Raw genomic sequence first — 57,671 nt, forward strand, 5'->3', positions numbered from 1 at the left:
TTGTTGCGGGTGCAAAAGTAGCCCCTTTATTTACATTTACAAGCTTTTTTGTTGCATAATTTCAATGTTTTTCAAAACTTTCCCTTAACATACTGATAACACCAAACTTACAACATGATCTTTTTTAGGCTTTATAAGGGCTTTCCTAACACAAAGGACATTTTCGCGATAACCTGTTTGCAAAAACTCCCTCTTTTAGAGATTTTATACCATTGAATTCGATTTATTAAGGATCATACAATAGTAACAACATAATAAATCCTTTACTGGTAATCTCTCATTGCGCAGAATTTTTGTAAAAACCGCTCCCTTAGCCCCGATAGAAGTGGAAATCCTTTTGCTTTTTCCTTTAAAAAGCAAAAGATTGAAACGGATAGCGGGAAAGAGCTTCTAAAGAAAATTCCAAATCTAAAATTCCAAAGGCTTCGACTTCGCTCAGCCGGATATAGTTGTTCTTATATAATATTAGGTATCAAAAAACAAACCCGACAGGTTTTGAAAACCTGTCGGGTTATGGGAATGAAATCTTACCTTATTATATAGGATAGAGAAATTATAAAAAAAGCGGCTATAAGTAGCCGCTTTAAATTGTAAAAACAATAAGTTTTATTTAATAATAAGTTTTTGAACTGATGTGTTACCATCTTGTTCTACCTTTATTATATAAACTCCAGTTGAAAGAGCAGAAACATTTAACTCATTCTTTTCTATTTGAACTGAAAGAAGTTTTTTTCCTGACATATCAGATACTAAAATGTTTTTAGCACTATTTGATGCTGTCTCTATATGTACTTTTCCGTCTACAACAGGATTTGGATATAAAACAAAACCTTTTATTGTATTAGTAGGCAATCCCAAGCTACAAACAGTACTTGATACATTTACGGTACGAGTAGCTGTTGATTCATTTTGCAATGCATCTTTTACCGTATAAGTCAAGATATACTGACCTGTTGTATTTACATCAACAGTACCTGAAACCACAACTGCAGAAGTTAAATCTGTATTTAAATTATCTGTCGCAGTATAACCTGCCTCTGTGTAAACACATCCTTTGTCTATAGAAACAACTGCATCTCCTAACAGCGTTAATGTAGGCTTAGCAACTTCTATTGTCACTGTCCAATATTCAATAGTTCCGTTTTGAGCCGTTACGTTATAAACAACCGGTGCAGTATAGTTTAATGTTGTTACTCCGCTATTTTGAATATAAGTACCAATACGCAACGTTGCAAAATCTGAAATTTGAACATTAGGAACCAGCGTGCTAAGATTAGCATTATTATTAACCAAAACTTTTACTGTTTTTAATGTTGGATCAATAACACTTGTTCCTACCTGATTAGCTACTGAGTAATTAATAATACTTGCCTGAACATTTTTAGCATTAATCGTAACAGTATAATTCGTTTGAGAAAGTTTATTTTCTGAAATTACTGTCACCAAAAAGCTATTAGTATAATTTGAAGCAATTGCTTTTGAATTCAATTGTTTTACTCCGTCAATATAAAGTTCAGCTCCCGGAGAAACGGCGAAATCTGCTACTAAGTTTGTTACATCATAACCAAATGGTACTGTTTTAGTAGCATTATTTCCAACAATATCAGTATTGATTTCTTGTGGTAATCCAGGGTTTGAAACTGTTTTAAAATCATAAGAAAGTAATTTGCTTTCATTGCTTAGACCTGTAATCACTTTTACTGTGTAAGTTTCAGTAATTCCGGTATTAAAACCAACACCTTCAACTGTTACAGTAACAGGATTTGTATAGTCGTTTGCAGTTACTCCGCTAATTTGAGTAGTACCGTTTATTTTTGCAATACTCTTCATTCCTAATGAATAATTAGCAATTGCTGAAGTTATATCAGCACCATCATTTAATAAAACTGAAAATGTTTTAGTTGGCACATCGTAAGAAGATGAAAGCTGGTTTACAAAATCTAATTTTTGCAACAGAACTGGTACGTTCCAGAATTTTCCTTCTCCGATTCCGTTAGTATCTGCATTTGTTACTACAGCGGTATTATCACTTATTGTACTATCAAAGACAAATTGTTTGTCTCCTTCTGTAAAAGAGTAATATGCTAATAATCCAGGTTCGTTTCCAATATATTTTGTCATTGAATTAGCGGCAATTGTTGCCTGACTACGAACTCCTGCCCAAATACGAACTTCGTCAATATTTCCGTTTAAACCACGAGCTAAACCTGCATTATTTCCTATGTAAGCTGCTGCAGCTGCATTAGAAGAAGCCGCACCGGCAGTACCTGTACTTGTAAAAGGAACTGAAACTCCATCTATATAAACCGTATAGACATTAGCTGCACTTACTGTAAAAGCAATATGATGCCAAGTATTTTGTTTTATAGAATTTAATCCTGTATTTATTACATATGATCCGGCCGCAGTTGTAATAGAAACAACTAAACTGTTCTCTTTGTATATTGATAAACTACTATTATTATGTATAAATGCCAATACTGTACTTTTATCTAAAAGTCTACCAAAAACTGATGGTGCTTTTTGATTCACCCAAGTTTCAAATGTATAGTTATTGGTAAGGTTTAAAGCCGGAGTAACATCTGTTTTAATGAAATCATTTACTCCATCAAAAGTTCCGGTAACATTTGTAGCATAATTTGCAGCATGCGAAAGCGTTACTGATTTTGCATCATTTGTAGGATCTGTATCTGCCGGTAATTGTGTGTAAACATCAATTGTATAATCACCTGGAGCACCTAAATTAGCTTTTGTAGTAAATGTAAAATTAGCAGTTGCAGCCGGAGCTATTGTAGCTGTAAAATTCTGAACTACTTCTGTACCTCCATTAATTTTGTATGCAACTGGGAAATTCGAAATTGGTGAATTTGAAAAATTACGAATCAAAGCAGTAACTGATACTGGTGCATTACCTGGTTTAATAGGCGCAACTATTCTTTCTACGCTTGCATCTGCAGCTGTAAAAGGTAATACATTGATAGTGTATTCTTCTACTTCGAAATCACTTCTTGAACTGGTTAATCCGTCAAAAGTTGGTCCAAGATTAACGTTATAGTATTCTGATGGTGAGCGGAACATGTGTACGACTCTCATCAATTTTTCACCAGAAGTTGTACCTGCAGGAATTGTTAAACCTCCTACTAATGTAAAATTGTTTCTGAAATAATGTGTGCTTGTAGTTGATGGAATAGCCGGTGATGCAGAAGTTGGTGTAGTATTTACCCAAAATGTTCCTGCATAAAATTCATCTGTTAAATTACCATCTCCATTTAAATCAATTACGATCATTGTAAACACTCCTACTGCAGACGCTGACTGATCTCTTGTAATTGGAGTTTCTGGTTTAGTGATTGTAATTTCTGGTTGATAAGTAAAACCAGCATACACCGGAATTTTTACATTTTTAAAATCAGAATATGCTGTAGTCCCTGAATTATTTACGACATCATTCCATTTTAATCTTGAAATTGCATAACCGTTTGTATTAGTATGAACCGGTAATTCATTTTTATTATATACTATTTTTTCAATTGCATCATTAGCAGCATTATCATCTGCTATGTCAACTCCACTTTTGATTGTGTAAGTAGCGTCAACAATAGATAAATCTGCTTTGGTTGTAAAAGTAAAACTTGTAGTTGCATAAGCTGCGATTGTAGGAACAACATCAGTAACTTTTGCCCCTCCATTTACCTGATAAAAAACAGGATAGTTGGTTAAAACATTTGGCCCTAAATTACTAACTCTTATTGTAATGTCATGTGCATTACTTTTTTTACCTAAAACCTCAGGCGTTACAATAGAAGCAATTCCTGCATCATTTACCACTGGTTTTGCAACACAAGTTATATCTGCAATCCATCCTCTTGCGTTTTCTATTTGATCTGAAGTGAATCTAAAAGTTAATTCTCCTCCAACAGCTGTAGAAGTTAATGATGGTGGTAAATTACTTGCTGTATAAGTACCTAATAATGTAGACGCTGTCGTAGGCCCATTATAGATATATAAGAAATCATAATCTGGTTCCAGATCAAAGTCAGTAAAGTTAACATTGATACTGCTTCCTGCAGTCGCTGGTTTAAAAGTTATGGTTTGAGTAAGCTGATCCGGATAATTTGCATAACGAGTTCCAGCATCCGTAAATACCGCTGAACAAGTAGTTACAGTTGCAGTTGATCCCATTAAAATATCAGTTCCTACATTAGTAACTATTTTTTCAATTGTATTATTATCTACAACAGCATCTCCAGTGTAATTTACATTAGCAGTTACCGTATAAACACCCGGAGCTGAAAAATCTGCTTTTTGAGCGAAATCATAAGATACTTCACTAAGTGGATTTAAAGGTCCCGGAATAGTTTCAACTACTTCTGCCCCGCCATTAATTTTATAAGAAACCGGTATATTGCTTACTGCAACCGGAGAATGGTTGTACACTTTTATTTTTACAGTTTCTGCAGCTGTAAGTCCTGTATTAGGAGTAAGTGAAGATAATGCAAGATCTGTTGCTGTAGCTTCAAAAAGTGAAACGTTATCAATAAATACTGAATTATAAACATTCTCACTACTCACCACAACTACATCATTATCAATAACTGATTGAAAAGCAATACTAAATGTAGTTCCTGCATAAGCTGATAAGTCATATACTAATTCAGTATTACCTGCTAATGCTGTTCCTCCATATACACCTACATTTTCGTAACTATTTATAGGAGTTCCATTTACTACAACTCTAAAAAAGTTTTTATTTGCTGGTCCAACATTATTCCAAATTAAATTAAATTTAAGACGAAGTGCTTTCCCTGCCAAACTTGTAGCATCTATATCACAGAAAGATACTTTTTGAATAAAATTTGGATTATTAGTAAAAGCATTTGCTGTTGTACTTGCTACCCAAGGAGCTGATGGTGCTTCGCCAGATCCTGACATTTTTGCCCCGTCTAAGAAATCAGGATCAATATATTCATATTTTATTGTTCCTGTTACACCTTCAGTAAATACATAATTACTTGCTTTTCTATTGTTGAAATTTTCTAAAAATGGTAAACTCAAAGCGTTAAGAACCGGTTGAGAAACTGGCTCTACATTTACAGCTCTAACTCTTTCAGAAACAATTCCGGTTGCAATATCAACAGTTCTTACTGAAAACCAGTTGTCATCTCCTGCTGTAATATTTGCAAAAGTATAAGTAGGGTCTGTAACTGTTGCTACAACATCAAACTTATATCCATTCATCTTTAAAACTTCATATTTGGCACCTGCAATTGGATCCCAATCCATTTTATAAGATGATGTACCACATACAGCTGGCGCAATAACCAAATTTTTAGGTTCTGTAATAATATTAAAAACAGCTGTTGAAGCATCTACTTTTGTACCAGCACTCACTCTTACTTTAGCATTCGCAACGATTCCTGCAGGTACTTTCCAAGCAAAATTTCTAGCTGCAGATGGAATATCTTTTGCAATTATCTGATAAGTAACACCTCCGTCAACTGAATATTCTAAGGTAAAGTTTTTAGCTTCACCTTCGTAATCCCAACGAATATACTCTGTAGTTTCTGTATTAAACTTTTCTCCTCCTATCGGATACGTCAAAATTAATTCTGGAGCTACATAATCGTATACTACAGAAAATTCCTGAGTCGCCAATGGAACTCTTGATCCTGAAACAACAATTTTATACGTTCCCGGTGCAGGATTGTCTAAAGTTACCTGTTCGATATTATTCATATTATCTACTCCACGAACAGCATTTGCGTTTGGTGCAGTTGGGTTTAAAACCCATGGCAAAGTAGTTACACCATCTTTTATAATTTTAATATCTAAGTCATTTACCTGAACTGCAGTCGCTCCCGGTGTACCTTGCAAATCTGAATAGGCAAGCATCACTTTTAAAGCCACTAATCCTGCAGGAACTACAATATCTTTCTCATAAGTTGCTCCATTAGCAACCGTTGCTGTATAAAACATTTTATTATCTAAAGCTTTAACGGCTCTTAAACCGTTTAAGTTACCAAATCCATATTTATAATCAGGACCAGGATTACCGGCATCTTTTGCAGTATTTGTCACTAAAGCTTTCATTAATGAAGCCAGTGGTTTTGTACCATAAATGTTTTTATATCTTTCATAAAGTAAAGCTACAGTTCCTGTTGTTCCAGGTGTTGCCATAGATGTTCCGCTCATTACCTGATACGAATTACTATAATCTAATGAATACACATCTGTACCAACTGCAGCAATCTGAGGCACTAAACGTCCGTCAATTGTTGGTCCAAAACTACTATAACTACTGATCAAATCATCAGGGTTATTTGCAGCAACATGCAATGCATTTTTTGAATTTTTTGTCGATGTATTAAAACCTCCGGGATATGCTGTTTGTGCATTTCCATTAGAATATATCGTTAAAAGATAAGGAAACACAGTTGTAACATTATCATCACCACGATCACCAGAATTATATCTTCCTGTATTATATCCTGAAGTTAAGTTTACACCATAAGAATTTGATGTTAACTCGATCCCATCCTGGTTAGCTGCAATAATTCTTTCTTGCTGAACAGTTAAGCCATTTGACTGCACATTAAAATTCCAACCATACATTTGAACTTCCGGTGCCATTCCTCTGGCTTTTGGATCTAATAAACCAGCTCCTCCAATAGTTCCTGAAACGTGATCTCCATGTGAAGAATTGGATTCATACTCTCTATTAATTACTCTTCCTGTGTGATCTTTATGTTGTTCAAGATTACCATCCCAAATACCAACTTTTACCCCTTTTCCAGTTAATCCATAACCTAAACCAGGAATTGCAGATCCTAAAACATTTGCTTTATGTGAACTTACACCTGGTTTGTTATCGCTTTCAACCGGCGCAGGAACTAATTCTATGTTTTGTACCCAATTAAATTTTGCAATTTCTTGCAATTTTTCTTTTGTAGCTTCTATATAAACTTCATTAAAAGAAGTTTCATTTTTACTGCCTTTGATAAACAAAGAAGCTAAATCCTGTTCGATAATTTTAGCATCAACACCTTTAAAATAGCTGACAACAACTTTTATTCCGTTAGTACCTCCTGAGGCATAATCCGGAATCGCATTATCAACAATTATAGGATCTAATTTATATTTTGGATCTACAGTAATTGCTGCTCTGATATTATCAGAAACGGTGCTTTTACTATAAAACTCAGGAGCAATTGCAGCATAATAAGCATTACTGGATAAATAACTCAGTAAAGTTACTCCCTGCGACTTCAACTTTTCCTGCTCTTCTACAGAAGGGATTTTTGTAAACTGCAACAAAGTATACTCGGTTTTAGTATTTTGTTTGCTTGTAGCTTTTTTGTCTTTAAACTGTTTACTAAAATTTGCCGTGGTTTCGATTTTATTTCCATTTAAGGAAATTGTAAAATCGGTGGGTCCCTTTTGCGACCACATGGTGATGGTCAATAGCAACATAAATAGACTAAGTAATTTTATTCTCATAATGTAATATATTTTGGTTAACAAATGGTTGCGAAGAGTAAACCTACAAATTGAAACCTTTAAAAACAAATAATATATACATGAAATTTGTTAAAAAAAGAACACAATTATACCTTAAGCCACAAATATCTAACAAAAACACAGCATTAGTCGACCATTCCGATAGAAATAAAAATTACCATAAAGTAAGTAAATTCTCTTTTTTTGAAAATTTACTGTAATCCAAAAATTATATTAATAAAAAAAGACTTACAAGTAATTTCTGTAAGTCTTCGAATGTAAATTTAATGTAAATATTATTTTGGCTCTTTAACCTGTTTGGCTTTTATTTGCCAATGATTCATCAGATCATCATAATTTACAGGATTAGCTGGTTTCTGATTCACTAATCTGCCAGACTCAAATGCCCTGAGAAGAATAGTTTCTATCAAATAATCCTCATTTGATTCATATGGTTTATATTCTGTTTTTAAACTAATATCAAATAAGTTGGCGGTAGTATTAGAAACAAAAGCTTTAAAACCACTTTTCAGGGTTTTAATCAATTCATAAGTCGTAATTCCGGTTTGTCGATGAACTAATTTTACCAGAATTTGCCCTTGTTTACGGGAAAGTTTTTTAAGTCTTTCTTCGAATTCGTTATTAAGATAATCTTCTACTATCTTAAAATACTTTTTCTTTTCGCGATTGGTTTTCAAACGTGCCATTCCCTGATTCAAAGCTGTTAAACGATCTGCAGCTAACTTAGCATAAGGATATACTTTGTAAACTCTGTTTTGAAGAATCAAAAATTGTTTTTGTGCTTCAGGATCAAGCTTTTCTTTCGAAATAATAATTTCAGGCAATTCGATTGTATCGTTCAGGATAGAATCCTGTTCCGTCAATATATACCCCATTTGTTGATTTTCTTTGGGTGTAACCTGAGCTTGACTTGTAAACGAAATCAATATTAAGAATAAAATGCAGTAGGTAAATTTCATTGAATCATAATTTAAGTGTAAAATTATATATTTATATACAACTCTAATACCAAATTTATAAATTAGCTAAAAAATATTTTATGAGCACAGAATCTATCTTAAAAGATACCTCGATTGCTTTCCTGGAAAGCTACCTAAATAACGCCTCTCCTACCGGATATGAAAGTGAAGGACAAAAATTATGGATGAATTATTTAAAACCTTATGTAGATACTTTTATAACAGATACTTATGGAACGGCTGTAGGAGTTATTAATCCTGACGCCCCTTTTAAAGTAGTTATTGAAGGCCATGCAGATGAAATTTCATGGTATGTAAATTATATTACTGAAGATGGTTTATTATATGTAATACGAAATGGTGGCTCAGATCACCAGATTGCACCATCAAAAAGAGTTCATATTCACACGAAAAAAGGAATTGTAAAAGGTGTTTTTGGCTGGCCGGCAATTCATACCCGTTTGCGTGATAAAGAAGAATCTCCAAAAATCAGCAATATTTTTATTGATTTAGGTTGTGAAACTAAAGAGCAGGTTGAGGCAATGGGCGTTCATGTAGGCTGTGTAATTACTTATCCGGATGAATTTATGATTTTGAACGAAAATAAATTCGTTTGTCGTGCCATTGATAACAGAATGGGTGGTTTTATGATTGCTGAAGTGGCACGTTTACTTCATGAAAATAAAAAAACACTTCCGTTTGGTTTATATATCGTAAACTCGGTTCAGGAAGAAATAGGTCTTCGCGGTGCAGAAATGATCGCTCAGACTATTAAACCCAATGTTGCTATTGTTACAGATGTTTGCCACGATACAACAACCCCTATGATTGACAAAAAAGTAGAAGGTGATCTTAAAATGGGTAAAGGACCTGTTATTGCTTATGCTCCGGCGGTACAAAATAAATTACGTGATTTAATTGTTGATATTGCAGTCGAGAATAAAATTCCTTTTCAGCGTCATGCTACTTCTCGTGCAACAGGTACAGATACTGATGCTTTTGCTTATAGCAATGGCGGAGTTGCATCTGCATTAATTTCGTTGCCTTTGCGTTATATGCACACGACTGTAGAAATGGTTCACAGAGACGATGTCGAAAATGTGATCCAATTGATTTATCAATCTTTATTGAAAATTGAAAACAATGAAACTTTTTCTTATTTTAAATAAGAGAAGATCTAAAAAAACGCAAATTCGGTTGTTTTTATAAATAACCGAATTTGTAAATAAACAATAAAATGAAAATACTATTACTCGAAGACGATTTTACTTTATCTAAAGAAATCTCAGCATTCTTTACTTCAAAAGGATTCGAGTGTTTTGCTTATTATGATGGCTCTTTATTACTAAAAAAATATTTTCCTTACGATTATGATTTAATCGTTCTGGATATTAATGTTCCCGGAATTAACGGAATTGATGTTTGCAAAGGGATTCGTGAACTTGATAAAAAAACACCAATAATTATGCTAACCGCCTTTAGCGAAATCGAAGATAAACTCGCTTCTTTTGATAATGGTGCCGATGATTATTTAGTAAAACCTTTTCATTTTGAAGAATTATACGCCCGAATATCATCACTTTTACGACGAAAAGATATTCCGCAGCAAGTAGAGAAAAAGATTCTTATAAATGATTTGGAAATTCTGGAAGATGATATGAAAGTTTTTCGATCAGGTGAAGAAATAAAACTCACTCCAAAGGAATTTAAGTTAATTTTGATCTTGGCTCATGCCAAAGGAAAAGTTTTATCGAAACAATTTATAGCCGAAAAACTTTGGGACTATCATATCGAAACCAATCAAAATACTATTGAGGTTTACATTAACTTTTTAAGAAAAAAAATAGATAAAGATCACGAGACAAAACTTATTCGAACCAAAGTTGGTTATGGATATTACTTGAGCGACGAAGAATGACATTAAAAAACCGAATATCACTTTTAGTAAGTTTATTATTTACAATCCTCTTTGGATTGGCTTCTACATTGATATTTGTTTTATATTCTAACTTTAGAAAAGACGAATTTCGAGACCGTCTTGAAATCAAAGCCCTCTCAAACATTAAACTTTTAGTCAATGTAAAAGAAGTCGACAATCAGCTTTTAAAGATGATTGATCAAAACTCCATCAATAAGTTATATGATGAAAAAACATTGGTTTTTGATTCTAATTACAAACTTATTTACAGCAGCATTGACGATGCTAAAATTAAATGGTCGATTGATGATCTAAAGTATTTAAAAAAGAACAAAACCTTTTTCAAAAAACAAGGAAACTATGAAGTCTACGGTGTTTTTTATGATACCAAAGACAGAGATTTTTATGCATTAATATCAGCGACGGATAATTTTGGGCAAAGAAGATTGCTGTTTTTAAGATATACCTTAGTGGTTTCTTATATTCTTTTTACCTGCATTTGCTGGGTTGTTACGTCGATTACGGTAAAAAAATTGATGAGTCCGCTTAATACATTTCATCAAAAAATAAAAAACATAAACGAAAACAATCTGGATACTCGTGTCGAATCAAAAAGTAATAAAGACGAGATTGATTTGATTGCCAATGAGTTCAATTTTATGATGGACAGAATTGAGATTTCCTATCAAAAACAAAAAGAATTTACCGCACATGCTTCTCATGAGCTTAGGACTCCGTTATCCAGAATCACTTCTCAAATCGAAAATGTAATTGCCGACAGCAAAACAAGTGATGACAGGAAAAGTTTTCTAAAAAACATTTTATCAGATGTAAATCAACTAACTGAATTAATCAATTCACTGTTGATTCTATCTAAAATAGACAATAAAATGCACGAAAATAATGAAGTTCACCGCTTGGATGAAATCTTATTTTCGGCAATTGAAAATTTGAATAAAAGTTATCCTGAGTTTGTAATTTTATTTGAAATAGAAGAAAATGATAACCTCGATACTGCTTTAGAAATAAAAGGAAATAAAAATTTACTGGAGATTGCTATTAGCAATGTTCTTAAAAATGCCTGTGTTTACTCAGACAATAAACAGGCAAAAGTAATTATTAGTTCAAAAGAAAATAATAATCTGATTATTGCCATTTCAAACACCGGAGCAACATTAAATAATGAGGAACAAAAAATTCTTTTTCAACCTTTTATGCGTGGTCAAAATTCTAAAGGAACATCTGGTTTTGGTCTTGGTTTACGTATCGTTCAGCGTATTTTGACTCTTCATAAAGCTACTATAACTTACAGTGTTCCAAATATTAACACGAATTTATTTCAATTATTTTTTCATTCGTAACTAATTTTAAGGTATTTTTAAGGTAGATTTTAAGCACTCTTAAAGTCTGGTGATAGCATATTTGTATAATTAAAAATAATACAATGAGAAAACTCTGTGCATTCCTACTTGTACTTTTCGGTCCTGTAGTATTGGCTCAAAAAACAGTTACGCTTCAAGACTGTGAAAGCCAATTTCTTAAAAACAACCTCTTTTTACTCGCATCACAATATAATATTGATGCATCGAAAGCACTGACTATTCAAGCCAGAATTTGGGATAATCCAACAATAACTGCAGAATTAAATGCTTACAATCCAGAAAGAAACCAGTATTTTGATATTGGCAAAGAAGGTCAAAAAGCATTTGGAATTGAACAGTTAATTTATTTAGGCGGAAAAAAACGCAATGAAATAAAGTTAGCTCAAGCCAATGAAAAACTGGCCGAATTGCAATTTAATGATTTGCTGAGAACCTTAAAACTACAACTAAGGAAAAGTTTTTTCACCGTTTATTACAACACAAAAAGCCTGGAAACTACAGATAAGCAACTTGTTCATATCGAGGACTTAATTAACTCTTACTCTATTCAGGCACAAAAAGGAAATATTCCTTTAAGAGATGTTGTGCGTTTGCAATCGTTATTTCTAAACTTCAAAAACGAACGTATGGAAGTTGTAAATGATAATATCGAAGAGCAGGCAAATTTGAAATTACTCTTAAATACAACTGAAAATGTAGTTCCGGAAGTTTCTAAGGAAGAATTCAATAAATACATTCAGACAATTCCGTTTGATCTTAAAGCTTTTCAGGATGATGCCATTGCGAATCGCCCTGATTATCTGATGAAACAAAAAGATATTGAAGCCAATGAATTGAATATAAAATGGCAAAAATCACTTTCTATTCCTGATATAACAGTTGGAGCAAATTATGATCAGCGAAGCGGAGCATTTAATAAAGAAGCAAATTTGACATTAGGAATTCCGTTACCGCTTTGGAATAAAAACAAAGGAAATATCAAGTATGCACAAACAATTTTAGAACAATCGAAAGTTGAGAAACAAAATTTTGATCTGCAACTGCAAACCGAAATCACATCGGCATGGAACAAATGGGATGAATCCCGAAAAAACTATGTCGTTATAAAACCTACTGTTAATTCTGACTTTGAAGCAGTTTACAACGGCATCCTGACTAATTTTCAAAAACGAAATATCAGTTTATTAGAATTTACGGATTTTATGGAAAGTTACAATCAGGCTTCTATTCAGGTAAACGAATTAAAGAAAAAAGTAGTGCTTTCAGGCGAAGAATTAAATAGTACCATCAACAAAGACTTATTCTAAAACGAAACAAAATGAAATATAAACTAATTATAGGAATTGCTCTTGTGAGTTTATCAATAGCAAGCTGCAAAAAAGAAGTTGAAAATCCAGACACAAATACATCTTTTGCTTTAAGCGATTCGATGCTAAAATCAACTACAACAGCCGAAGCCAAAACACAACCCGTAAAAAACGTATTGAGTTTTTACGGAAAAATAACTGCTGACAATAATAAAATGATTGACGTTTATCCGCTTGTTGGCGGAAATGTAATTAAAGTAAATGTCGAACTTGGTGATTATGTGCGCAAAGGTCAAGTTCTCGCTACCATAAAAAGTACTGATATTGCCGATTTTGAAAAGCAATCAATCGATGCTAAAAATGATTTGTTAGTAGCAAAAAACCACATGAAAGTTGCTCAGGAATTATTTGACGGAAAATTAAATTCTGAAAGTGATGTCCTTCAGGCAAAATCAGAGGTCAATAAAGCTCAGTCTCAATTAAGCAAGATTCAGGAAACCTATAAAATTTATAATATCAAAGCCGGTTCTATTTATGAAGTAACCGCTCCTATTAGTGGTTTTATCATTCAAAAAAGCATCAATCAGGATATGCTTTTAAGAAATGACCGTTCAGAAAACATCTTTGATATTGCAGAGATCAGCGAAGTATGGGCACTGGCAAACATTAATGAAATAGATATTAATAAAGTAAAATTAGGTATAGATGCTGATGTAACTACTTTAAGTTATCCAGATAAAGTCTTTAAAGGAAAAGTAGATAAAATATTCAACGTTATAGATCCTGAAACCAAAGCGATGCAAGCGCGTATAAAATTACATAATCCGGATTATATGCTAAAACCTGATATGAATGCCAATATAAAACTATCCTACAGCGAAGGAGAGTCTATGATAGCCGTACCAAGTAAAGCAATAGTTTTTGATAAAAGTAAAAATTTTGTAATGGTATTTAAAGACCGTAACAATATAGAAACCAGACAAGTCGAAGTTTACAGAGTAGTTGGGGATATCACTTATATCTCAAGCGGTATAAAAGAAAATGAAAAAGTTATTACCAACAACCAGTTATTTATTTATCGCGCTTTAAACGAATAAGACATGAACAAATTCATTAGAAATATTATTGCTTTTTCGCTTAAGAATAAAGCATTTACCTTTTTTTGGGTAGGATTATTGGCAGTTGCCGGGTTTATTTCTTTCAAAAATATGCCTATTGATGCGTTTCCTGATGTAACAAATACTCAGATTATCATTATTACACAATGGAACGGAAAGAGTGCCGAAGAAGTCGAACGTTTTGTGACGTCGCCAATCGAAATCTCTATGAACTCTGTCCAGAAAAAGACCAGCGTTCGCAGTATTACCATGTTTGGATTATCAGTAATCAAAATTATTTTTGATGATGGCGTCGATGATACTTTTGCACGTTTACAGGTAAACAACTTATTAAAGAATGTTTCACTTCCGGATGATGTCGAGCCAGACGTTCAGCCACCTTATGGTCCTACTGGTGAAATTTTTAGATATATCGTAAAAAGCGACAGCAGAGATAGTAGAGAATTATTAACGTATCAAAATTGGGTAATAGACAAACAACTTCGTTCAGTTCCGGGAGTTGCTGACTTAAATGTTTTTGGCGGACAAACTAAAACTTATGAAGTTGGAGTTGATCCAATAAAATTAGCCAAGTATAATATTACACCGCTTCAGGTCTACAATGCTGTAAACGGAGGAAATTTGAATGTTGGCGGTGATATTATCGAAAAAAATGGCCAGGCTTTTGTAGTCCGTGGCGTTGGACTCTTAAAATCTATTCAGGACATTGAAAATATTATTGTTGATGATGCAAACGGAAATCCAATTTTGGTTAAAAATCTGGCTTCAGTTTACGAAAGTTCCATGCCCAGAGTTGGTCAAACCGGTTTAGGAAATAATGATGATGCTGTCGAAGGGATTGTTGTAATGCGTAAAGGAGAAAATCCTCAGGAAACTTTAGCTTTAATCAAAGCAAAAATAAAGGATCTTAATGAAAATGTACTTCCAAAAGATATTAAAATTGAAACTTTTTACGATCGTGATAATTTGATGAATTTCACGACCGAAACAGTAATGCATAATTTATTTGAAGGAATTATTCTGGTTACTTGTGTCGTATTTCTTTTCATGGCTGACTGGAGGACTACTTTTACCGTTTCTATAGTTATTCCGTTATCCCTATTATTCGCATTCTTATGTTTGAAAATGATGGGAATGAGCGCTAACTTATTAAGTTTAGGAGCAGTCGATTTTGGAATCATCATTGACGGTGCTGTCGTAATGGTCGAAGGATTGTTTGTGGTTTTAGATCACAGGGCGCATCAATTAGGAATGACAGCTTATAATAAAATTGCAAAAGGAAGTTTGATTAAGAAAACAGGAGCTGAAATGGGTAAAGCAATCTTCTTTTCTAAACTAATCATTATTACGGCATTGTTACCTATATTTTCTTTCCAGAAAGTCGAGGGTAAAATGTTCTCTCCCCTAGCCTACACTTTAGGTTTTGCCTTAATGGGAGCCTTACTTTTTACTTTGACACTGGTTCCGGTTTTGTCGCATATCCTTTTGAATAAAAATGTAAAAGAAAAAAACAATCCTTTTGTAAATTTCTGGGATCGAATTGTAGGTAAAAGTTTTGCGTGGACTTTTAAGCATAAAGTACAAACACTTATTGGTTCAATATCACTTTTGGTAGCTGTTTTCTTTTCTGCTACATTTTTAGGAACAGAGTTTTTGCCACAATTAAATGAAGGCGCTTTATGGGTAACGGCAGAATTGCCTATGAGCAGTTCATTACCTGAAAGTGTAAAAACGGCGGCTATGATTCGAAAAGACCTGGAAAGTTTTCCCGAAGTTAAAAATGTTTTATCTCAAACCGGAAGAAGTAATGACGGAACAGATCCTAACGGTTTTGGTTTTATACAACTTCAGGTAGATTTAAAACCAAAATCTGAATGGAAAAGAAAAATCACTATGGATGATTTGATCAACCAAATGGATCAAAAACTAAAAGTTCATCAAGGTATAACCTATAACTATTCGCAGCCCGTAATTGATAACGTAGCAGAATCTGTTGCTGGTTTTAAAGCATCAAACGCTGTAAAAATTTACGGAGATGATCTGGACAAATTAGATGAATTATCTAATGAAGTTTTAGCCCAAATAAAAAATATCCCTGGAATAAAAGATGCCGGAATTCTTAGAAATGTTGGACAGCCGGAAATAAGTGTTGTACTTGACCGCGATAAAATGGCCGCTTACGGAGTCACATTAAGTGATGCGCAAGCAGTTTTAGAACTGGCGTTTGGAGGAAAAACGGCAACTCAAAAATACGAAGATGATAAAAAATTCGATGTCAGAGTTCGTTTTTCACAAGAATACCGTAAAGACGAAAATGATATAGCAGAACTTAAAGTCCCAACAATAAGCGGTATCAAAATCCCATTGAAAGAAATTAGTGATTTAAAAACAATTACTGGTCCCGCTTTTATTTACAGAGATAATACCAAACGTTTTATTGGTGTAAAATTTTCTGTTCGTGACCGTGATTTAGGAAGTACAATTGCAGAAGCACAAGCAAAAGTTGCTAAAATGAAACTTCCAACAGGATATACTGTAGGATGGACAGGTGAATTTGAGAATCAGGTTCGTGCCAGTGCACGTTTAGCTCAGGTTGTTCCTATAAGTCTAATTGGGATATTTGTGCTGCTGTTTATCTTATTTGGAAATATCAAGGATTCTCTGCTTGTTTTAGCCAATGTGCCTTTTGCCATTATTGGGGGAATTATTGCTTTGCATCTTACCAGAATGAACTTTGGAATCTCTGCAGGTGTTGGTTTTATTGCATTATTGGGAATTTGTATACAAAACGGAGTTATCCTGATATCTGAATTTCATCATAATCTAAAAGCAAAATTCACACTCGAAGAATCCATATTTAGAGGAGTAAAAGCCAGAACAAGAGCTGTAGTCATGACGGCACTTATGGCATCAATAGGTTTAATGCCTGCAGCAATCTCAACCGGAATTGGTTCAGAATCACAAAAACCTTTGGCCATTGTAATTATCGGAGGATTAATTACTGCAACAGTTTTAACACTTTTGGTTTTCCCAATTATCTTCTGGGTCTTTAATCGTAAAAAACATGTTCCTATCGAATAAAGGAATTAAAAATAAATTGATTGGTTAAATTAATTTGGTTTGGTTTAAAAAAGAAAAAGCACCACTAATAATGGTGCTTTTTTGATTTCGATATCTTTTAGTTTAATATCTTGCAGGTGATTTAGTATCTATACAAACAAGATTTATGAAATACATTTACTTTTTGATAACCCTTTTTACAATTTCTTTAATAGCATCAATTATAAATCCAAAAGAGGGATTTACCTGCTTTCTTGAAGTAATTCCGGCAGTAATAGGTTTTATCATTTTAGCATTTACCTTCAAAAAATTCAGATTTACCAATTTTACTTACACCCTCATTTTAATTCACTGTATTATTCTGTTTATTGGCGGTCATTATACCTATGCCGAAGTGCCACTTTTTGACTATATCAAAGAGGCATTTCATCAAAGCAGAAACAACTATGATAAAGTAGGACATTTTGCCCAGGGTTTAGTTCCGGCTATGATTATAAGAGAATTATTTATTCGTAAACAAGTAATCAGCAATCAAAGTTTTTTCAACTTTATTATTGTGAGTATTTGTTTGGCTATTAGTGCCGCTTACGAATTTATAGAATGGTTTGTATCAATTGCAACCGGTGATGGCGGCGACGCTTTTTTAGGAACTCAGGGATATGTTTGGGATACACAATCTGATATGCTTTTTGCAACCATTGGTGCAATTTCGGGCTTAATTCTATTTTCTAAAATTCAGGATAAGTGTATTCAAAAAATAGATTTTAATAAGACGATAAAATAGTATTGTTTTAAATTTTCAATAACTATATTTTTTGGAAACTATATAAAATGAAAACGACCTTCTGCTCAAGGAAGGTCGTTTTATATACTAACTCAAAAACTCGATTTAAACTATTATTTTAAATCTTTTAAAATGGCAATAGCTTCCGTTGCATTTGATAATTGTGCATATTTTAAAGCTGTAAAACCTTTTTCATTTCTAACAGACGGATTTGCTCCATTTGATAATAATATTCTCAAAATATCAACTTTATTATAACGTGCTGCTATCATTAAAGGTGTTAAATCTTCAGAGATTTCATTTACGTCTGCTCCGTATTCTATAAGTTTTTTTACAAACTCAAGATCTCCTTTACTAACTGCTACAGTTAGTGGAGTTGCAAAACTGCTTACGTTTTCGATTTGTGGCTGTACAAATGATTTTTGATTTGATGCCATAGCAACATTTGCGAATGCTACTAAAGCTACTCCTAAATAAATTACTGATTTTTTCATGGTGATTGATTTGATTGATTAATGATGATTTTTAAATTCTATGTAAATGTAATTCAATTTTTACTATTATGTATAACAAAGTACTATGTTTTAACTTATTCTTAACCTTTAAATAATAAAGATCCCTTTAACTTAAAATTTATGTTATCTCATTTAAGCTTCCATACAATAGACGCTATAAAATCAAAAATGTTACAGTAAAATGAAAATTTATAAAAAAAACTTTGAAATTTTTAAGATGTCATAAATTCAAACTTTAGTTTTTTTTAACTTTACTATCATCAACACTCTCTTAATTAGTGTTATTAAGTAACTATGAAAACAAAAAACAATTAATAAACCTAAAACCAAAAAAACCATGGGAATCATTAAAAAAATTCTGATTATCTTAATTCTAATTTTCGCCATCGTATTAATTGGGGCTTATTTTATGCCTAAAAACTATTTGGTAGAAAGAGAAATTACGATCAATAAACCTGTCGACAGTGTTTTTAATTATGTGAAGTATCTAAAAAATCAAAACGATTTTAGCGTTTGGGCGAATCTTGATCCCAAAATGAAATCTATTTATAAAGGTACTGACGGAACTGTTGGATCTATAGCTGCCTGGGAAAGTGACGTTAAAGAAGTAGGCGTTGGTGAACAGGAAATTACAAAAATTACAGAAAACAAACGTATTGATTTTGCACTGCGTTTCAAGAAACCAATGGAAGATACTGCTGTAGGTTTCATGTCTACAGAAGCTGTTGCGGGAAATCAGACAAAAGTAAAATGGGGAATTAACGGTGTTATTCCATATCCAATGAATATTATGCTGCCCATGATGAAAATGGATCAGATGATTGGAAATGATTTACAAAAAGGACTGGAGAATCTTAAGAATAAAATGGAAAATTAGTTTCCCTTTTGTTTAGTCACAGTGACAGTCACAGTCGCAGTCTCAGTGACCGTTTTTAGTAATCAGTTTTAAAAATAAAATGCCTTGCTGTACAGCAAGGCATTTTTATATAATAAATCCGTGTTATAAACCCGAAAATTAATCTCTGTTATTAAGATATTCTAATACATTATCATTAATACGCTGATCGATATTATCGATGTCAGCTTTTACGAATTTTTCACCTAATATATTCTCATATAATTCAATGTATCTTTCAGAAACAGATTCGATATATTCATCTGTCATATCCGGAATTTGTTGTCCGTCCTGACCCTGAAAACCATTTTCGATCAACCAGCGACGTACAAATTCTTTAGACAATTGTTTTTGCTCCTCTCCTTTATCCTGTCTATCCTGATATCCATCAGCGTAGAAATAACGAGAAGAATCCGGCGTATGAATTTCATCAATTAAAACAATAACACCTTCTTTAGTTTTACCGAATTCGTATTTTGTATCTACTAAAATCAAACCGCGTTCTGCAGCAATTTCAGTTCCTCTTTGAAATAAATCACGAGTAAATTTCTCTAATACAATATAATCTTCTTCAGTAACAATTCCTTTAGATAAAATATCTTCACGAGAAATATCTTCGTCATGAGAACCGTTATCTGCTTTTGTAGTTGGTGTAATAATTGGTTCAGGAAATTTGTCATTTTCTTTTAATCCTTCTGCCATTGTAACACCACAAATTTGTCTTTTTCCTGCAGCATATTCACGCGCAGCATGTCCTGAAACATAACCACGAATAACCATTTCTACTTTAAAAGGCTCGCATAAATGTCCTACAGCAACATTAGGATCCGGAGTTGCAATCAACCAGTTTGGTACAATATCTTCCGTTAGTTCCATGAACCTTGTGGCAATCTGGTTTAAGATTTGTCCTTTGTACGGAATACCTTTTGGTAAAACCACATCAAAAGCCGAAAGTCTGTCTGTTGCTACCATTACCAAAAGTTCGTCGTTTATGTTGTAAACTTCCCTAACTTTTCCGCGGTAAACCGATTTCTGATCTGGAAAATTAAAATTTGTAGTTGTGATTGTATTGCTCATTATTGTTCGTTGTGTTGTTTTTTATGAATGCAAATTTAAAACTAATTAAAAGAGCAAGCAAGTTTTTTAGTGGCAGTATTCAGTCACAGTCTCAGTAAAAGTTTTCTACTTTTCAGTCACAGTCTTTGTGTGAGCTTTGTCAAGTTAAAACCTTTAGAAAGCTTTATCAGTACTTTCAAAATACTCTGTCAACTGTTTAACTGAGACTGAAAACTGAGACTGAGACTGTGACTGTGACTGAATACTGAGACAGTAAACTTATTTTTTCAACAAAGTCGAATTAAACAAATTCAAAATTCTACTGTATTCATCAATCCATGAATAGGTTTCTTTAAATCCGTGTGATTCAACCGGGAAAGAAGCAAGAGTCCAATTTTTCTTTTGTAATTCTATAAAACGCTGCGATAAGCGAACAATGTCTTTATATTCTACATTATCATCTACCATTCCGTGTAACATTACAAGGTTTCCTTTTAGATTATCTGCATAATAAATAGGAGAACTTTTTTTGTATGCTTCAGGATCTGTTTCAGGGAAATTTAAAATATTTCCTGTATATCCGTGATTGTAATGTGCCCAATCTGTAACAGAGCGCAATGCCGCACCAGATGCAAACTCACCAGGAGCTGTTAACATTCCCATTAAAGTAATAAATCCACCGTATGAACCACCATAGATCCCTACTCTATTCGCGTCAATTCCGTATTTTTCTACTAAATATTTTTTCCCGTCTAAGTGATCAGATAAATCTTTTCCTCCCATAAAACGGTATATTCCAGTTCTAAAATCACGTCCGTAACCATCACTTCCTCTATAATCAATATCCAAAACAGTGTAACCTAAATCAGTCAACATATTATGAAACATATATTCTCTGTAATAATTACTCCAATAGTTGTGTGCATTTTGTAAATAACCGGCACCGTGAACAAAAATTACGGCAGCTTTATTTGCATTTTCTGCTTTTGGCGTATATAATCTTGCGTTTACAGGAGTTCCGTCTTGTGCTTTGAATGTAATTACTTCCGGTTCTCTCCATTTATAACTTTTAAAACTCTCAGAAACTGAAGAAGAGATTTGTTGTAAAGTAGCATTCTTTTTATTATCGGCAATATAAAAATCCCATGGAATATTTTTATATGAATAACGTACTAAAAGTGATTTTTCATCTGGCGAAACGACAACTTCATGCGCTCCGTCTTTTGTTAAAATTGGTTCTAAAACGCCACCTGTTGAAGCAAGTTTATAAAAATTTCTATTTCCCGGATGTGTTGTATTTGTCGTTAAGTAGAATGCTTTTTTATCTTTGGATAAAGTGACATCACGAACTTCCCAATTCCCGCTTGTTAATTGTTTTTTGTTACCTGATTTTAAATTATAGGTATATAAATGAGAATATCCCGTAGCTTCAGATTGAAAATAGATTGTTTCATTGTCTGCCAGAAAACCAAGCGTTCCTGAATCAAAAGAATACGACGGAATTCCCGGACCTGCAATCCACGCATCATCATGCTGATGTTCGATTTCTTTAAAAGTTCCGTTTTCAAGGTTTAAACTTACTAACCATCTTTCTTTATTATCCTGACTTCTGATTTCTACAATTCCCAAAGATCCATCTTCATTATACACAGGAGCCTGAGCTACGATCAACTTATCTTCTTTGGCTTTGCTTTTTAAATTATCATAATCTTCGTAGTATTTTGGTGCATCCTGAATGTGACTTAAAGTCGAAAAATTCACGAAGTAAACCGTATCTTTTGCAACAGAATAAATTCCGAATTTGGTCTTAACGAAATTAGCTGTAGAGACTTTAGTTTTTGTTTCAGGAGTCTGATTATAACCATCATCCGTTATAAAAACTTCCATTTTTTCTTTTTTAACCTCTGATTCTTCTACTAAACTAAAAGTGGCAAAATTTCCGTTTGGATTTGCTTTTAGATTGTAGAAATTATCTTTTCCATAAAAATATTCTTTAGCAAAATCAGATTTAACAGCTTTGCTTTTAGCAAGGTTCCACTGTTTTTTAGCTTCCTTATCTTTAATAAACTGAAACAATTCTTTTTGCTGCGTCTTCAAAAAAGAATCTTTTTCAGGAGTTTTTTCTTTTTTTACTCCTTTATTAAAGTTTGTTATTTGTAGAACTGTTCCTTCTTTAGCATTGTATTTAAAGATATTATCATTTTGCTCAAAGAATACTATTCCGGCATCTTTCCCTAATTCAAGATTGGAAATTGGAGTGCTTTGCTGCATGATTTTTTTAACCGATTTGGTAGTTATGCTATAAGAATACAAAGCACCTTTATCTGTGTAATAAACAATATCTGAATTTGCTTTTCTTTTAAAATCAAGTTTAGAAAAAGCTGCTTCTTTAGGTTCAACTAAAACAGGTTTTACTGCTCCTTTTTGCCATGCATATGTATTTGCGCCTAAATCATCTGTAGGATTCCATTCAAAATAAACCTTTTTACCATCCAGAGACCAGCGTCCGTTTGTAGGTTGATTGCCAATAAAAGATTCGCCTTTCATTATTTCTTCTAATTTCAATGTTTGGCTTTTGCCCGATATTGAAAAAATTAAAAAGGCAAGGATAAAAATGTTTTTTGTCATGGTATTAGTTTTTTGAGAAAACAAAAATACACTTTGAAAATTATTAAAAAAATGTTTTTATCAATTGCTTGCGAAATTCTTTGCATTATATGCATTCAACAAAAAAAATCCTTGAAGAAATATCTCCAAGGATCCTATTTTTATTAAAAGTCTAAAATTCTAATTCTAAACCATTAAAATTTATAGTTGCATCGTATCGTTTTTAATTAACTTGAAGCTAACTCTTTATTTAAAATTTTCGAGGCAATATATCTTGCTACGCCATCTTCGGCATTTGTTTTAATTACTTCTAAGTTTGGTAAAGTTTCTTTTAATAAAGCGGGTGCATTACCCATTATCAAACCTTTTCCTGATGCAGATAACATTTGAACATCGTTGAAACCATCTCCAAAAGAAACCGCTTCATCAAGAGTAAAACCTTCTCGTTCTAATACTTGCTCAATCGAAACTGCTTTATCAATAGATTTATCCATAAACTCTAAACAAGTTGGCAAGCTAAAAGCATGATGCAAATGTTCTGAAGAATTGGCCAATACATCATCTTTTAATTTTACTAATTTTTCATGATTATCACAAGAGAAGAAAATTTTAATCGCACCAAAATCTTCCAGCGTTTTATAATCAACCAATTCCGGATGGTATTTTAAATCGGCTTGAAAAGCATTCAGTTTTTCACTCCATTTATTGGTTTGCCAAACATTTTCCTTGAATAAAACTACGGTGATTTCAGGATCAATCTCAACATTTAATGCTGCTTTTACAACATCACTATTTAAGTTAAAAGCAAACAGTTCTTCCTTTTCAGGCGAATGAATTCTGGCTCCGTTTGAACTTACCAGATAAACCGGAACATTAAGTGTTTCGATAATTGCCATTGCATCAAGATGATGACGTCCTGTAGCAACAACAATAAGATAATTTTGACTGTGAAGTTCCTGAAAAACTGATTTTGTATAATCTGATATTCTGTGTTGAGGATTTAGCAAAGTTCCGTCAAGGTCACTTACTACAACTTTTATATTTTTAAGTTTTGTCATATTAAAGATCAAGTATTTATGATGAGCAAATTTAAGGTTTTACCGTTAGAAGAGCAAAGATAAACATGCTTTAAAGCCTATATTATAGTAAGTTTATTATTTATTTAACTATTTCGTCAAATACTGAATTTTAAATAATTTAAACTTTGATAATTCCTGTTTTATACAAATTCAAAGCTTTTTGAAGAATGGCTTCTATTTTTTTCAGATCAAAATCTTCCTTACTATCCAGCATCATAATTTTCATTCGGGAACGATTTTCCTGAATCAAAAAAGGTTCATCAAAATATTTTCCTTCAACAATACCAATATAAGGTTGTTTCGTTTTTTTATGAATCCATAAATAGCAGAACATTTTTTGTTTGTAGCAAAAAAAGGGCATTCCGTATTTTAGAACATTTGTAATGTCTGGGTCATGTTTTAGAATAATTTCTTTCAATGCAAGAAATATCCCTTTTATAGGTTCTTCTTGTTTTAGGTAGAAATCATCAAGTTGTTTCATTTTTTAATCTTTGGAGTTCCGGCAAAAACAATTTTTAATGTATCAGGACATTTTGAACTTGCTTTAAGTTTATAAATTAATGAATCATTTTTTATGTAAAATTTTTCTTTTAAAAATATTGCAAAAGAACCATTATTACTTGGATCACAATTTGGAATTGTTAGCACATCTTTTCTATTATTTTCTCCAAAAGAAATACATTCAATAAACGGAAACATTTTATAGCATGTGTCACTAGTTGTACTATTTAATTCTATCGAATCACCAATTATTTTCCAATTCCCTTTAGAGACAACTCTCCAATCACAACCTGCACTTTTATAATAAAAAGTACTATCTTTCTTAATTACAATACTTGATTCTCCTGGAATAATATATTCTGTATCATACCAAGTTCCAACAAATTTACTAACAGGAATTTCTGATTTTCTACATGAAATCAAACAGATAATTAATAAGAAAGCCAATATTCTAATTTTCATCTAATTGCTATTGAAATTTTACAAAAAAAATATTCGTTTTACACACTCCTTATAAAGATATGTATAAAACGAATATTATTAAACATCAAAACACACTTCACGATTTACATTTGACATTTCAAAAAAAAATCATTTCACGAAATTAATCGTGATTTTCTATTTGTTTATAAGCATCAATTACCTTTTTGACTAATCTGTGACGTACGATATCTTTATCATCCAGATAAATAATACCAATTCCGTCAACATCTTTCAAAACCAAAATAGCTTCTTTAAGACCGGAAATAGTTCTGCGTGGTAAATCGACCTGTCCGGGATCGCCTGTAATCATGAATTTGGCATTTTTTCCCATACGGGTCAAAAACATTTTCATTTGCGAGTGTGTTGTATTCTGGGCTTCATCCAGGATTACAAAAGCATTATCAAGCGTACGACCACGCATAAATGCCAATGGTGCAATTTGTATAATTCCTTTTAAAATGTAATCTTCGAGCTTTTCGTTTGGCAGCATATCTCGCAAAGCATCATAAAGAGGCTGCATATACGGATCCAGTTTTTCTTTCATATCGCCGGGTAAAAAACCAAGATTTTCTCCTGCTTCTACCGCCGGACGCGTCAGTATGATCCTTTTTACTTCTTTGTCTTTAAGAGCTTTAACAGCCATTGCCACACCTGTATACGTTTTTCCTGTTCCAGCCGGGCCAACAGCAAATACCATATCATTTTTCTTAATAGTATCTACCAGTAATTGCTGGTTAGGCGTCATGGCTTTAATTAATTTACCGCCAACTCCATGAACTAATATTTTGTCATGATCGTATGATTTTTTTTCATCCTGACCATCACTCATAATTACGCGTTCAATTACATTATCGTCAATGTTGTTGTATCGGGTAAAATGAAGCATAAGCCTCTGAAATCTTTTTTCGAATTCATCTAAAACTTCTTTTTCGCCAAATGCTTTCAAAGTGGTACCTCTCGCTACGATTTTAAGCTTTGGGTAATACTTTTTAATTATTTCAAGATGAGTGTCTTGAGCGCCCCAAAAGTCTTTTGGAGCGATGTCTATGAGCTCGATAATTCTTTCGTTCAAATGAGTTAATTTTAAATTAAAAATAAATCAGTTTTATAATCTGTGGTTGTCGGGTGTTTTTTTAGTTTAAAGTTTTCAGTGCCAGTTTTCAGCCACTGCGACTGAGACTAAATACTGAGACTATAAATATAATTTGTATTTTCTTTCTTTCATTTTGCAATTACTATTATTAGCTTTGCATTTCTCAAATTTAATGAAAATTAGATTTAAATACTACCAATAGTTATAAACAAAATTATGTCAATAATTACCCTCACTACCGATTACGGCTTAAAAGACCACTTTGTTGGTTCTCTAAAGGGTAAAATATTATCTGAGTATCCGGAAGCTGCAATTATTGACATTTCGCATGACATTGATCCATTTAACACTGCCGAAGCAAGTTACATTCTGGGAGCGTCTTATTTAAGTTTCCCAAAAGGAACCGTACACTTAATTGGTGTAGATATTGAACGCAATAAAGAAAATCAGCATATTGCCATGCAATGGAATGATCATTACTTTATATGTGCTGATAATGGTATTTTAAGTATGCTTACCCAAAAAATTGTTCCGCAAAAAATTGTTGCGATTAATATTCATGATCGTTTTCCGAGCGAATCAAGTGATTTAGATATTTTTATTCAGGTTGCCTGTCACATTTCCAAAGGCGGTTTATTGAATGTTATTGGAAAAGAAATCACTGAAATAAAGCAAATCACAGAGCTGCAGCCTGTAGTGTCGAACGACGGAAATTCTATAAAAGGATATGTAATTTACATTGATCATTTTGGAAACGTTGTAACTAATATTTCCAAAAGACAGTTTCTGGAAATAGCTAAAGGACGTCCGTACGAGATTGTAATGAAACCTAAAAGCATTAAGACAATTTTGCCTAATTATTCTGCAATTGCGACTTCTGATAAATATCCAATCAAAACCTATGAAGGTGAAAAATTAGCCATTTTTAATGAAGCAGGATTTCTTGAAATTGCTATTTTCAGAAGTAATCCTTCAAAAGTAGGTTCTGCAAATAGTTTATTAGGATTGAATTACCGAGACGTGATTACGATTAAGTTTAATTAATATTTTAGATTTTAGATTCTTTCGATAACGAAAAAATGGCGCGCAGATTTAACTGATTTAAGCAGATTTACACAGATTTTTACTCTTATTTTTATTCTCATTTTTGTCATTCTGAGGAACGAAGAATCTCCGCAAGTAACTCTACTATAAAATCGCCAATCTTTATGGAATTTCTCGTGTGATCTCTCCTCTGTCTAGATGACAATATTGAGCTAAAACTATACTTTCATAATATTTTAAATTTTCCTAAAAAGAACAATGAATTTTGGTATTTTTGCGCACCTGAAATACTTTTAGATTCAACAAATCTAAAATCTACAATCAATAATCTAAAATTGAATACATGTTTGTCCGAATAGTAAAAATGAGTTTTCACGAAGAAAAAATTCCTGATTTCCTGGAGAATTTTGAATCCGTGAAAGACAAAATACGAAATGCAGAAGGAAATCGTTTTTTAGAATTGTATCAGGATAAAAATGACAAATGCATATTTTTTACTTACAGTTATTGGGAAACCGAAGAAGATTTAGAAAATTACAGACAATCTGAACTTTTTAACACCGTTTGGAGTTTTACAAAACAATTGTTTAATGCAAAACCGGAAGCCTGGAGTGTGGACAAAGTTGTTAGTTTAGTTTAAAGTTTCAGGTTTCAAGTTACTTGAACAACCTAAAATTTTACCGCAAAGAACGCAAAGATTATATTTAAAAGGTTTTAGAAAATACAAAGTTCGCAAAGCTGTAGCAACTTGAAACCTGAAACAAAAAAACCTGAAACAAAATAAAGTTACATGAAATCAATCATTTTACGAGAAATAAAATCCTTTTTTGGCTCTCCTATTGGCTATTTGGTCATTGCTGTTTTCTTAATTAGCAACGGACTATTTTTATGGGTATTCGAAGGAGATTATAACATATTAAATACCGGTTATGCTGATTTGACTCCGTTTTTTACATTGGCGCCATGGATTTTGATTTTCCTTATTCCGGCGGTTACCATGAGAAGTTTCTCTGATGAAAAAAAACAAGGAACACTTGAATTGCTTTTAACCAAACCATTATCTGTTTGGGAAATTGTAAACGGAAAATTTTTAGGTTCTCTCCTATTAATCGTTTTGGCAATTATACCAACATTTATATATGTAAAAGTAATTTCGAACTTAGGTTCACCTGAGGGAAACATCGATATGGGAAGCACAATAGGTTCTTATTTTGGATTATTATTCCTCATTGCCGCTTATTCTGCAATCGGAATTTTCACTTCTACCCTATCCGAAAATCAAATTGTGGCTTTTATTATTGCCGTTTTTTTATGTTTTATCTTTTATTTTGGTTTTGAAGGTTTGGCCTCATTGATACCAGGATCGTCTACTATTATTTCTTTGTTTGGAATGCAGGATCATTTTAAAAGTATGAGTCGGGGTGTGATCGATACCCGCGATGTCATTTATTTTTTAAGCATCACAGTATTATTTTTGTCTCTTACTGTTTATCAATTAAAATCTTTTAAAGCATAATGAAAGCATCTACTCAACAAAATATCAAAACGTTAGGTATTACCGTTTTTGTTTTAATCGTTTTAAATGTATTAGGAAGTTTATTTTTCCACCGCTTTGATTTAACCAAAGACAAACGATATACTTTATCTCAAACTTCTTTACAAATCGTAAAACAGGTTAAAAACCCGTTATCGATCAAGATTTACATGCAAGGCGATTTGCCTGCAGATTTCAAACGTTTACAACAAGAAACAAGACAATTACTAGAAGAATTTCAGGCTTATAATAGTAATATTGTTTTTGAATTTGTAAATCCTTTAGAAAACGGAGAAGAAGATCTGGATGTTGTAAAATCTTTATATCAAAAAGGGCTTACACCAATAAATATCACTGTTGACGATAAAGGAAAACAATCTCAGGCAATGGTTTTTCCTTGGGCTGTTGCGGTTTACAACAACAAAGAAGTAAATATTCCTTTATTAAAAAATATAATGGGAGCTTCTACTACGCAAAAAGTGATTGGATCAATTCAGCATTTAGAATATTCGATTGCTGATGCCATTAATAAAATTAGCAAAGACCGACAAAAGAAAGTTGCAATTATAAAAGGAAATGGTGAACTAAGCGAAATTCACATTGCCAAATTATTAAGACAAATTCGCGAAAGCTATTATATTGGTCCATTTACATTAGATTCTGTAGCTAAAAATCCAACGGGAACTTTAGACGCTTTAAATAAATATGATCTTGCGATTATCTCTAAACCAACAGAAACTTTCTCTGATGAGGAAAAGCAGGTTTTAGACCAATTTATCATGAACGGCGGAAAAACCTTATGGCTAATCGATCAGGTTGCGGCAGATATGGATAGTTTATACAATCAGGCCGGCGCAACTTTAGCTTATCCAAGAGATTTGAATTTAAATGACATGTTTTTTAAATACGGATTCAGAATCAATCCGGATCTGGTAAAAGACGAACAAGGAAGCCCAATAAAACTAGCGACAGGAGAACAAGGAAGCGCTACACAATATCAGGATTTTATATGGAAATATGCTCCGCAGGTGTATCCGGCAAGCCAACATCCGATTGTAAAAAATCTGGGCGGAATACGATTTGATTTCGCGAGTCCGATTGATACTTTAAAAAACGGAATTAAAAAAACAGTTTTATTGCAATCGTCTCCATATTCTAAAACTATTGGAACACCAGTAGAAATCAATTTGAATATTGTAACCGAGAAAACAACTCCTCAGGATTATCTCAACAAAGGAAATATTCCGTTATCTGTTTTATTAGAAGGTACGTTTCACTCTGCTTTTGAAAATCGTGTTTTGCCTTTTAAGGAAAATTCGTTTTTAGCAAAAGGAAAACCAAACAAAATGATTGTAATTGCTGATGGTGATTTGGCGAGAAACCAATTAGATAAAAACATGATGCCGGTTGAATTAGGTTACGATCAACGTACCGGAAATTTGTACGACAACAAGGATTTTATGATGAATTGTATTAATTATTTGTTGGATGATACCGGACTTATTAACATTAGAAGTAAAGATGTCAATTTGCCTTTATTGGATAAAGAGAAAGTTTACGAGAATTATAGTCTGACGCAATTCATAACTATCGGACTTCCAATTCTAATTTTATTAGTTTTTGGATTCGTATTTACTTACATCAGAAAAAGAAAATACAGCAAATAGATGTTAATAAAAAAATTGCGAAACTAAGATTGTTTACGATATATTTGTAAAACCTATCTTAGTTGAAGAAATATTAAGAAAAAGTGCAAAAAAATAAAACAAAAGAGATGAAATTTATAGTATCGAGTTCGTACTTATTAAAACAATTACAAGTTTTAGGTAGTGTAATCAACAGTAACAATACGTTGCCTATTTTAGATAACTTTTTATTTGAACTAGACAATGATGCATTGACAGTTTCGGCTTCGGATCTTGAAACTACAATGTCTGCTACATTATCAATTGATTCTACAAGTAAAGGAAGCGTGGCCGTGCCTGCTAAACTTTTGCTTGAAATTTTGAAAACGTTTCCGGAACAGCCTTTAACTTTTACTGTTGAAGAAAATAACACAGTTGAGATTAGTTCAAATTCTGGTAAATATGCTTTAGCTTATGCCGCAGGAGAAGAATTTCCTAAGTCAGTAAGTCTTGAAGATCCTTCTGTAACACTTGTTCCTGCTGATGTTTTGGCAACTGCTGTAAGTAAAACTATTTTTGCTGCAGGAAACGATGATTTACGTCCGGTAATGTCAGGAGTTTTCTTCCAGTTTTCTCCAGAAGGTTTAACTTTTGTTGCAACTGATGCTCACAAGTTGGTAAAATATGCCCGTACAGATGTGAAAGCATCTCAGGTAGCTGATTTTATTATGCCAAAGAAACCTTTGAATATTTTAAAAAGTATTTTAGGAAGTTCTGATGCCGAAGTAAAAATTGAATACAATGATTCAAATGCGACTTTCTCATTTGATAATTATATCTTAATGTGTCGTTTAATCGACGGGAAATATCCTAATTACGAAGCTGTAATTCCAAAAGAGAATCCAAATAAATTAATGATCGATCGTTCTTTATTTTTAAGCTCTGTTCGTCGTGTGGCAATTTTCTCAAACAAAACAACACACCAAATTCGTTTAAAAATCGCTGGAGCTGAACTTAATGTTTCTGCAGAAGATATCGATTACTCAAACAAAGCAGAAGAAAGATTGACTTGTGATTATCAAGGAGATGATCTTCAAATTGGTTTCAACTCTCGTTTCTTAACAGAGATGTTGACCAACTTACAATCAGACATGATTATGTTAGAAATGTCATTACCTAACAGAGCCGGAATCCTAACACCAGTCGATGGTTTAGAAGAAGGTGAAACTGTTACAATGTTGGTAATGCCTGTGATGTTAAATAGTTAACATCAAAACTTCTTTTTGTTACAGGGATCTTTTTTAGTTTCAAATTAAAGACATATCATTGTAAAAAAAAACATCGCTATTAACCAACCATTTTTTATACCTGGAAACCGCAATTCTGATAAAGAGTTGCGGTTTTTTATTTTTAGTCACTTTTTACCGTAAACCCGACAGGTTTTAAAAACCTGTCGGGTTTGTCATTCAGAAAACTTGAAACCTGAAACTTGAAACCTGAAACAATTTTTTCTTTAACTTTGTAATATGAAAATAGAAATTTGGTCGGACATCATGTGTCCGTTTTGTTATATCGGAAAAAGACAACTGGAAACAGCTTTAGCTGAATTTCCAAATAGTGAATTTGAAATAGAGTGGAAAAGTTTTCAACTTGATCCAACTATTACGCCGCAATCTGGCAAAGATGTTTATACGTTTTTAGCCGAACGAAAAGGCATTTCAGTTGAGCAATCAATAGAAATGCATAAAGGTGTCACAGAACGCGCAAAAAGCGTTGGTTTGGATTATCATTTTGAAAAAGCCATTATCTCAAATTCTTTAACTTCACATCGTATTATACAATTGGCTAAAGCCAAAAAATTAGGCGATGAAATGGAAGAAATTTTCTTTAAAGCTTATTTTACAGAAGGAAGAGATTTGAATGATCCTGAAACTTTAATCGAATTAGCAGTAAAAGCAGGTTTAGATTCTAATGACGTAAAGGAAGTGATTGAGAATGAAAACCTTTATCTAAACAATGTTCATTCTGATATTCATGAAGCAAATGAAATTGGCGTGCAGGGAGTTCCGTTTTTTGTTTTTGACAGGAAATATGCCGTTTCAGGAGCTCAGCCTGTTGAGGCTTTTGTACAGACTATTACAGAAGGATTGAAGTAAGATTTTTTAGAAGCAAGATGCTAGAAACAAGAGTCAAGATTATAGAGTAAAGAATAAAGAGTATAGATGTTTTACTTTGTGACTACGTTGTGCTCTTCGACTTCGCTCAGAGTGACAAGCGATATTTGTCATGTTGAGCGCAGTCGAAGCAGTCAAAGTGAATCAACCCTAACTTTAGATTCAATCTTAAAGACAATCAAGATAAAAATCTAAAATCTTGCTTCTATACTCTTTATTATATACTCTTTATTCTATATTCTATATTCTTTATTCTATACTCTTTCCTCTTTAAATCACCCCCATTTTCTGCATTAAAAAAGTAGCGCTTTTATTTTTGCAGATTCCGTTACGGAGTTTGTAGTCAAAATGAAGTTCGTTGTTCTGAATCTCTACTTCAAAACATTGATTGGTTAAAGTATTTGGATATTCGTTTGTTGTTAAACATACTTCGATATCGTGTGTGGCTATGGCGCCAATTGCATTTTTGGCAATAATCTTTTTCACTACTTCAATTGTTCCGTTTCGTTTGTCGTCAGAGTTTGTTCCTCTTAAAATTTCGTCTAATAAAACAAACGCCGGCTGATCTTCCAATGCATCCATAATTTGTTTTAAACGCTTGATTTCGGCAAAGAAATAAGATTCGCTATCTGCTAAAGAGTCCGATAATCTCATTGAAACTAAAACTGGAAGTGGATGAATGTTAGCTTTTGAAGCACAAACAACTGAACCTACTCCGCCTAATACCATATTGATTCCTAAACTTCTTAAAAAAGTACTTTTTCCGGACATATTAGAACCCGTAAGAATCATAAACGATTCCGGATAAAAATGAGTGTCATTCCCTACTCTAGTTTCAGGATTCAGCAACGGATGACTCAAATCCGAGAATCCTATTTTATACTCAGAATTGATTTCAGGAAAAACAAAATCCGGATTATTGTAAGCTAAGTTTGCATAACTATTTAAAGCTTCAAATTCTCCAATAATTTCAATCCATTTTTCAAGTTCCGTCGAATAATTTTCTTTCCATTTTAATAAAGCTCTTAAAACGTGAAGATTAAATAAAAATGTTCCGTTAAAAACTATTGCGGTAACAAAATTATTAATGGTGTCCATTCTCGAAAACAACTCAGACAGATCTTTTAAATGTTTACTTGCGGTTGCATTCTTAAAAATAAGTTGTTGCTGTAAAGCGATCAGTTTTTTGGATTGAAAAGGCTCTTTTTCAATTTTCTCCACTAATAAACTGTATTGTTTGATAATTTTATCAACGTTATCAGCCTTTGCAATTTCAGATTGAATTCGTTTAAACGATTGCCCCAAAACCACTAAATTCCCAATAAAAACATAGGTTAGATACGATAATAATATTGTTTTTGAAGTGATAAAATACGCTGCTAAAATCCCGAAAAACAAAGTTGGAAGAATAATCGATAGTGCAATTAAAGCTTTAGGTAATGTATTATTTTTAAATGGATTCCAATATACTAACGAATTATAAGAATTCTTAGAATCATTACTAATCATGGCAAGTGCAAGGAAATCCTGACGCCAGTCTATTTTAGTTTTAAGTTCATTGATGGCTTCCTGATTTTCGAGAATCGTTTTATTAGGCAACAAATTCAATAATTGATTGGCTAATGTTTTTTTACCGATAAAAGTGGCGGTTCTGTTTAGATTTTGAAATAAAGAATGTTCTCCAAAAATATCTAAATCGTAAGCATACGGATGATGAAAATTATTGAATTCAATTCCGTTTTCAAAAGGAATTTTTTCTCTATTTAAATAGGTAATTTCATTTTGATTGAGTTTCAAAATTGCTGTAGTAAGCTGTTTCTGAAAAGACAATCCTGAATGGATTCGCATTAAAACAATAAAACCAACAAAAGACAGGAAAGCAAAAACTGCGTAAAGTATCTCATTGGTTTTTATATAATAAAACAGTAAAAACAAACAAAGAAAAACACTTAAAAGGCGCAGGATACTTATGCTATTGTATCTTTTATTGATTTTATTAAAAATTGTAGTGTATTGTTGAACTTTAGTTTGATATGCTTCCATTTTTTTAATTTAATGAAATACAAATATAGGTTTTACACTTACAAATTTACTATCTAAACATAATTTTAGGTTTCATGCATTACTAATACTGGTACAGAAACTTCTTTGGCTATTTTTTTTGTAAAACTAGACTCAAAAAGACTTTCAAAAAAGGATCTTTTATGGGTTATGGTGGTAAGAATATCAATGTCTTTATACAATATAAAGTCCAGAATGGTTTCTTTAACTTCATCACTTGGCAATACCAGAAATTCGACATTTTCGTTTGCAAATTCTTTCTCCCATTCTTTAATCGTTACATCAGCAACATCTGAACCTGAGGTTTTAACATATAAGCTTTTAACTTTTGCGTTTGTTTTTTTAGCAATATTCAAAACTTTTCTAAGTTCGACTTTATCTTTTTCACGATAACGGGTGGTAAAACCAATTGTTTTTATTTTCTTGAATTTCGCATCTGCGGGAATGCATAAAACGGGTACTTTTACTTCTGAAATAACAGAACTTGTATTTGATCCTAAAAAGAATTTGGTCCAGTCTGAAATTCCCGATGTTCCCATGATAACAAAATCTATATGATCATCTTCTACGGCATTTTTTAAGTTATAAATCAAATCACCATCCATCAAACGGTGTTTTATTACAATATCTTCTAAATTTCGTTCTATGGCGATGGTTCTTAATTTTGGAATTTCATCTTTAAACATCTCAAATTTAGCCAATTCGATAGAGTTATAAATTGTGGCATAATTCTCCGGAAAAAACTGACTATCATAAACCGGTATTTCAAATGTATGCAACAAAATAAGCTCTGCATTAACAATTTTAGCAAATTCTAAAGCATGTACAAATGCATTTGTAGCAGAGTCGGAAAAATCGGTGGGAAATAATATTTTTTTCATTTTGATTCGGATTTTAGAAGTTGTTCTCTCAAATTTAGTCATTCTAAAAACAAAATGCTCTGACAATTATCAGTATTTTAACATTTTATAAATATGGAAAAGGCATATCTTCCATGCGAGTTCAAGAGACAACTTTAGGGCTTTTTTTATACCTTTGCACCATGATAAATCAAGATTCTATAGTTGCATTGGCGACTCCTTCAGGAGCTGGAGCTATTGCTATAATCCGAATTTCAGGTGCTGATGCTATTGCCATCGGAAATTCTGTTTTTAAATCAATCAAAAACAAAGACTTAACCAGGCAGAAAACCCATACATTACATCTTGGTCATATTATTGATGGTTCGAAAACACTTGACGAAGTATTAATTTCTGTTTTTAAAGGTCCAAACTCCTATACAGGCGAAAATACAGTTGAAATTTCTTGTCATGGATCAACTTATATTCAGCAGCAAATTATTCAGTTATTATTGCGAAAAGGATGCCGTATGGCTGATGCAGGAGAATTTACTTTAAGAGCTTTTCTTAACGGAAAATTAGATTTATCCCAAGCTGAGGCTGTTGCTGATTTGATTTCATCAGATAACGAGGCTTCTCATCAAATTGCAATGCAGCAAATGCGCGGTGGTTTTAGTAATGAAATTGCCAAATTACGTGAAGAATTACTGAATTTTGCCTCTCTAATTGAATTAGAATTGGATTTTGCGGAAGAAGATGTCGAATTTGCTGACAGAACTCAGTTTCATGAATTATTAAACAGAATTGAATTTGTACTGAAACGTTTAATCGATTCATTTGCTGTGGGAAATGTAATCAAAAACGGAATTCCGGTTGCTATTGTTGGGGAACCAAACGTAGGGAAATCGACATTGCTGAACGCTTTATTAAACGAAGAACGCGCCATTGTATCTGACATTGCGGGAACAACCCGTGATACTATTGAAGATGAATTGGTGATTGGCGGAATTGGTTTTAGATTTATTGATACTGCAGGAATTCGTGAAACTAAAGATGTTGTAGAAAGCATTGGAATTAAAAAAACGTTTGAAAAAATAGAACAGGCACAGCTTGTTATCTATCTTATGGATAGTTTAAAGTTTCAGGTTTCAAGTGCTTCGTTTATAGTTGAAATTGAAAAAATAAAAAATAAATATCCCTTAAAAGAAATTTTAATTGTTTGCAATAAAATCGATCAATTAAGCACTGATGAACTTCGACAAGTACATCAAGAACTTGAAACTTTAAACCTGAAACAAATTTTTTTAAGTGCCAAAGAAAACATTGGTGTTGAAGAATTAAAGAATCAATTGCTTTCTTTTGTAAACACTGGTGCACTTCGCAATAATGAAACAATTGTTACTAATACAAGACATTACGATTCTTTACTAAAAGCTTTAGATGAAATACAAAAAGTAAAATTTGGTCTCGAAACGAATCTTTCAAGTGACTTGATTGCACTTGATATTCGTGAAGCTTTATACCAATTTGGGTTGATTACAGGTCAGGTTTCAAATGATGAATTGCTGGGGAATATTTTTGCTAATTTCTGCATCGGCAAATAGAGAGACAAAATAAAACAAAATAAAAACAAACAAACGAGTTAAAGCATTGATAAATAATGCTTTAACTCGTTTTTTTTTCTTTACGCTTTCTTTTGGATGTTAGGTGATGTTTTGATTAAATTTGTACCTCATTTGTACCTCAAAATTTTAAGGTACAATTAATATTTTTTTTGGGCCAAATGATGGCACATAGAGACACACATAGTTACAGTGGGACACTTAAAGTCACATTTCTATGAGTTCAAACATTAAGATTACCAGAATCTGCGAATTCTGTAAAAATGAGTTTACAGCACGCACAACAAAAACGCTTTACTGCTCGCTAAAATTTAGCTCCAGAGCCTATAAATCAAGGACTTGGCAGTCCAAAATTGCTCAAAGCAACAATCAGACAGAAACTGTCAGAAACTCGAATTTTGAAGCAATTAATAGTAAGAGATTTCATCGTCGTTAATATGGCAAGTAATTTGCTCGGCATCAGTAGAAGTACTATCTACCGGATTATCCAGCGTGGCGAACTTGATATTGCAAAATTTGGAACCAGGACCGTTATATGAAGATGCGATTTAGACAGCTTTTTCTCTATTCCCTTAGAGGAGTTTATGATTCGTGCTGTTCAGGTAAAGAGTTTTTCATTTAAAAACCAGTATGCTCAATATACTGCTATGCCATTTATTCAATCGATTTTCCGCAATTACCATTAAAATCTGAAAAATTGACTTTCAACATTTTTTTCAATTATACAATCTACCTGATTATCTGGTAGCTATTTTATAAATGCAAATCATAATTCTGTAAAAAAAATCGTAACTATCCTCTTTATATTTGATAAAGGACAATCGATAGAGAAGGGTAAAATGCTAACAAACGCGGAAATACCGGCGGTCTTGTCACGGCCACTCCTTTGAAAAAAGATAGTAAAATGTAATCTAAAAAATAAAATCATGAATTCAGATACACGCGAAAATTACGGTCAGGATGACAAGAATTTTCAAAACGCAGACAAAGGGAATCAGGGGCAGCAGAAATCTTCCTCTCCTGCAGGCCACCCCATTACAGATAACTCCGAGCCCGATTACGGAGATGATCTGAGCACCGATGAGATTAGCAACCCATATGATTCAGAGAACCTTGACAATGAATCGGACAGTGAATCCAAAGATATCACCGAGAAGGACATTGAAAAGGACCTTATAAATAATGATCCCTCTGAAGGTTTTGAAACTGACATTGATACTCCAGGGAGCGATGAGGATGAAAGCGACACCTTTAAAACCATTGAAACGGACCAGGACAACCCCGTGAGCAGGGAATTCGAAATTGGGCAGCTTGGTAGTGAGGACCTTCGAGAAGATGAACGCGCCCGTGATGAAACAAATGGCGGTGCGCCCGGCATTTATAAACCTTCCCAGCGAAAATTTTAAAGCATTCAGATTTAAATATTGCTTCCAATGGCTGACGGCAGGAAATTTTAACCTTCTTAAAATAAGCTTTAAGTATCTTGTTTAATTTTAATAATTGGGCAACAAGGCTAAATGATTTTCATGCATATTTTTCAAATTAACCATTAAAATAAAATTGGATAGTAATTTCAACCTGGGCAAACCTGAAGTTAATTTTGACAAATCGATCACAAATTGATAGTATGTATTTAAAAACTTCAGGTCTTCAGGTATCATTTTTTTATATTTTATTTATCGGTTTTGCCACCTTTCCAACGACGAAGCTTGGTTTGGTTTTCATATGGCATTTTATCAGGATATGTCAAAAACTCAACTGATGTGCCCCAAGGAGTCAATCCATAAACAAAATAATTATGGTCGCCCTTTTCTTCAGGAAAAAGCATAGGATTCGGTTTTGATAATATCTTTCCACCAGCTTCAACAAATCTTTCAATCGATACTGAGATACTATCACTATAAATGGCGAAATGTTGCAATCCTATATCACTTGATTTGATTGCATTTCGCTGCCCTTCTGCATGGACTTCGAACAATTCAATATTAGGTCCATTGCCTATTTTTATCATTCTCACAGCAAATATTTTTGTTCCAGATGCAACGTTTAAAGTACTTTCTACGCCACTTAAATCTATAGGAGCCTCGTTTTTGCTATGTGATTCGTAAATTACTTTCGCACCAAAAGCTCTGCTCAAAAACACTGTTGCAGAATCAATGTCAGGGACATTAATACCTATATGATCTATTCCTGCCTCTGCCGACACTGCAGATTTTTCTTTTCTCGTTTCGCTCATCTCTAAAGGTTTTTTTTTATTATCAAACTTGTTATCATTGCAAGAACTTAAGACGGCAATGGCAAGAAAAGTTATTGTACAAATTAATTTCATAAAATATTTTATCAGATTATATTTGAGCAGATCCACCGTCTACAAAAATTTCGCCACCAGTCATATAACTACTATCTTCAGAAGCCAGAAATAATGCAACTGAAGCAATTTCATCTGGATCTCCAATTCGTCCAAGCGGTGACTGATCTTCAAACTGTTTTAATGCTTCATCTTTAAATCCTGTCGACTCAAGTACATTTAGAAGTCCAGGAGTACTTGTCGCACCGGGAGACAATACATTAATGCGAATTCCAGATCCTTTTAAATCCACTGCCCAGCTTCGGGCAAAGTTACGAATGGCTGCTTTTGTAGCACCGTATACACTAAACGCTGCATTACCTTCACTTCCTGTAGTTGAACCGGTTAAAATAATTGAACTTCCTTTTCTCAATAATGGAATAGCTTTTTGAACAGTAAATAATGTTCCTTTTACATTTATATCAAATGCAAGATTGAAGCCTTCTTCTGTTATATTTCCAAGAGGCTCCAGTGTACCAACACCTGCATTTGCAAATAATATATCAATATGCCTGTATGTAGATTTAATTACGGAATATATACGATCAAGATCAGCCATCTTCGATACATCACCTACAATGGCTGTAACGTTTTCACCAATTAGTTGTACAGCGTCATTAAGTTCCTTCTCTCTCCGCCCCGTAATAAAAACATGAGCTCCCTCAGCCACAAATTTCTTTGCAGTAGCCAAACCAATACCACTATTTCCTCCCGTTATAAGAGCTACTTTCCCCTCAAGCCTGCCTATTGTTTTAGCGGGTTGTATTAAAGCATTTGTTGTGTTTTCCATAATATGAAATTTTTAATAATTAAAGCACTTGCATAATGCAAGTACAAAAATATATAAAACTCATATACAAAAAGTTAAAATTATGTTAGATTAATTTCAGTACACACAAATGCCTGCCAATAACAATATTATTATAAAGCAACCAGTTTTAATACTAGTTCGTGAGTTTTATAATTTTGAAGGTTTGATATCCAATTCAACTTCATTCCAACGCAAACAAAATTAAATTTCTTTAAATACAAAAGGATAGATTTTAGTATCTCCTGAAGTAAAAAATAATTATAAATCAATCTAATAAAAATATATAGCCAAAGTACTTGCATATTGCAATAACTTATTTAAATTTGTACTTGCAAAACACAAGTTCTTTTTTACAATTTATTTAGTAAACTTCTTATTAGTTTTTGCCCAATATTATAAATTATGAACAAACAAAAAACATTTACCTTGGGATTAACAGCTTTTCTGCTGCTGGCGTTAAACAATGTGCAGGCCCAAAAAAAAACTACAATTATGAAACATAACATTTCAAACAACGCTGGACTTGAATCCTTCTCATTATTCAACGTCGCATTTACTGTGACTGATCTTGACAAATCTATAAATTGGTATAGTAATGTCTTTGGCTTTAAGCTCTTGAGCAGGTCAACTTTTAAAATTCCTGCAGGTGATGCAGAAGCTGCAATTATAGAAGGCAATGGATTAAAACTTGAACTTCTTCATGTGCCAGACGGTCAACGAATTGAAGCGCTTTTTGCTGCCCCGCCAGCGCACTTAGTTCCAATTGGAAATAAAAGTTTAGTATTGCAGGTAGATGATCTTGCCCAGGCCTCTAGAGAATTGGAAGCAAAAGGTGTTGAATTTGTATGGCGTGAGCAGAACCTTATTGAAGGACAAATGCTTTGCTCAATGATTAAGGATATTGACGGAAACAAAATTAATATATTTCAAACAAATACTACTTTTGGACCTAATGTTGCACCTGTAAAGGCAGTGGATCCCTCAATTTTAACCAACGCTCATATCGCCATCTGGAGCGAGTATGATAGCCAGAAAAGAAAAGTGTTAATTGATAAGCTATATAGTACCGACTTCAGGCTTACCGATCCAAATGGTATAGTGGTTGGAAGGGATGCCCTTAATGAATTTATCACTGAATTACTTGCCAAATATCCAGGTTATACTTTTACTGTTGACGGATCTATAGAGACGCATCACAATGTAATTAAATTCAATTGGAATTTTGGACCAAAAGACAATCCTGCAAAAATTAAAGGAACGGATGTTCTAATTACCCAAACCGGAAGTATCAACTCATTATTGGTTTTCATAAAGTAAAGCAACAAGTGCACTTGATTAGGCTGTAGTGTTAATTAATTTGCCAAAGATGATGCATTTCTGATTTCTTTGGCTAAAATAAGGCATTAGAGACTTTACATATCACTGATTGATATTTCTTTTTTCCCATTTAAATGATGCTCTGCTTAACAATTGAATGTTAGCGGAGCCATTTACTTATTTATATTATTGATTTAAGTCTTAAAGAAAACCTACTCTAATTGGGAATCTTCCAGCTTTTGCTGCAGTATGACCGTATATTTTTCTATTACTTCAGTCTTACTATTTTTCAACTCCTCAGATACAGCTGAAGGAAGCCCTTCAGGATGATGTTTAGTTCCCCAGATTATCATTTCAGCAATTATTGGCAAAAGCTCAATTGCCTTTTGAGTAAGGGTATAAATAAATTTGGACTTATTAAAAGGAGATTCTTTTTTTGATACAAAACACTGAGATTCCAAAAATTTTAATCTGTCAGCTAAAATATTGGTTGAAATCTTCTCTGGAGAATTCATAAATTCCAAATAAGATGACTTTCCTTCAAAAATCATATCCCTTAAAATTAATATGGTCCATCTATCTCCAAATACATCCAGTGAGTATCCTACCGGACATGTAGACCTTGTTTTTATTGTTGCCATAATAATTAGAAAAACATAGTGCTTAAGACAATTTATTTAAATAAAGCACTTTTGAACTGCAAGTGCAAAATTAATTAAAAAAAGTTTCTTACCAAAATATTTATGTCTATTGCCTTCTATAAAGAATTTGACATGTAGATTAAAATCAAAAGCTAAGTTATAAATTGAATCTATTGGTTATTTTTATAGATAATGGTAAACATTAATGCATTAGTAAAGCTTCAGAGAAATCCTGAGCTTTTTATTTATAAAGGCATAAAAAAACACCTGCTTTTGGCAGGTGTTTTTTTATATTGTCTCTCGAATGTTACGCTACAACAACGTTTACTGCGTTTGGACCTTTCTTTCCTTCTGCCACATCATAACGTACTTCATCATTCTCACGAATATTTTCTGTCAAACCTGAAACGTGAACAAAGATTTCACTCCCGCCATTTTTCGGTGTTATAAATCCAAAACCTTTTTCTTCATTAAAGAACTTTACTGTACCTTCTTGCATCTTATTAATTATTTGTTGAACGCAAATGTAGTTTAATTATTAATACAATACTGAAAAAGAACTACTTGTAACTAAAAATAACTTAGTATATAATTCAAAAAAAGGGATGAATATTCATTACTATTTAAAATTACAGTATTCTTTTTATAAATTTGTTTTAACCACTAGGTTAATGTGTTCTTATAAAATGTTATTTCAAATTAATCAAATACAATTATTCAATTTAAAATTGAATAACGTTTGTTTGTTTTGTTTCGTTTTATTTTGCTCAGATTAGGTCTTTTCTTGTATCTCGACATCTGAAAACTCCAGTAAATAATTAGGATGTTAATTTTTACAAAGTGCTTATTGATTACTTCTATTATATAATAATAATTATAAGCATTTTACAGTTTTTTAATGGCTATGATTAGATTTGAAACTATATGCAATATAAAAAAAGCAATTCCAGAAGTCGAATTGCTTTTTTTATAAACGAATTAATAAATCTTATTGTGTAACTATCTTTATTTTTGCAATTAATTAAAATCACAAGTAGAATCTAATCCTATATCAAAAAAATCAACTGAAGATCAATTTTTTATATTGAATAAGTTCATGTAATAAATAAATAATTATTCTTTCTATTTTTTATATTCGGTTCTAATATCAATTTTATTATTTAAATCACTTATAATTAGTTCAATATAGCTGATTTCATCAATAGTTTATTTAATATATAATTACAACTGCATGTATATATTTCTGAGTTGAATTCTTTCATTATTCATTTTGTCTATAATATTTTCAAAATTAACAGCACTATTTTCATGCTCTAGACGATTTATTAGAACGGTAAGGATTTTTAAATTTTTCATTAAAAATTCAATATTAATATCGTCCAAGAGTATTCGGCCATATAAAAATTCATTAAAAAAATTTAAACTCCCCAATAGATAGCTTAATTTCATTGAAGCATTTTGTGATAATTTAATATGATTAATACTTATAACTTCAGCAGAATTTCCAAAATAAATAGATGTTTTAACGCCAAATAAAAATAAGTATTCATTAACTTCATATATCACCATACCTTTATTTAATATAGATTGATCAAAATTGAAGTCTTTTATATTGAGTGAATTCATAATATTTAAAATTTAAATTAATTGTATTAAGTTAATTTTTATTTCTAGTGTACTAATTGATTTAGTGATTCTATTTCTTTTTTTAAAGCAATTTTAGGTATTGTAAATTCAATTATTCTTTTTACAGAATCCCTGAGAGATTCTTCTAGAGTATTTATCGTAATATCCGGTTTTATTGGATTTTCATAAGGAGAATCAATCCCTGTCATATTTTTAATTTCATTTGCCCTCGCCTTTTTATAAAGCCCTTTAACATCTCGTCTTTCACATTCTGCAAGTGGTGTATCTACAAATATTTCGACTACTTCTTCAAAGCCAATAATATTTTTAACTAGTTCTCTATCACAAGCATAAGGTGTTATAAAAGCAGCGATAACAACTAATCCTGCATCAAGCATCAACTTTGATGTTTCAGCAATTCTTCTAATATTTTCACTTCTGTCTTCAGGGCTAAAAGTAAGATCCTTATTTAATCCGCTCCTTACATTATCACCATCAAGGGTATAAGTATGGATGTTCATTTGAAAAAATTCTATCTCTAAGGCATTTGCTATAGTACTTTTACCTGAGCCTGATAAACCGGTAAGCCAAATTAATAAAGACTTATGCTTTTTAATTTTACACCTTTTTTCTTTATTAAGTGTATATTCATGAGAGGTGATATTTTTTAATTCCATAATTATGATATTTATTTTTTGCGATTGCGCTTTTAAATTCAATTGTATAATCTGAATTTTATTTTTTTCAATTAATCACCTTTTAAATGATTTAAACATTATTCGATCTATTGATTAACTAAAAAAAAATATTAGTAATCAACTATATTTTTTTTTAGTTAATTTATTTACTTAGAATTAATGGATAAATCAACTCACACTTTTTGAAATAGATTCTAACACCTCTGCTATACTTAAATCAATAGCCTGAACTATTACTTCTATTTGCTCTTCATTTATAATCAATGGCGGAGAAATTGTAATGTGATCACCGGATAAACCATCAAAGGATCCTTTACCTAAATAAATAACAACTCCTTTCTCAAATGCTTTATCAACAATTCTTTTACTTATATTCATCTCTTTGGCAAATGGTAATTTTGTTGTTCTGTCTTCTACAAATTCAATTCCAAGATATAGCCCCATTCCTCGAATATCTCCAACTATTTCGTGACGATAAAGACGCTGAAGTTTATCTATGAAAATTTCTCCCATTTTAAAACTGTTTTCAACTATGTTATTTTCTTCAACATAATCAATTATAAAACTTCCAATTGCTGCACCAACAGGGTTACAGGCAAAGGAATGCCCACCAAGAAAGGGTATTTTTCTTTTCTCAAATTCTGATGCAACTTTTTCATGGGCAATAACAGCTGAAAGTGGATAATATCCTCCGCTTATCCCTTTTCCGGCAGCGATAATATCTGGTGTAATACCAAATCTTTCCATTCCGAAATTAGTTCCTAATCTTCCAAAACTGGTTAGAATTTCATCTGCAACAAATAGAATTCCATATTTATCACAAACCTTTCTTATTTCTTCAAAATACCCTTTCGTTGGCACAACAGCCCCTAATGCAGCTGCAACAACCGGCTCAGCAATAAATGCCGCTACAGTTTCCGGTCCCGTTTCCAACAGGCATTTTTCTAATTCGCCGGCACTCATAATAGCATACTCTTCATCAGACATTTCATTTGGCTTTCTGTAAGGATAAGATGGTGGTATATGCGGAAAATTATTCATCCATTTTTCATAAACAGCACGCCTTAAAGCCATACCACCAACGTCTAAGGTAAAAACTGAATTACCGTGGTAAGTCCCCCATCGGGATATTATTTTATATCGGTCTTTATCTCCTCTTATTTGATGATATTGCAGCGCCATTTTCAATGCTTGTTCGACAGCTTCTGTACCACTCGATGCTGTCCAGGCACGACTGAAGCCTTTTGGCGCAAAATTTACTAATTTGGTTAAATAGTTTTCAACTACCTCTGATGTAAAAGTATGTGTTGGAATTAATGCAACATTATCCATCTGTTTTTTTACAACATCCGAAATACCTTCTATAGAATGCCCGAAACTTGAAACCGAAGCAGTTCCGGAAGTTCCGTCAATATATTTTTTTCCATTTGTATCGTATAAATATATCCCCTCTGCATGAGTTATAGAAGGATATGGTCGGTCATAATCAGGACAAACTAACATGGAATGAATCAAGCTCTTTATCATTTTTTTTTCTTTATTAATTTATACTTTACTTCTGTTTCTACTTTCAAATCTTACGTAAGCCTGCCACATTTTTACTCCAAAATGTTTTTTTCCAATCTTTAGATTATTTAATCTATCATTCTTTTCGGTAAAATTTTTCAGGTCATTCTCAAAATTATCACCGTAATCCGCTATTAATTTTTTAAATTTTTCCAATGCATATTCATAAAATTGCACATCCAGATGATTTGATTCTATGATATAATCCATAGTTTCCTGCGACGGAGGTGACGGATTTTTGATTAAGGATTCATTCAAAACAGTATAATAAGGAGACTTGAAATCAAAATATTTCTGAAACAAAATCAGCGATTCATCAAATTTCTCTGTTAGTCCAAATACCGGAAAATGTTTCTCCAGGTTTTCAATCGCTTTTTCAAGCATTAAAGAATCACATTTACCATATTTAACGTCTTTAAATCCTGATATTTGCCTTACCTGTCCATTGTCAAACTCAATACTGATATTAGAATCAAGAACATCTTTTAGTGTCATTCTGTTCTTAATAACCATATTGTGCAAATAATGAATATTGTGTTTTAAAATATAATTGTAATAAGAAGGTATTCTTGTAACAGGATCTCTAAATAATGTCGTGTATATACAAGGAGTATCATAAAACTCATGCAAGCCAAAATTTGTGTGCCCGTTTAACAGTATAATTTTTTTCTTTTCCTCGCTTGGAAGATTAATAAACTTATTTAAAGATTTTTCTCCGCTTCCTTGAAACTCTTCAATGTAAAATGAATACTGTTTGTTAGAAGGAAAATTATTTTTTAAAATACTATTCAATGTTATTCCTCCACTTCTTGGCACATGAGTAAAAATCAGGCTGGAATTACTTGTTTTCGTTTTCATATTCAATATTTACTGTTTTTCTGTTATTATTTGTAATATTCACCAATATGCCTGCTAATTCTTCCGGGGCATCACGAAGCAAATAATGCCCATGGTCCTTTATAATGCTCATATCGACAGTTTCGGCAAAAAGATGCCACCTTTTATGTTTTCTCTTGTAGCCTTTTGTGATCGGGTCAATGCTGCCTGTTATAAAATGAAGCGGCATCCTGAATTTATCAAATCTGTTCCTTTTCTTGGTAGCTTCCAGGTAATGGTTGAAACCTGCTACGGCCAGATCACTGTCATATCTGAAATTTTTAATGAAAAATTCCTGATCCAATGGGTCTGTTGGAATTGTGCTGCCCAGCGAAGTAAGAAAATTGACTACTTCAGAATCATTTCGTCTTCCAAATCCAAGGCTTTTTCTGGTACGCGGAAAAATTGCTCCAATACAGATTGCCTCTACATTAAAATTAATGCGTTGAAGAATCTCTACAATACTTATGGCCAAAACATTACCGTTACATTGTCCGAAAATAATGATTGGCGTATGTACTTTTTCCTGAATTTCACGAACGACATCTTCGCTTAATTCATACAGCATTTCCAACATATCCTGGCCTTCGCCCGGATCGGTCCTTGGTAATTTCAAACCGTAGAAGTTGATATTTGTCGAATCTTTTTCAATAAACTCAACAGTCCTGGTAAAACTCAAAGGATCTCCGGCTGAATTTGGGATTCCAATAATGGTAACTTCAGCCTTTTCCTTTACATCCAGCATTTGGGTCAATAAATCATTCGATTTTTTATTGGCTTTGATATGTTTGGCCAATTCCCTTATCGTTGGGTTTCTGTACAAATCCGGCACCGAATAATTATTACTCAGAGAAACAAGCCTGATTGCTTTAAAAGAATCACCTCCCAAATCAAAAAAGTTATCCTCCAAACTGATTTTTTCCAGACCAAATGTTTTTTTCCATAATTCTACCAGTTCTTTTTCCAAATCAGTTTCTGCTTCTACATAATTTGTATTGGTATCAATTTTAACCTCATGGTTTTTCAACATTATTCTGTTAATCTTTCCGTTTGGCGTTAAGGGAAAACTCTCTAACCGAACAAAATAAGACGGCACCATATAGACCGGTACTTTTTCTTTTAGGAAATCTTTTATCTGCTGGGCATCTATTTCATTATCAGAAGTATAGAACGCAACAAGGGTAACCTCGCCATTGGCATTTTTACTATCAATGATAACGCCTTCCTTTATAGGGGTAAAATCATTAAAAGCAAGCTCTATTTCGCCTAATTCTACCCTGTGCCCTTTTACTTTGACCTGTGTATCTATTCTTCCCAGAAATTCCATCGTACCATCCGGCAAAAGTTTTGCAAGATCTCCTGTTCTGTAAATGCGCTCTTTTGTTGTTACCCCTTCTATTGGTCCATGTAAAAAAGATTTTTCGGTAAGTTCCTTGTTGTTCAGATATCCTCTGCCAACTCCTGGTCCGGCCAATAGAATTTCTCCCATAACTCCAACGGGAACCTGTTTTAGATGCCTGTCTACGATATATAAATCAAAATACTGGATAGGACGCTTCATTACCGGAACGGTCTTGTAATCAGGACACTCATGCATGATATAATGCGACATATCATCTGAAACCTCCGTAGCTCCGTAGGTATTGACAATTGGAATTTCACTGTACAGGTCAAACCATCTCTTTACCATTGACGGCAATAGTGTTTCTGCATTTAAGATCAGTATTTTTAATGCCTCATATTTGTATGCAGAGGGTAAAGATTCGAGATTGTGCAGCATCTCATTAAAATAAGACGGAACAAGTTCCAGTACTGTTATCTGATCTGAATCGATACTTTTTGTGAATTTGACAATATCGGTAATGAAATTATAATCATAAATAATAGTGGTACCTCCTAGGGCCAGGGCAGAAAACATTTGCCATACCGAGATATCAAAAGTATGGGAGGCATTTTGCGCCACAACACTGTTTTGATCCATTTTCATCTCGACAATCTTCGCCCCAATATGATTTATCATTCCCCAGTGTTCAATCATAACCCCTTTGGGTTTGCCTGTAGATCCCGAAGTATAGATCACATAGGCCAGACTCTCCAGGTTTGATTTTATAGCTATGGCATCTGTGCTACTGTTTTGGATGATGCCTTTCATCTGGTCAAGATGGATTACCGGTATTGATAAATTTAATTTTTCTATTTGATCCAATGAAACGGAATCATCTATTAAAAGCGCTTTTATGCCTGAATCTTCAATAGTTTGCTGTAACCTCTCATCAGGATTTTGTTTATCAAGGGGAACATAAGCGCCCGAAGATTTCCAGATGCCCAGTATGGACACCATCATATTGACAGAACGGTCCATCATCACACCAAACAAAAAATCTTCTTTTACCCCAAATCTATTGATAAGGTACCCTGCCAGATGATTGGTCTGTGTATCGAGTGACTTATAGTTGATCTGGTGGTCATAATGCTGAATCGCAATTTTATCAGGATTGATTTTTACCTGTTCCTCTATAAGCTCAAGTATGCCTTTATCCACATCAAAATAAGGCTCAACAACATTAAAACTATCCAATAATTGCTTTTCACTTTTACTAATAGTATGAATGTCCTGAACTGATTGCTGCGGGTTTTTTACCATAAAATCAAGGATGTTGAAATAAAGTTCTGAAATTTTCTCCAGTGATAAACCGCTTTTCAGTTTCCTTCTTGAGTGCAGCGCTATGGAATAACTGTCCTGGTTTGCACTTAAGTTAAAATCAAAGAACGTGTTGGTGAGCTCGTTACTGGAAACTTCTTTTTGATTCCCTTGTTGCTCATGAACCGATTCGTCTTTTATATCATCGTAGATATAAAAATCAATGTAGTTAAAAACCATATCAAAAAACGGATTCCCCTGATCTGATTTATGGCTCAGTATCTTTGAAATACCCGCAAGGCTTAACTTTTCAAATTTCTTTATTTTGATCAGTTTATCATTTACTTCCTGTATAAAATCGCGGCATTGCAAATCCTGGTCAACATGTATCTTTAACGGTATTGTATTTAAAAAACATCCCAGGATCTTATCGCTCTCACTTGTTGAGGGTCTTGTGTTGGTCACCATTCCAACAACAACTTCGGCGTTATAGTTCAACATTTTCATCAAACAGGCAAACGCGCTAAAGGAAATCGCTTTTACCGTTACATCCATTTGCTTTGCCAATGCATTGATATAAGCTGTCTGCTCTTTATCCAGACTAAAAGAGAATCCTTGCGGTTCGGCAAAATCTTCATCAGAAAAAATATCAAGACGCGTGTGCTCAGACAATTCCTCGATCCAAAAAGATTTCACCGTTTGATCATGCTTGTCAATTTCATTTTGAAAAATAAAATCCCTGTAGCTCGATTTTAATTTCTGTGGTAAAAAATCAGGTGTATCTTTTAATTGCAGATACAGGTTATTAAGTTCTGTTATAAAAGAGGCATTACTCCAGCCGTCTAAAATAGAATGGTGAAATTGCCACACAAAAATTACTTTATCGGCACCGGCATAAAAAACCGACATTTTCCATAACGGCGCTTTTGAAAAATCAAACGGGGTTTCGACTTCTTTTCTCAGATAATCCCTGATTCTCTGCTCTTGCCCGGAGAGATCCAGCCATGCAATATCTTCACTGTAGATCCGGAAATCAACTTTTTTATAAACGATTTGAACCTCTGCCCCAAAATCTTTTATATTAAAACCGGTCCTTAAAATTTCATGTTTCGCCGTTAGTAAGGCCAATGCTTTCTCAAATCGTTCTATGTCAAATTCAGCATACATATTGGTATACACAAACTGGTCGTGATATACGCCCGGGATCTCGTTGAACAAAGAGGTAAAAACCATACCGGTTTCTATATCACTCATTGGATAAACATCCTCGATATTTTCAGGGTCAGTTATCTTTTCTGAACTCATAATGCGCTCTTTTAGACCTTCCAGTTCAAGGCTTACTTGTAGTTCCCGCTGCTTTAACTGCTCCATGTTTTCAAGCATATCATCCTGGGAAAGTACGATATAATCCGCCAGTGATTTTATGGTATTGTTTCGGTAAATATCGGCAACCGAAATCTCCAGGTTCAGCGATTTTCTGGATTCATTAATAATTCGAAGTACTTTTATGGAATCTCCTCCTAATTCAAAAAAGGTATTATGAATGCCTATCGCTTCCCTCTCCAGTACTTTTTGCCATATCAAAACCAGTTTTTCTTCTATTTCATTAGTCGGCGCGGCATATGGTGTACCGGTATTGGTATTATGGGTACCAAGGTTATAGAGCGCCTTTTTGTCAATTTTTCCGTTTACCGTCAAAGGCATGCTTTCCAGCTCTATAAACCAAGACGGGATCATATACTCCGGAAGGATGCTGCTTAATGCATTTCTAAAATCTGCCACCGTAACGCTGCCTTGCGTGGTTACATAAGCAAATATGCTTTTTTGCTGTGAGGCATCTTCTTTGACCAAAAGGGCTGCTTCCTTGACTTTTGGAAGGCTTAAAATCGCACTCTCGATTTCGCCCAGTTCAATACGATACCCCCTGATTTTTACCTGTTCATCGATTCTTCCCTCATACTGCATCTCGCCATTGGCTAATATGCGCACAAGGTCACCCGATCTGTAGAGTCTTTCTCCCTTGGCAAACGGGTTTTCAATAAATTTTTGCCTGGTCAGCTCTTCCTGGTTCAGATACCCTCTGCCTACCCCTAAACCGCCAACGTAAAGCTCTCCGATGAGCCCTATGGGAACAAACTGCTGGTTTTGGTCTAAAACATAGCCAGAAAGCGTCGGGAGGGGTTTCCCGATATTGCTGATATTGAATTGGATATCAGAATCCATGATTTCCTTGTAGGTAACATGCACCGTGGTCTCGGTAATACCGTACATGTTGATGAGCCTGGTCTGGGGATAACGCGATTTCCAGTCTTTTAATTTCTTCGGGGCCAGTGCTTCTCCCCCAAAAATCACATAACGAAGCCTCAGATCCAAATTGGCGTTTTCTGCTTCCCGGGCAATTAAATTGTAAAATGCCGAAGGCGTCTGGTTTAGTATCGTTACTTTTTCTTCGATCAATAGATCAAGGAACAGTTTGGGGTCCTTGGCAATTTCAGTTGCAATCACAATGAGTTTCCCTCCAAAGAAAAGGGCGCCGTACATCTCCCAAACCGAAAAATCAAAACTGTAGGAATGGAACATCGTCCAGACATCAACAGACGAAAAATCAAATAAATCCTCCTCGTTGAGAAGTAATCGCGTTACGTTTCTATGCTCTATGATGACCCCTTTCGGGTTTCCTGTGGTTCCCGAAGTATAGATGACATAGGCAATATTATCCGGTGTATTGATTTTCTGAATATTTGATTTTGAATAAGTAGCCTCAACCAGGGCAAACTTTTCAAATTCATTCTCATCCAATACCACTCTTGATGCCGTATCTTTTATAATATAATTTACCCTCTCAGACGGAAAATCAGCATTGATGGGTACATATCCGGCACCTGATTTTAAGATCCCAAGAATGCTGATTACCATTCTTATGCCTGGACGCATATTGATGCATATCAAATCATCGGCTGCAGTTTGGTACTGCTCCCTTAAATAAGCCCCAAGCTGGTTCGAGGCTTCATTAAGCTCCTTATACGTTAGCCTATCATTGCCAAAAACAACAGCGATATTATCCGGGTATTTTAATGCCTGTTCTTCAAAAATATCAATAATCGTAACATCTGAAGGATAACTCACATTTGAATTGTCAAACATGGAAACCAAATGCTCTTTTTCTGAAATGCTCAGATAATCGATTTTTTCAATTAAAATAGACGGGGTTGCATATATAATTTTAACAATATTTTCAAAATGAGTAAATATTTTTTTTACAAATAACTCATTGTATATATCTGTATTGTACTCAATTTTTAAGGTTAATTCGTCTTCAGATTCTTCAAAAGTAAATGTCAGATCAAAGTGGGCGGTTGTTTTATCAAATTCAAACGGCTCTATCGTAAAATTATTAAGATTAATTTCATTTTGATTTAACTTTTTATGGTTTTGCAAAACAATCATTACATCAAACAAAGCTGAATGAGAAGGGTCTCTTATCAAATCAAGTTTTGAAACCAAATCACTAAATGGATATTGCTGATTCTGTAATCCATTCAATAAATTCGTTTTTTCTTTGCTTAATAAATCAACAAAACTATTTTCATCATCAAAATGCGAACGAATAGCTATAGTATTGATATATAAACCAATCTGATTTTCTAATTCAGGATGTTCTCTTCCGGCAACAGGTGTACCAATTATAATATCCTTTTGGCCTGAATATCTGTATAATAAAATTTTAACTACCGTCTCCAGCAAAATGAATAAAGAAACATTATTGTTTTTTGCTATTTCATTTAACATTCGTGGCAATTCGCCTAAATAATTATTCGTTATAAAATCACCATTAAAAGTTTGAATTGCAGGTCTTTTACTTTTAGTCGATAAATCAAGAATTGGAATTTCGCCTTTTAGCTGATCCAGCCAAAAAATTTCTGCGTTTTTATATTTTTCGGTTCGAAACCCTTCCTGAACCCACGAAGAATAATCTTTATATTGTATGTCGAGTTTTGGTAACTGAATTGGAAGATTATTCTTTATACAATTATAAATATAAAATATTTCTGAAAACAATACTTTTACTGACCATCCATCACTAATGATATGATGCATAACAATAAAAAATATGCTTTCATTTTCATTGGTCTTAAATAAACAGATTTTGAATAAAGGTGCATTTTCTAATTTAAAAGGAACCGTATTATTCTCTGAAATTATCTCTTTAATTTTTTCGTTTTTATCCACTAAATGAGAAAAATCTAAATACTCAAAATTCAAATTAATTTCATCTGTACTTTGTATAAATTGCCTTGCCGTTTCTGTGACAGGATCAAACCTGAAAGAAGTTCTTAAAATCTCATGTCTATCAACCACATATTTAAATGACTGCTCAATAATTTCTTTTTCCAACTGGCCTGAAATTTTTGCCGCAAAAGAAATATTATAAGCCTGAGATCCTCCTTCAAACTGACTTAAAATCCACATTCTGTGCTGTGACGAAGTTAAATTATAAGAATCCTGAAATGGTATAGCCGAAATATTTTTTTCAGGAATTGAATCAAAATATTTAAGTATATCTGTTTTTCTTGTTTTTATTAGATTAATAGTGTCCTCATCTAACTTTGAATTATTATAGCATTTTATAGATAAATCATTTCCCTTTTTAGAAATCTTTATCCCTTTTACTTCTAAAGCCTTTAAAAAATCATTCATTTTATTAATCTTATCTGTTAATTAATTCACTTCTTGTTATCTCGGTAATTTTGGCTATTACTTCATCATTAACCGCATCATCTTCTAAAGAATTTGAAATGAATACTGCTATTGTAAAAAAATCTTTCTTTTCGTTTATGTAAACAATTCCAATATCATTTGATGCAATTAGAACATTATTTACCCTGTCTGAAGTACCTCCTTTATGAAATGATTTTAAATTTTTAGGTACGAGTGCCTGAATTCTTTTGTTATTAATTGATGTTTCTAAAAGAGGCATCAAGATATTCTTGCTCTCTACAGAAATTATTTTGTTTTTCATCAGTTTATACAATAAAAGACTTGAAAAATTTGGTGTAACAACGTTATTGCCAATAGTCCCTTCTTTATCTCTATAAAGCGCACTCATAGAAAAACTATTCTTATTTTTGGTAAAGGAACTTATGTAGAAATTTAAACTTTCAATGCCTCCGGAAAGATCAACTAACTTGTCGAAAACATTATTATCACTCTGGTTCACAATGTAATACAATGCCTTTTCAAGTGTAATTGTAATACCTTCAGGGTTTGAATCTCTTAACGGACTAAATAATCCCGCTTTTAAATCACTCTTTGCAAATGAAACATCTTGATTAAGTAGTAATGTCTTATTATCAATGAGATGCAAAACTTTTAACGCCAGAAAAAACTTCGATACGCTATACATCTTATACTTTTCATTGCTGTTATGAGCAAAGATTTCAACTCCTTTGGAATTTCTTACGGATATTCCGATATTAAATTTTTTACCTTTTATGATTTCCAGAATTTCAGTTTTCATCTTGTCATTTTGAGCATGCAAACGAAATCCTGTAATGAAAAAAAATAAAATTCCTAAAATCACTGTACTTAAGTTTTTCATTCTATTTTTTTTTAAAACCTTGTTAAATAACTATTTCATCAGATAAATAATCCTGAGGTATATCCGTTTCAATTAAAAAAGATAATTTTCTAACAGAACTATTTTCAAAAAAATCAGCTAAACTTATTTCATAAGAATGATGATAATACAGTCTTGAAAGGATTTGTGTTGCCATAAGCGAATTTCCCCCAATCTGAAAGAAATCATCATCTAAGCTTACTTTTTCCTGTTTGAGTATATCTTTATAAATATTTAAAATGGTGTTTTGCAGATCTGAATTATTCGTGTCAAAATCAGAAATAAAAGTTGGACTGTTTATTGTCCTGAAATTCGAGATATCTGATAATCTTAAACCTAAATAAACATAATCGCTTAGTAAATTTTCTTTATTTACTGTATAATCAGTCCAATCCCAGCTGTTAACTTTGTTTCTATCCTGTTGGGTTTCTGAAATAATTTCATCAGAGTCATCAAAATTCAGGTTTAATCTTACTCCTGAATTTTCTTCTGTTTTTTTAACAAGCTGTATGCTGCAAATGTCATTTTCATTCACAACCAAATCATTTTTAATTTTTTTCGCGAATCCAAGTTTTGATAACGATCCGGTTGCTTTATGAGTATCTGAAGTTAAAATGCTTATAGATGGTTTTGTGTCTTTTAAAGTAAGCGTTTCCGGATCACTGTCTTCCAGTAATTCAATAAGTCCGATGCTGTTTTCGTAAATAAACATAACTTTTTTATTATCAAATAAAATAGCAGGTTCCGGCTGCTTGATAACATCAAAAATAAAGTCGTTAGTATTAAAATAATCTAAAGTTTCGTCAAAACTGTTCACTTTAAAACAAAGGTGATATGGTATTCCGTTTTTGTCTGGAATAACCTCGTCGACCATACTTTTTTCTTTGCCTTCTACTAATTCGATATCATTAAAGTGGTGGTGTTTACCTATTGTTAAATAGCAATTTTGAATTGGGTCAAATATGATTTCTCCAAAATTATACCCTAAATTCTCATAATATTCCAGACTTTCCTTAATATTATTTACAGCAAAACCTGTATGATGAAAATGGAATTTATTTTTCTCTTTCTCAGCAACAAAATCTTCATTGTATAATAATGTAATATGATCTATTGGTAATAAATAATTCTCCTTAACCTTAATTATATCCTGAGAATCAAAAGAATCTGTTTTAAACAGTTTCTCATTATTTTCTATAAATTCCTGAAACGATTTATTTCGTTCTGTTTCTTTATAGTTCAGGTATATTCCATCAAGATTAAATTCTGCTTTTAGTTTTTTTAGACAATCTATTATGGCAAATTCTATTTTTTTACCTAAAATTCTACAGCTCAAACTTAAGGTCTCGATATTTAAAACATTATTTTCTTTATTAAAAATAACAACACCTGTAAGTCCATAACGACCAAACTTATCCGTTACCTGTATTACATAACAGTTTTTTGCCAAATAGCATTCTAGCACTTTGTCAAGTGTTTTTCTCTGATCGTTTAAAATAAACTGGTTTGTTCTGTTTATCAATTGAAAAACTCTGTCAATTTCGCTTTCTTTTAATAAATTGAAACTAACTTTAATATCTAATCCGTTTAAAAAATCCTCCAGAGGAACTGTTTTACTTAACTCTTCCCTAACCAGGTTTGTTTTATACATTTGATTTCTTTCAAAATCTTCTACAGACAAATCAATTTTATCAAAAGCAGTTACCCTGCTTAAAAAATTAATAATATTATCCTCTTTTTCGGGTAATAACAGCGTAATAACTTCCGGAGCGGCAATCATCATTTGCTGACATTCCCAAGGATTGTCATCAATAAAAATAAAACTGTTTATATTTAAACTAAGATCTGCGGCAAGTTCAACGATATTATCGCTTTTGTTTTTCCAGTTTATTCTCCATGCCACCAAATGTTCTTTTCTTAAGATCATATCCGGATGGTTTTCGAAAACCTTAAACACATCTTCTTCATTGTTTTTACTTACTAAAACAATTAAAAAACCCTCATTGTGTTTTTGAACCAAGAATTTCTGAAATTTATTCATTTCGTCAGAAATAACTAAATCTTCTGTTTCTGATTCACCACAAACGCCTTTCCATAAAGTATTGTCACAATCTAATGCGATAACTTTTGAAGGTATTCTGTTTTTTAAAGCAAGGAAAAATCTGCTTATCTGGAAAGACATTCCATAAAAGAACTCATCTGTAAATGGTATAAATCCAAGTGAATACCTGTAATTATCGAAAATTTGTATGTCTGGAAAACTTTGCTCAATATTTCTAAAATCAATACAATAAACATTCGTAATAGATTTTAATTCACTTATCATTTCATTATTCAGCGTATCAATTAAAGATTTT

Annotated in this window: 40 protein-coding genes (1 of these 40 running past the window's edge); 18 read left to right on the forward strand and 22 right to left on the reverse strand. The window is 32.8% G+C overall.

What is annotated here, in order from left to right; translation table 11 throughout:
* Window positions 1-606: 606 nt before the first annotated feature.
* Both BXU01_RS22595 and BXU01_RS22600 read right to left on the reverse strand, forming a co-directional pair.
* Entirely contained in the window at window positions 607-7,497 is a 6,891-nt protein-coding gene (locus BXU01_RS22595) for a S8 family serine peptidase (protein WP_083695914.1), read from the reverse strand.
* A 296-nt stretch (window positions 7,498-7,793) separates the two neighbouring features.
* The gene (locus BXU01_RS22600) at window positions 7,794-8,477 is read right to left on the reverse strand and encodes a DUF4294 domain-containing protein (RefSeq protein ID WP_083695916.1); all 684 of its coding nucleotides are present in this window, start codon (window positions 8,475-8,477) and stop codon (window positions 7,794-7,796) included.
* Between the two features lie 80 nt (window positions 8,478-8,557).
* Between BXU01_RS22600 and BXU01_RS22605 the strand changes: the two genes are divergently transcribed.
* The 7 genes from BXU01_RS22605 to BXU01_RS22635 all read left to right on the forward strand — a co-directional run bounded on the left by BXU01_RS22605 (window position 8,558) and on the right by BXU01_RS22635 (window position 18,046).
* Window positions 8,558-9,646, forward strand: coding sequence for a M42 family metallopeptidase (locus BXU01_RS22605; RefSeq protein ID WP_056249277.1), 1,089 nt, complete (start codon window positions 8,558-8,560; stop codon window positions 9,644-9,646).
* A 68-nt stretch (window positions 9,647-9,714) separates the two neighbouring features.
* Entirely contained in the window at window positions 9,715-10,395 is a 681-nt protein-coding gene (locus BXU01_RS22610; RefSeq protein ID WP_083695919.1) for a response regulator transcription factor, read from the forward strand.
* Window positions 10,392-11,756 carry a HAMP domain-containing sensor histidine kinase gene (locus tag BXU01_RS22615; RefSeq protein WP_083695922.1) on the forward strand — a complete coding sequence of 455 codons (1,365 nt, stop codon included), beginning with the start codon at window positions 10,392-10,394 and terminating at the stop codon, window positions 11,754-11,756. The genes BXU01_RS22610 and BXU01_RS22615 overlap by 4 nt, the downstream gene beginning before the upstream one ends.
* An 83-nt stretch (window positions 11,757-11,839) precedes the next feature.
* A complete protein-coding gene (locus BXU01_RS22620) occupies window positions 11,840-13,084 on the forward strand; it encodes a TolC family protein (RefSeq protein ID WP_083695924.1) in 1,245 nt (414 codons plus the stop codon).
* An 11-nt stretch (window positions 13,085-13,095) separates the two neighbouring features.
* Entirely contained in the window at window positions 13,096-14,181 is a 1,086-nt protein-coding gene (locus BXU01_RS22625) for an efflux RND transporter periplasmic adaptor subunit (RefSeq protein ID WP_083695926.1), read from the forward strand.
* A 3-nt stretch (window positions 14,182-14,184) separates the two neighbouring features.
* A complete protein-coding gene (locus BXU01_RS22630; protein WP_083695929.1) occupies window positions 14,185-17,283 on the forward strand; it encodes an efflux RND transporter permease subunit in 3,099 nt (1,032 codons plus the stop codon).
* A gap of 145 nt (window positions 17,284-17,428) precedes the next feature.
* A complete protein-coding gene (locus tag BXU01_RS22635) occupies window positions 17,429-18,046 on the forward strand; it encodes a DUF2238 domain-containing protein (protein WP_083695931.1) in 618 nt (205 codons plus the stop codon).
* 113 nt (window positions 18,047-18,159) lie between these two features.
* Here BXU01_RS22635 and BXU01_RS22640 read toward each other — a convergent pair whose 3' ends face one another.
* Window positions 18,160-18,540 carry an ankyrin repeat domain-containing protein gene (locus BXU01_RS22640; RefSeq protein WP_083695933.1) on the reverse strand — a complete coding sequence of 127 codons (381 nt, stop codon included), beginning with the start codon at window positions 18,538-18,540 and terminating at the stop codon, window positions 18,160-18,162.
* 358 nt (window positions 18,541-18,898) lie between these two features.
* Between BXU01_RS22640 and BXU01_RS22645 the strand changes: the two genes are divergently transcribed.
* Window positions 18,899-19,438 (forward strand): SRPBCC family protein, encoded by a 540-nt coding sequence (locus tag BXU01_RS22645; RefSeq protein ID WP_083695936.1) that lies wholly within the window; start codon window positions 18,899-18,901, stop codon window positions 19,436-19,438.
* Window positions 19,439-19,576: 138 nt separating this feature from the next.
* Here BXU01_RS22645 and BXU01_RS22650 read toward each other — a convergent pair whose 3' ends face one another.
* The 6 genes from BXU01_RS22650 to BXU01_RS22675 all read right to left on the reverse strand — a co-directional run bounded on the left by BXU01_RS22650 (window position 19,577) and on the right by BXU01_RS22675 (window position 26,254).
* The gene (locus BXU01_RS22650) at window positions 19,577-20,533 is read right to left on the reverse strand and encodes a phosphoribosylaminoimidazolesuccinocarboxamide synthase (RefSeq protein WP_083695938.1); all 957 of its coding nucleotides are present in this window, start codon (window positions 20,531-20,533) and stop codon (window positions 19,577-19,579) included.
* Between the two features lie 258 nt (window positions 20,534-20,791).
* Window positions 20,792-23,140 (reverse strand): prolyl oligopeptidase family serine peptidase, encoded by a 2,349-nt coding sequence (locus BXU01_RS22655; protein ID WP_083695941.1) that lies wholly within the window; start codon window positions 23,138-23,140, stop codon window positions 20,792-20,794.
* Between the two features lie 206 nt (window positions 23,141-23,346).
* Window positions 23,347-24,177, reverse strand: coding sequence for a Cof-type HAD-IIB family hydrolase (locus tag BXU01_RS22660; RefSeq protein ID WP_083695943.1), 831 nt, complete (start codon window positions 24,175-24,177; stop codon window positions 23,347-23,349).
* Window positions 24,178-24,316: 139 nt separating this feature from the next.
* Window positions 24,317-24,679: a DUF1801 domain-containing protein gene (locus tag BXU01_RS22665; protein WP_083695945.1), complete on the reverse strand. Its 363-nt coding sequence runs from the start codon at window positions 24,677-24,679 to the stop codon at window positions 24,317-24,319.
* Window positions 24,676-25,161: a hypothetical protein gene (locus BXU01_RS22670; RefSeq protein WP_083695948.1), complete on the reverse strand. Its 486-nt coding sequence runs from the start codon at window positions 25,159-25,161 to the stop codon at window positions 24,676-24,678. Before BXU01_RS22670 ends, BXU01_RS22665 begins: the two co-directional genes overlap by 4 nt.
* 142 nt (window positions 25,162-25,303) lie before the next feature.
* Window positions 25,304-26,254: a PhoH family protein gene (locus BXU01_RS22675; RefSeq protein WP_055093453.1), complete on the reverse strand. Its 951-nt coding sequence runs from the start codon at window positions 26,252-26,254 to the stop codon at window positions 25,304-25,306.
* Window positions 26,255-26,491: 237 nt separating this feature from the next.
* On the opposite strand from BXU01_RS22675, the gene BXU01_RS22680 reads away from it, so the two are divergent.
* From BXU01_RS22680 to BXU01_RS22705, 6 genes are all read left to right on the forward strand, one after another.
* A complete protein-coding gene (locus tag BXU01_RS22680) occupies window positions 26,492-27,319 on the forward strand; it encodes an S-adenosyl-l-methionine hydroxide adenosyltransferase family protein (RefSeq protein WP_055093455.1) in 828 nt (275 codons plus the stop codon).
* 343 nt (window positions 27,320-27,662) lie between these two features.
* On the forward strand, window positions 27,663-27,959 hold the full coding sequence (locus BXU01_RS22685; RefSeq protein WP_083695950.1) for a putative quinol monooxygenase: 297 nt from the start codon (window positions 27,663-27,665) through the stop codon (window positions 27,957-27,959).
* A gap of 150 nt (window positions 27,960-28,109) precedes the next feature.
* A complete protein-coding gene (gldF, locus tag BXU01_RS22690) occupies window positions 28,110-28,835 on the forward strand; it encodes a gliding motility-associated ABC transporter permease subunit GldF (protein ID WP_083695953.1) in 726 nt (241 codons plus the stop codon).
* Window positions 28,835-30,520: a gliding motility-associated ABC transporter substrate-binding protein GldG gene (gene gldG, locus BXU01_RS22695; protein ID WP_083695955.1), complete on the forward strand. Its 1,686-nt coding sequence runs from the start codon at window positions 28,835-28,837 to the stop codon at window positions 30,518-30,520. The genes gldF and gldG overlap by 1 nt, the downstream gene beginning before the upstream one ends.
* A gap of 107 nt (window positions 30,521-30,627) precedes the next feature.
* A complete protein-coding gene (gene dnaN / locus BXU01_RS22700; RefSeq protein WP_083696000.1) occupies window positions 30,628-31,746 on the forward strand; it encodes a DNA polymerase III subunit beta in 1,119 nt (372 codons plus the stop codon).
* 258 nt (window positions 31,747-32,004) lie between these two features.
* Complete coding sequence (locus BXU01_RS22705; protein ID WP_083695957.1) at window positions 32,005-32,634, forward strand: DsbA family protein; 630 nt, start codon at window positions 32,005-32,007, stop codon at window positions 32,632-32,634.
* 288 nt (window positions 32,635-32,922) lie between these two features.
* Here the strand turns inward: BXU01_RS22705 and BXU01_RS22710 are convergent, their stop codons facing one another.
* Together BXU01_RS22710 and BXU01_RS22715 are read right to left on the reverse strand one after the other, a co-directional pair.
* Complete coding sequence (locus tag BXU01_RS22710; RefSeq protein ID WP_083695960.1) at window positions 32,923-34,695, reverse strand: DNA mismatch repair protein; 1,773 nt, start codon at window positions 34,693-34,695, stop codon at window positions 32,923-32,925.
* A gap of 65 nt (window positions 34,696-34,760) precedes the next feature.
* Window positions 34,761-35,594, reverse strand: a complete 834-nt coding sequence (locus BXU01_RS22715) for a universal stress protein (RefSeq protein WP_083696003.1) — start codon at window positions 35,592-35,594, stop codon at window positions 34,761-34,763.
* Between the two features lie 161 nt (window positions 35,595-35,755).
* On the opposite strand from BXU01_RS22715, the gene mnmE reads away from it, so the two are divergent.
* The 3 genes from mnmE (at window position 35,756) to BXU01_RS22730 (ending at window position 38,580) form a co-directional block, all read left to right on the forward strand.
* A complete protein-coding gene (mnmE, locus tag BXU01_RS22720; protein WP_083695962.1) occupies window positions 35,756-37,156 on the forward strand; it encodes a tRNA uridine-5-carboxymethylaminomethyl(34) synthesis GTPase MnmE in 1,401 nt (466 codons plus the stop codon).
* 416 nt (window positions 37,157-37,572) lie between these two features.
* Entirely contained in the window at window positions 37,573-37,713 is a 141-nt protein-coding gene (locus tag BXU01_RS23915; protein ID WP_369819611.1) for a helix-turn-helix domain-containing protein, read from the forward strand.
* A 387-nt stretch (window positions 37,714-38,100) separates the two neighbouring features.
* Entirely contained in the window at window positions 38,101-38,580 is a 480-nt protein-coding gene (locus BXU01_RS22730; protein WP_083695965.1) for a hypothetical protein, read from the forward strand.
* Between the two features lie 266 nt (window positions 38,581-38,846).
* Here the strand turns inward: BXU01_RS22730 and BXU01_RS22735 are convergent, their stop codons facing one another.
* Both BXU01_RS22735 and BXU01_RS22740 read right to left on the reverse strand, forming a co-directional pair.
* Complete coding sequence (locus BXU01_RS22735; RefSeq protein WP_206196637.1) at window positions 38,847-39,503, reverse strand: VOC family protein; 657 nt, start codon at window positions 39,501-39,503, stop codon at window positions 38,847-38,849.
* A 16-nt stretch (window positions 39,504-39,519) separates the two neighbouring features.
* The gene (locus BXU01_RS22740; RefSeq protein WP_206196638.1) at window positions 39,520-40,311 is read right to left on the reverse strand and encodes an SDR family NAD(P)-dependent oxidoreductase; all 792 of its coding nucleotides are present in this window, start codon (window positions 40,309-40,311) and stop codon (window positions 39,520-39,522) included.
* Between the two features lie 423 nt (window positions 40,312-40,734).
* On the opposite strand from BXU01_RS22740, the gene BXU01_RS22750 reads away from it, so the two are divergent.
* Complete coding sequence (locus BXU01_RS22750; RefSeq protein ID WP_083695969.1) at window positions 40,735-41,649, forward strand: VOC family protein; 915 nt, start codon at window positions 40,735-40,737, stop codon at window positions 41,647-41,649.
* A gap of 212 nt (window positions 41,650-41,861) precedes the next feature.
* Here BXU01_RS22750 and BXU01_RS22755 read toward each other — a convergent pair whose 3' ends face one another.
* From BXU01_RS22755 to BXU01_RS22795, 9 genes are all read right to left on the reverse strand, one after another.
* Window positions 41,862-42,290: a helix-turn-helix domain-containing protein gene (locus BXU01_RS22755; protein WP_083695972.1), complete on the reverse strand. Its 429-nt coding sequence runs from the start codon at window positions 42,288-42,290 to the stop codon at window positions 41,862-41,864.
* A 307-nt stretch (window positions 42,291-42,597) separates the two neighbouring features.
* Complete coding sequence (locus BXU01_RS22760; protein ID WP_055093485.1) at window positions 42,598-42,789, reverse strand: cold-shock protein; 192 nt, start codon at window positions 42,787-42,789, stop codon at window positions 42,598-42,600.
* 722 nt (window positions 42,790-43,511) lie between these two features.
* Window positions 43,512-43,916 carry a hypothetical protein gene (locus BXU01_RS22765; RefSeq protein ID WP_083695974.1) on the reverse strand — a complete coding sequence of 135 codons (405 nt, stop codon included), beginning with the start codon at window positions 43,914-43,916 and terminating at the stop codon, window positions 43,512-43,514.
* Between the two features lie 44 nt (window positions 43,917-43,960).
* Window positions 43,961-44,593 (reverse strand): adenylyl-sulfate kinase, encoded by a 633-nt coding sequence (gene cysC / locus BXU01_RS22770; protein WP_083695977.1) that lies wholly within the window; start codon window positions 44,591-44,593, stop codon window positions 43,961-43,963.
* Window positions 44,594-44,782: 189 nt separating this feature from the next.
* Window positions 44,783-46,141: an aspartate aminotransferase family protein gene (locus BXU01_RS22775; protein WP_083695980.1), complete on the reverse strand. Its 1,359-nt coding sequence runs from the start codon at window positions 46,139-46,141 to the stop codon at window positions 44,783-44,785.
* A gap of 18 nt (window positions 46,142-46,159) precedes the next feature.
* Window positions 46,160-47,038 (reverse strand): sulfotransferase family 2 domain-containing protein, encoded by an 879-nt coding sequence (locus BXU01_RS22780; protein ID WP_083695982.1) that lies wholly within the window; start codon window positions 47,036-47,038, stop codon window positions 46,160-46,162.
* Window positions 47,019-54,395: a non-ribosomal peptide synthetase gene (locus BXU01_RS22785; protein WP_083695984.1), complete on the reverse strand. Its 7,377-nt coding sequence runs from the start codon at window positions 54,393-54,395 to the stop codon at window positions 47,019-47,021. Before BXU01_RS22785 ends, BXU01_RS22780 begins: the two co-directional genes overlap by 20 nt.
* Window positions 54,396-54,405: 10 nt before the next feature.
* A complete protein-coding gene (locus BXU01_RS22790; RefSeq protein ID WP_083695987.1) occupies window positions 54,406-55,296 on the reverse strand; it encodes a serine hydrolase in 891 nt (296 codons plus the stop codon).
* A gap of 22 nt (window positions 55,297-55,318) precedes the next feature.
* Window positions 55,319-57,671, reverse strand: the end of a protein-coding gene (locus BXU01_RS22795; RefSeq protein WP_083695989.1) for a non-ribosomal peptide synthetase. It continues 4,775 nt past the right edge of the window; the window shows 2,353 of its 7,128 coding nt (coding positions 4,776-7,128); the start codon falls outside the window, past its right edge; its stop codon occupies window positions 55,319-55,321.

Origin of the sequence: [Flexibacter] sp. ATCC 35103 (genome assembly GCF_001975985.1) — a bacterium.
GTDB lineage: Bacteria > Bacteroidota > Bacteroidia > Flavobacteriales > Flavobacteriaceae > Flavobacterium.

Coding starts and splice junctions, on each gene's coding strand:
- BXU01_RS22750 (WP_083695969.1), top strand. CDS start 40,735: ATGAACAAACAAAAAACATTTACCTTGGGATTAACAGCTTTTCTGCTG.
- gldG (WP_083695955.1), top strand. CDS start 28,835: ATGAAAGCATCTACTCAACAAAATATCAAAACGTTAGGTATTACCGTT.
- gldF (WP_083695953.1), top strand. CDS start 28,110: ATGAAATCAATCATTTTACGAGAAATAAAATCCTTTTTTGGCTCTCCT.
- BXU01_RS22640 (WP_083695933.1), bottom strand. CDS start 18,540: ATGAAAAAATCAGTAATTTATTTAGGAGTAGCTTTAGTAGCATTCGCA.
- BXU01_RS22605 (WP_056249277.1), top strand. CDS start 8,558: ATGAGCACAGAATCTATCTTAAAAGATACCTCGATTGCTTTCCTGGAA.
- BXU01_RS22595 (WP_083695914.1), bottom strand. CDS start 7,497: ATGAGAATAAAATTACTTAGTCTATTTATGTTGCTATTGACCATCACC.
- BXU01_RS22660 (WP_083695943.1), bottom strand. CDS start 24,177: ATGACAAAACTTAAAAATATAAAAGTTGTAGTAAGTGACCTTGACGGA.
- BXU01_RS22650 (WP_083695938.1), bottom strand. CDS start 20,533: ATGAGCAATACAATCACAACTACAAATTTTAATTTTCCAGATCAGAAA.
- BXU01_RS22630 (WP_083695929.1), top strand. CDS start 14,185: ATGAACAAATTCATTAGAAATATTATTGCTTTTTCGCTTAAGAATAAA.
- dnaN (WP_083696000.1), top strand. CDS start 30,628: ATGAAATTTATAGTATCGAGTTCGTACTTATTAAAACAATTACAAGTT.
- BXU01_RS22635 (WP_083695931.1), top strand. CDS start 17,429: ATGAAATACATTTACTTTTTGATAACCCTTTTTACAATTTCTTTAATA.
- BXU01_RS22735 (WP_206196637.1), bottom strand. CDS start 39,503: ATGAAATTAATTTGTACAATAACTTTTCTTGCCATTGCCGTCTTAAGT.
- BXU01_RS22610 (WP_083695919.1), top strand. CDS start 9,715: ATGAAAATACTATTACTCGAAGACGATTTTACTTTATCTAAAGAAATC.
- BXU01_RS22785 (WP_083695984.1), bottom strand. CDS start 54,395: ATGAATGATTTTTTAAAGGCTTTAGAAGTAAAAGGGATAAAGATTTCT.
- BXU01_RS22715 (WP_083696003.1), bottom strand. CDS start 35,594: ATGAAAAAAATATTATTTCCCACCGATTTTTCCGACTCTGCTACAAAT.
- BXU01_RS22670 (WP_083695948.1), bottom strand. CDS start 25,161: ATGAAAATTAGAATATTGGCTTTCTTATTAATTATCTGTTTGATTTCA.
- BXU01_RS22600 (WP_083695916.1), bottom strand. CDS start 8,477: ATGAAATTTACCTACTGCATTTTATTCTTAATATTGATTTCGTTTACA.
- BXU01_RS22775 (WP_083695980.1), bottom strand. CDS start 46,141: ATGATAAAGAGCTTGATTCATTCCATGTTAGTTTGTCCTGATTATGAC.
- BXU01_RS22615 (WP_083695922.1), top strand. CDS start 10,392: ATGACATTAAAAAACCGAATATCACTTTTAGTAAGTTTATTATTTACA.
- BXU01_RS22755 (WP_083695972.1), bottom strand. CDS start 42,290: ATGGCAACAATAAAAACAAGGTCTACATGTCCGGTAGGATACTCACTG.
- cysC (WP_083695977.1), bottom strand. CDS start 44,593: ATGGAATTAAAAAATATCACCTCTCATGAATATACACTTAATAAAGAA.
- mnmE (WP_083695962.1), top strand. CDS start 35,756: ATGATAAATCAAGATTCTATAGTTGCATTGGCGACTCCTTCAGGAGCT.
- BXU01_RS22645 (WP_083695936.1), top strand. CDS start 18,899: ATGGGAATCATTAAAAAAATTCTGATTATCTTAATTCTAATTTTCGCC.
- BXU01_RS22705 (WP_083695957.1), top strand. CDS start 32,005: ATGAAAATAGAAATTTGGTCGGACATCATGTGTCCGTTTTGTTATATC.
- BXU01_RS22730 (WP_083695965.1), top strand. CDS start 38,101: ATGAATTCAGATACACGCGAAAATTACGGTCAGGATGACAAGAATTTT.
- BXU01_RS22680 (WP_055093455.1), top strand. CDS start 26,492: ATGTCAATAATTACCCTCACTACCGATTACGGCTTAAAAGACCACTTT.
- BXU01_RS22625 (WP_083695926.1), top strand. CDS start 13,096: ATGAAATATAAACTAATTATAGGAATTGCTCTTGTGAGTTTATCAATA.
- BXU01_RS22780 (WP_083695982.1), bottom strand. CDS start 47,038: ATGAAAACGAAAACAAGTAATTCCAGCCTGATTTTTACTCATGTGCCA.
- BXU01_RS22765 (WP_083695974.1), bottom strand. CDS start 43,916: ATGAATTCACTCAATATAAAAGACTTCAATTTTGATCAATCTATATTA.
- BXU01_RS22760 (WP_055093485.1), bottom strand. CDS start 42,789: ATGCAAGAAGGTACAGTAAAGTTCTTTAATGAAGAAAAAGGTTTTGGA.
- BXU01_RS22655 (WP_083695941.1), bottom strand. CDS start 23,140: ATGACAAAAAACATTTTTATCCTTGCCTTTTTAATTTTTTCAATATCG.
- BXU01_RS22620 (WP_083695924.1), top strand. CDS start 11,840: ATGAGAAAACTCTGTGCATTCCTACTTGTACTTTTCGGTCCTGTAGTA.
- BXU01_RS22790 (WP_083695987.1), bottom strand. CDS start 55,296: ATGAAAAACTTAAGTACAGTGATTTTAGGAATTTTATTTTTTTTCATT.
- BXU01_RS22710 (WP_083695960.1), bottom strand. CDS start 34,695: ATGGAAGCATATCAAACTAAAGTTCAACAATACACTACAATTTTTAAT.
- BXU01_RS22685 (WP_083695950.1), top strand. CDS start 27,663: ATGTTTGTCCGAATAGTAAAAATGAGTTTTCACGAAGAAAAAATTCCT.
- BXU01_RS22740 (WP_206196638.1), bottom strand. CDS start 40,311: ATGGAAAACACAACAAATGCTTTAATACAACCCGCTAAAACAATAGGC.
- BXU01_RS22665 (WP_083695945.1), bottom strand. CDS start 24,679: ATGAAACAACTTGATGATTTCTACCTAAAACAAGAAGAACCTATAAAA.